Source organism: Sphaerotilus hippei, assembly GCF_003201595.1.
Classification (GTDB): Bacteria; Pseudomonadota; Gammaproteobacteria; order Burkholderiales; family Burkholderiaceae_C; genus Sphaerotilus; species Sphaerotilus hippei.
This window is the reverse complement of the sequence record NZ_QJJS01000008.1, coordinates 54,755-110,740: the sequence shown is the minus strand read 5'-3', so window position 1 is coordinate 110,740 and position 55,986 is coordinate 54,755. Positions and strand designations below refer to the sequence as shown.

The following is a 55,986-nucleotide window of genomic DNA, read 5'->3' as shown; positions in this document are numbered from 1 at the left end:
CGTGGCGATCGACCTTCGATGGAGCGCCGGGGACCATCGCTGCCGGACCCGTTCGACTGGTACGGAAAAGTACGTCGCCGGACCGGAACTTTTCCGCGCGTCCGCGTTCACATACGGGAAGTTGCGCATGCCGGTTTCCGGCGCCAGGGCGCAACCTTCGGTCAGGGGCTTGACCAGCGCAGGTCCCGACAGGTTTTTGTCGTCGTGCAGACGGCCGGTCATGCCGGCCGGAATCCCGGGGCGGTTCTCCTCCTCCTCCCTCCCTCCCTCATTCCCCCTGGGGCGCTGCACGGCGATTTCTCTATCCCCCCCTTCCCCCCTCGGCCCTGACGGCGCAAAGCGCCGCCGTCAGGCGCGCCGCGCGGCACGGCGGAGGTGGGCATGAAACGGGTGGCCGTGGTGGGCTCGGGCATTGCCGGGCTGTCGGTGGCGTGGCGTCTGAGCCATCCCGACGAGCGCTGCCGCGTCACCCTGTTCGAGGCCGAGGACCGCCTGGGCGGCCACACCCACACCGTCGACGTGACCTTGCCCGATGCGCTGGGGCGGCCCGTGACCCATGGGGTCGATACCGGCTTCCTGGTGTTCAACCACCGCACCTACCCGCGGCTGCTCGAGCTGTTCGCCGAACTGCAGGTGCACACGTCGGCGTCGGACATGTCGTTTTCGGTCCAGGCCGACGGGGGCGGGCTGGAGTGGAGCGGCTGTGACCTCGGCACCGTCTTCGCGCAGCGCCGCAACCTGCTGCGGCCCCGCTTCCTCGGCATGCTGGCCGACCTGATGCGTTTCAACCGGCTGACCACCCGCCTGGCGGTGCAGGGCGCCGACGCCGAACTGCAGCAGCCCATCGCCGATTTCCTCGATGAACACCGCTTCGGCGACGCGTTCCGGCGCTGGTATTTCCTGCCGATGATCGGCTGCATCTGGTCCTGCCCGACCGAGCAGATGCTGCGCTTCCCGATCGCGACCATGATCCGCTTCTGCCACAACCACGGTCTGCTGCAGGTGACCGACCGGCCGCAGTGGTACACGGTCACCGGTGGTGCACGCGAGTACATCCGTCGCATGCTGCCGCGCCTGCAGGACGTGCGCCTGTCGTCGCCGGTGACCGGCCTGCATCGGCCGGCCGGCGGCGGGCCGGTGACGGTGCACAGCCGGCATGGCGCCGAGGTCTTCGACGAGGTGGTGCTGGCCTGCCATTCGGATCAGGCGCTGGCCTTGCTGGGCGAGCAGGCCGATGCCGACGAGCGGGCCGTGCTCGGTGCGATCACCTACCACCCGAATCGGGCCGTGCTGCACACCGACACGGCGCTGCTGCCGCGCCGCCGCAAGGCCTGGGCCGCCTGGAACTACGAGCACGCGCCCACCGAGGCCCTCGAGCAGTCGGGCGTCTGCCTGCACTACCTGCTCGACCGCCTGCAGCCGCTGCCGTTCGCACAGCCGGTGATCGTGTCGCTGAACCCGGTGCGCGAGCCCCGGCCCGACCAGGTGCTGGCCACCTTCGACTACGCCCATCCGGTGTTCGACCAGGCCGCGATCGCCGCCCAGCCCCGGGTGGCCGAGCTGCAGGGCCGGCGCCACACCTGGTTCTGCGGCGCCTGGGGAGGCTACGGCTTCCACGAGGACGGCCTGTCCTCCGGCCTGCGGGTGCTCGACGGCCTGAAGCGGGCCTGGGCCTCGGCGCCCGAACGGCGGGTCGCATGAAGCCGCCTGCACCGCTGCTCGGCCGGGGCGTGGTGCGCCACACCCGGCTGCGCCCGGCGCACCACGCCTTCCACTACCCGACGTGGTTCCTGATGCTGCCGATGCGGACGTGGCGGGAGCGACCCGACACGGCACTGCCGCGCAATCGCCGTGCCCTGGTCAGCTTCCACGATCGTGACCACGGCGAGGGGGGCGACGATGCGCTGGCCTGGCTCGAATCCCTGCTGCTGCAGCAGGGCGTGCACGACGGTGACGGCGAGGTCTGGTTGCAGACCTTTCCGCGCGTGTTCGGCGTGGTCTTCAAGCCGGTCAGTTTCTGGTTCGTGCACCGGCGCGACGACAGCCTGGCGGCGGTGGTCGCCGAGGTCAACAACACCTTCGGCGAGCGCCACTGCTACCTGCTGCAGGGGCCTCAGCTGGGCTGGGGCCGCGAGCAGGTGGCCGCCAAGGTCTTCCATGTCTCGCCCTTCTGCTCGGTGCAGGGCTGCTACCGCTTCCGGTTCATGCGCTCGCCGGACCGGGGCGCGCAGCCCGGGCGCCTGGTCGTGCGTGTCGACCACGACGATGCCGAAGGGCCGCTGCTGCAGACCAGCATCAGCGGTGAATTGCAGCCGCTGCAGGCCGGCAGCCTCGTGCGCCTCTGGGCCTCGATGCCTTTCCTGACGGCGGGTGTCCTCGTGCGCATCCACCTGCAGGCCGTGCGACTGTGGCTCAAGCGGGTGCCGTTCTTCCGCAAGCCCGCCCCGCCGGTGCTCCCGGTCACCCGATGAGCCGAGCGCCCGTGTCCCGTCTCTCCAACCCGTCCTTCCCCATGAGCACCACCGCCACGACCCGTCCCTGCTCCTCCGACTGGCCCCATGCGGTGGCGACCGCCGCTGCGGTGTCGCCGGCCACCGTTCCCGCCGACGCACCGGCGATCGCGCGTGCGGCCCTGCGCCTGCTCGACCGCATGCAGCATGGCCAGCTGGAGCTGCACCTGCCGGGCGGCGGACACCTGCACCTGGGCCAGGGTGCCGAGCCGCTGGCGGTGCTGCGCCTGCACAACTGGTCGCTGTTCGGTGCGGCGGCGGCCCGCGGTGATGTCGGCGTGGGCGAGACCTACATCGCCGGAGACTGGAGCACGCCCGACCTGGCCGGCCTGCTGCGCCTGTTCATCCACAACCGCGACCAGCTCGAGTCGCTGGTCTACGGCTCCTGGTGGGGCTCGCTGCTGAGCCGCCTGCGCCACTGGCGCAACCGCAACACCCGCGCCGGCAGCCGGCGCAACATCCACGCCCACTACGACCTGGGCAACGCGTTCTATGCCCGCTGGCTGGACGAGACGATGAACTACTCCAGCGCCTGGTTCGAGGGGCGGCTCGACGGCGATCTGGTCCGGGCGCAGCACGCCAAGGTCCACCGCGCGCTGCGCGAGGCCGGAGTGCCGGTCGGGGGTCCGACCGATGCGGCGTCACCCGCACCGCGGGTGCTCGAGATCGGCTGCGGCTGGGGGGCGCTGGCCGAGATCGCCACGCGCGATGCCGGGGCCTCGGTCACCGGCGTGACGCTGTCGACCGAGCAGCTGGCCTGGGCGCAGGAACGCCTGCGGCGCGTGGGCACGAGCGATCGGGCCGACCTGCGCCTGCAGGACTACCGCGACATCCGCGACGAGCCCTTCGACGCGGTGCTGTCCATCGAGATGTTCGAGGCGGTGGGCCGCAGCTACTGGCCGTCCTATTTCGAGACCGTCGCGCGCTGCCTGAAGCCGGGCGGCCGGGCCTGCATCCAGAGCATCACCATCCGCGACGACCTGTTCGAGTCCTATGCACGCTCGACCGACTTCATCCAGCAGTACATCTTCCCGGGCGGGTTGCTGCCCAGCGAGACCGAGTTCCGCCGCGCCGCCGAGCGGGCCGGACTGATCGTCGAGCGCAGCTTCGCCTTCGGTGCGGACTATGCCGAGACCCTGCGCCGGTGGCGCCAGCGTTTCCTGGCCGAGCAGGTCTCGGTGCAGCGCCTGGGCTTCGATGAGCGTTTTGCCCGGACCTGGGCGTTCTATCTCTGCTACTGCGAAGCCGCCTTCGATACTGGCAACACCAATGTCATGCAGTTCACGCTGCGCAAGCCGGAACGGGTCTGAGATGGCTGCGCAGCCCGGTCACCTCCAGCGGCGCCGGCAGCTGCTGCGCCTGGCAGCGCTGTCGGCACTGCCCTGGGCCGCCCGGCCGGCCCGCGCGGCCACCGCACCGGCCGAACTGGGCGCGCTGCTCGGCCCGGTGCGGCAGCAGGGCCGCATGCAGTTCCGCTGGTTCGGTCTGCGCATCTACGAGGCCCGGCTCTGGGTGCCCGAGTCGGCGCCGGCGCTGACGGCCGAGCGTTATGCCGCCGGGGACTTCGCGCTCGAGCTGGCCTATGCCCGCACGCTCGACGGGGCGGGCATCGCCGAGCGTTCACTGCAGGAGATGCGGCGGGTCGGCCGCATCGAGCCGGCACAGGAGTCGGCCTGGCTGGCCGCGATGAAATCGATCTTCCCGGATGTGCAGGCCGGTGACCGGCTGGTCGGCCACCACCGCAGTGCGTCGGGCGTGGCGACCTTCCTGTTCAACGGCCGCCCGGTCGGCTCGGTGGCCGATGCGGAATTCGCCCGGCTGTTCTTCGGCATCTGGCTGTCGACCCGCAGCCCCGAGCCGGCGCTGCGGGCGGCCTTGCTGGGCACGCCGTGAGCCGCGGACCTTCGGGTGCCGGCGAGGGGCTGACCTACGGCGCGCTGGGTCTGCCGCTGGCGTTCGCCGCACTGCCTCTGTACGTGCAGCTGCCGGCCCATTACGCCGAACGCTTCGGCATGCCGCTGGCGGTGCTCGGGGTCCTGCTGCTGCTGGTGCGGGCCGCCGATGCGCTGGTCGATCCCTGGCTGGGGCGGTGGATCGACGGGCGCTTCGCGCTGGGCCTGGCGGCCGTGCACCGGGTCCTGCTGATGGCGGCGGCGCTGCTCGGCCTCGGGGTGCTGGCGGTCTACCTGCCGCCGGTGCGTGAGCCGGGGCCTCTGTTGCTGTGGTGCGGGGCCAGCCTGGTGCTCACCTACCTGGCCTACAGCACGCTGTCGGTGCTGCATCAGTCCTGGTGCGCCCGTCTGGGGGGCGGGGATGCCGGTCAGGCCCGCTGGATCGCCTGGCGTGAAGGGGCGGCGCTGCTCGGTGTGGTCGTCGCCAGCGTGCTGCCGTCCTTGCTGGGCATGGAGCGCAGCCTGCTGGTGTTCGTGCTGCTGCTCGCCGGTGCGGCCGCGCTGTTCCTGCGGGCGCGGCCACCGGCACCGCGGCCAACGCTGCAGCAGCAGCAGCAGCAGCAGCAGCAGCAGCAGCAGCAGGCCGCTCCCGGCGAGACGCCTCGACCTGCCGTGGCCGGCGCCTGGCGTTCTTCGGGCCTGCGCCGCCTGCTGGTGGTGTTCATGCTCAACGGGGTGGCGGCGGCGGTGCCGGCCACGCTGGTGCTCTTCTTCGTGCGCGACCGGCTGCAGTTGCCGGCCTGGGAGGGGGCGTTCCTCGCCGCCTACTTCGTCAGCGCGGCGCTGGTGCTGCCACTGTGGGTGCGTGTGGTGGCCCGGATTGGCCTGCTGCGGACCTGGGCGCTCGGCATGGGCCTGGCCGTGCTGGCGTTCGCGGCGACGGTGTGGCTGGGGGCCGGGCAGGGTCTCGCCTTCCTGCTGGTGTGCGTGCTCAGCGGGGCGGCGCTGGGGGCCGATCTGGTCGTGCCCGGTGCGCTGCTGGCACGCGTGGTGGTGCACGACGGCGTCTCGGGTTCGGCCGAGGGGGCTTATTTCGGCTGGTGGAGCGGGGCGACCAAGCTCAACCTGGCCCTGGCCGCCGGGCTGTCGCTGCCGCTGCTGGGCTGGGCCGGTTATGTGCCCGGCAGCCGTGATGCCGCGGCGCTGACGGTGCTGGCGGTGGCCTACGGCCTGCTGCCGTGTGCCCTGAAGCTGCTGGCCTTGCTGGCGCTGTGGGGTCTGCTGGGGCGGGATGCCCCGGCGTTCAGAGGAGAAGACTGATGGCAAGACGATGTGCGTGGCGACGGTCCCTGCTGGCGGCGGCGGCCCTGGCGGGTTCGCTCGTGCTGGGGGGCTGCGCCGGCCCGCAGGTGCAGGACTACACGGGCCAGACGCCGGTGCTCGACCTGCGCGAGTATTTCAACGGCGAACTCACCGCCCATGGCCTGTTCACCGACCGCTCCGGAGCGGTCAAGCGGCGTTTCACGGTGCGCATGGTCGGCCGCTGGCAGGGTGACCAGGGTGTGCTCGAGGAGGACTTCACCTACAGCGATGGCCAGACCGAGCGCCGGGTCTGGCGCCTCTCGCGCCAGGCCGACGGCCGTTATGTCGGCCGGGCCGACGACGTGCTGGGCGAGGCGAAGGGGGAAGCGGCGGGCAATGCACTGCGCTGGCAGTACACGCTGCGGCTGCCGGTCGACGGCACGACCTACGAGGTGCAGTTCGACGACTGGATGTACCTGATGGATCGCCAGGTGATGCTCAACCGCGCGACGATGAGCAAGTTCGGCATCCGCCTGGGCGAGGTCACGCTGTCCTTCCACAAGCCCTGAGCGCAGGATCAGCACATGAGCCTCAATCCCGCATTGCGCGACTGGTCGGGCCAGGTGGCCTGGGTGGTGGGCGCCTCCAGCGGCATCGGCCTGGCCACGGCCGGGCTGCTGGCCGCGCGTGGCGCCCGGGTCGTGGTCAGCGCCCGGCAGACCGCCCCGCTGCAGCAGTTCGTGCAGCGCCATCCGGGCGCGCTGGCGCTGCCGGCGGACGTGACCTCGCGCGAGCAGATCGGCCAGGCCTGCGACGACCTGCTGGCCGCCACCGGTCGGCTCGACCTGGTGATGGTCTGCGCCGGCCACTACCGGCCCCAGCGCGCCACGGCCTTTGACCTGGCGGACATGCTGCGCCATCAGCAGGTCAACTACGTCGGCGCGCTGAACGTGCTGGATGCCGTGCTGCCGGTGCTGCTGCGCCAGCGGGCCGGTCACCTCAGCCTGGTCGCCAGCGTGGCCGGCTACCGCGGCCTGCCCAATGCACTGGCCTACGGGCCGACCAAGGCCGCGCTGATCGGGTTGGCCGAGGTGCTGTGGATGGACCTGCATGACCAGGGTCTGGGCGTGTCGGTGATCAACCCCGGCTTCGTGGCGACGCCGCTGACGGCGCAGAACCCGTTCGTGATGCCCGCGCTGATCACGCCCGACGAGGCGGCCCGGCAGATCCTGAGTGGCTGGGCGGCCGGAGACTTCGAGATCCACTTCCCGAAACGCTTCAGCCGGTTCCTGAAGCTGCTCGGGCTGCTGCCCGACCGGCTGTACTTTGGGCTGATCCGCAAGGGGACCGGCCTGTGAGCGGCCCTGGGTCCGCCCTGCGCCATGCCGATCCGCGGGTCGAGGCGGTGGTGCGCTTCTACGAGGCCCTGCAGCCCGCCGATCTGGACCGGCTGGCGCAGCTCTACAGCGAACAGGCCTGGTTCAAGGATCCGTTCAACGAGGTGAGTGGCCTGGCCGCGATCCGCCGGATCTTCGCGCACATGTTCGAGGTGCTGCACGGACCCCGCTTCGTGGTGCACGACATCGTGGCTGAGGGGGACCAGTGTTTCCTGACCTGGACGTTCAGCTTCGCCCTGTCGCCTCGTGCCGTGCCGCTGCAGGTGCGTGGCACGTCACAGCTGCGTTTTGCGCCCGACGGGCGGGTGGCCTGGCACCGCGACTACTGGGATGCGGCCGAGGAGCTGTACGCCCAGCTGCCGGTGCTCGGGGTGCTGATGCGCTGGCTGCAGCGCCGGCTGCGCTCGCGCTGAGCCGGCGAGCGGCCGCTCAGCGCATCCAGCCCTTCTTGCGGAAGTACAGCAGCGGAGCCGCCACCGACAGCGCCATCAGCGTGAGCGCGAACGGATAGCCCCAGCGCTGGCTCAGCTCCGGCATGTGCTGGAAGTTCATGCCGTAGACGCTGGCGATCAGCGTGGGCGGCAGCAGCGCCACGCTGGCCACCGAGAAGATCTTGATGATCTTGTTCTGGTTGATGTTGATGAAGCCGACCGTGGCGTCCATCAGGAAGTTGATCTTGTCGAACAGGAAGGCGGTGTGGCTGTCCAGCGAGTCGATGTCGCGCAGGATCTGGCGGGCTTCCTCGAACTGTTCGGCGTTGAGCATGCGGCTGCGCAGCATGAAGCTGACCGCCCGGCGCGTGTCCATCACGTTGCGCCGGATGCGGCCGTTCAGATCCTCCTCGTGCGCGATGGCCGACAGGGCCTCGCCCGCTGCCCGGTCGTCCACGTCGTGCTTGAGCACCCGCGCGCTGACCTTCTCCAGCGAGTCGTAGATGCCTTCGAGCGCGTCGGCCGAGTACTCCGCGTCGGCGTCGTAGAGCTTGAGCAGCACGTCCTTCGCATCCTCGATCAGCGCGGGGATGCGGCGCGCCCGCAGGCGCAGCAGGCGGAAGACCGGCAGGTCCTCGCCATGCACCGAAAAGAGGATGTTGTTGCGCACGATGAAGGCGACCCGCACGTTGCGCGGGGTCTCGCCGTCATCGATCAGGAAGTCCGAGCGGATGTGCAGTTCGCCGTTGTCCTCTTCGTAGAAGCGGGCGGATTCCTCGAGGTCCTCGTCGACGACGTCATCGGGGATCGTCAGGCCGAAGCGGCTCTGGACCCAGCCCTTTTCCTGGGGTGTCGGGGCTTCGAGGTCGACCCAGACCGGACTGACATGCGCCAGCCCCTCGGGCGTGTCGATCTCTTCCTGGAACAGACGGCCGCTGGACAGCGTGAAAACATTGAGCATCGAGGCTCCTGGGCGGAGGGCGTGCACGCGGAGCGTGCACCAGACAAGCAAGACGAGAAAAATGAGGAAACCCGTCTCACTCCTGTCTGGGTCGGACCTGGGCGGGCCAGGTCGACACGGGAGGGACGGTCACCGAGAGTGACTGTGGTCCATGTCGCGCTCCAAAAGCCGGGTAACGACTCGATTATGGCACCGCCTCGGGCGGCATCACTCTTGCGTGGACGGGCTGCACGCCGGGAGGCCTGCACCGCATCGCAGCGTCTTTTTCCAGCGCTGCTGAATGCTCGAAAACCAGCAGATTAATCCCAAAAACGGTGCACAGGCGCATTCCCACACACCGTAACGTGGAAGTGCATCGGCCGTCTTGCCAGACGCAGGGGGACTTGTCACACTGGCTTCACACAAGGGCAGACGGCCCGGTGGAACCAGAGAGCGAACAGATCTTCCCCACCAACCTCTTGAATGGAGGCTCCATGAATCTGACGATCAGCGGACATCATCTGGAAGTGACCTCTTCGCTGCGCGAATACGTGCTCACGAAGATGGACCGGGTCACCCGACATTTTGATCAAGTCGTCGATATCAACGTCCTGTTGACAGTGGAAAAGCAGAAGGAGAAGGATCGTCGTCAGCGTGCCGAAGTCACTCTCCACACCAAGGGCAAGGAGATCTTTGTCGAAGCCAGCAACGAGGACCTGTATGCGGCCATCGATCAGTTGATGGACAAGCTCGACCGTCAGGTCATGCGACACAAGGACAAGCTTCAGGACCACCACCACCACACGCTCAAGCGTGAAGTGATGGCCGACGAGGCGGCGTGATGCCCCTGCGGTCCTGATCATGCGAGGGCGGCCCTGTCAAGCAGGGCCGTTTTTCATTTTGTGCAGGTCTTCGCGATCTGGCGGTGTTGTTCACAGGCAACCCGGCTCCATGACCCATGAAATACGGGAGATCTGGTTCGCACTGGTTTCCGCGTGATTCTTATAATCCCACTCCCGACCACCTGCGCAGCGCTCGCCAAAGTCTCAGTCTGAAACGGCGCTTTGTCCTCGATGAACCGTCTAGCCGCTATCCTCCCGGCCGCCAACGTTCTGGTGAACGTTGAAGCCTCCAGCAAGAAGCGCGCGTTCGAGCAGGCCGGTCTGCTGTTCGAGAACCAGCACGCCATTGCCCGTGCCACGGTCACCGACAACCTGTTCGCCCGCGAGCGTCTGGGCTCGACCGGTCTGGGGCATGGCGTCGCCATTCCGCACGGCCGCATCAAGGGCCTGAAGAATCCGCTGGCGGCCGTCATCCGTGTCAGCCAGCCGATCGCCTTCGAGGCGCCGGACGACGAGCCGGTCGTGCTGATGATCTTCCTGCTGGTGCCCGAGGCCGCCACGCAGCGCCACCTGGAGATCCTCTCCGAGATCGCCGAGCTGCTGTCCGATCGTGACCTGCGCGAGCGACTCAAGACCGAGACCGATCCGCTGCAGGTCCATGAATTGATCTCGCGGTGGGAACCGCTGAAATCGGTCGCCTGAACGGCGAACGGTTTGTACGCCTCCACGGGTCCGGGCTTGAAGCCGACCGTCATCAGCGCTGAAGCCTTGTTCGACGCCCATCGGGCGTCGCTCAAGTGGGAGTGGATCGCCGGGCATGCCCACCCGGAGCGCCGCTTCGACGAGGTCGCGGTGCGCGACGCCCAGTCGTCGGCCGATCTGGTCGGCTACCTCAACTACATCCATCCCTACCGGGTTCAGATCGTCGGGCGTCGCGAGGTGGCTTATCTGGAGGCCACCGACCAGGAGACCCAGGAGCGCCGCATCTCGCGCATCGTCACGCTCGAGCCGCCGGTGCTGATCGTGGCCGATGGCTGCGCCGCTCCCGACCGGCTGGTGGCCATGTGCGAGCGCGCCGACATCCCGCTGTTCAGCACCCGCGACTCGGCGGGGCACGTGATCGACGTGCTGCGAGGCTACCTCGGCCAGCACTTCGCCGAACGCACCTCGCGCCACGGGGTGTTCATGGACATCCTGGGCCTGGGCGTGCTGCTGACCGGCGAATCGGGGCTGGGCAAGAGCGAACTCGGCCTGGAACTGGTCTCGCGTGGCCACGGCCTGGTGGCCGACGACGTGGTCGACCTCTACCGGGTCTCGCAGTCGGCGATCGAGGGGCGCTGTCCCGACCTGCTGCGCAACCTGCTCGAGGTGCGGGGCATCGGCCTGCTCGACATCAAGGCCATCTTCGGCGAGACGGCGGTGCGCCGGAAGATGCGGCTCAAGCTCATCGTGCACCTGGTGCGCAAGGAGACGCTGGACCGCGACTTCGAGCGCCTGCCCTACGAGCCGCTCTACGAGGAGCTGCTCAGCATGAACGTGCGCAAGGTGGTCATCGCCGTCGATGCCGGCCGCAACCTGGCGGTGCTGGTCGAGGCGGCCGTGCGCAACACCGTGCTGCAGCTGCGCGGCATCGATACCTACCGCGAATTCATCCAGCGCCACCGTGAACTGATGGAGCGGGGCGACACCGGCCTCTGAGAGCCGCCCGCAGGCGGCGCCGCCCAGTGGCGGCGTGTCTCACTTGCTCGGGCGGTGCGGGCAGTTCTTGCGGGTGCAGTGGGCGTAGAGCGCCAGCGAGTGTTCCTGCAGAGCGAAGCCGCGCTCGATCGCGACCGCACGCTGGCGGGCTTCGATCTGGGCGTCGAAGAATTCCTCGACATGGCCGCAGTCGAGGCAGACGAGGTGGTCGTGGTGCTGACCCTCGTTGAGCTCGAAGACCGACTTGCCGCTCTCGAAATGGTTGCGCGACAGGATGCCGGCCTGCTCGAACTGCATCAGCACCCGGTAGACCGTGGCCAGGCCGATGTCCGAGCCGTCGACCAGCAGGACCTTGAAGACGTCCTCGGCGGTCATGTGTCGCTGGGCGGCGCGCTGGAAGATCTCGAGGATCTTGATGCGAGGCAGGGTGGCCTTCAGCCCGGAGCTCTTGAGTTCGTCGGCGTTGGTCATGAATGCAGAAGGGCAGGTTGTCTCGCTAGAATCCATGATGATATCGGGATGCGTTCACCCTCGTGAGCCTCCGTTCATGTCCATACGATGCCTGCACTGTCCCGGATCCGCCGCCCTGTTCCTGTCCTTGCCCTGCTGGCCAGCGTGATCGGGTCCTCGTTGCTGGGGGCGTGTGCCGTCAGCCGCACCGGCGATCTGCTGGGCCTGATCACGCCCTACCGCGTCGAGGTGGTGCAGGGCAATGTCGTGACCCGCGAGATGGCCGCGCAGCTGCGCGCCGGCCTGACCCGCGAACAGGTGCGCGGCCTGCTCGGCTCGCCGCTGCTGGCCGACGTGTTCCACGGCGACCGCTGGGACTACGTCTTCACGATCCGCCGCCAGGGTGCGCAGCCGCAGCGCCGCGTGGTCACGGTCTTCTTCGATGCCGACCGTGTCAGCCGCTTCGATGCCGACGGCCTGCCGTCCGAGCAGGAGTTCGTCGCCTCCATCGACGTGACCCGGATTGAGCCGCGCAAGACCCCGCTCGAACTCGACGACCGACAGCTCAGCGCCTTGCCCCTGCCGGGCCCGAGTCGTGCAGCTGCCGCGGCAGCCGCTCCCGCCAGCGGCCCGCTGCGCGCCTTTCCGCCCCTTGAATCTCCCGACCGATGACCGCTCCTCTCCGTATCGCCGTGGCCGGCTGCACCGGCCGCATGGGTCACATGCTGATCGAGGCCGTGCAGGCGGCCGACGACTGCGTGCTCGCCGGTGCCCTCGACCGCGAGGGCAGTCCGGCCCTCGGCCATGACGCGGCCGCCTTCCTGGGCCAGGCCAGCGGCGTGGCGATCACCGCCGACCTGCGTGCCGCGCTGCAGGGCGCCGATGCGCTGATCGACTTCACCCGCCCCGAAGGCACGATGGCCCACTTGGCGGTCTGCCGCGAGCTGGGCGTCAAGCTGGTGATCGGCACGACCGGCTTCAGCGACGAGCAGAAGGCGCAGATCCGTGCCGCCGGCCAGGACATCGCCATCGTGATGGCGCCCAACATGAGCGTGGGCGTCAACGTGGTGATGCGCCTGCTGGACATGGCCGCGCGGGCGCTCAGCGAAGGCTATGACATCGAGATCATCGAGGCCCACCACCGCCACAAGGTCGATGCCCCCAGCGGCACGGCGCTGGCGATGGGCGAGGTCGTGGCCGGTGCGCTCGGTCGTGACCTGAAGACCTGCGCCGTCTACGGCCGCGAAGGCGTCACCGGCGAGCGTGACCCGAGCACGATCGGCTTCGCGACCGTGCGTGGCGGGGACATCGTCGGTGACCACACCGTGCTGTTCGCCGGCACCGGCGAGCGCATCGAGGTCACCCACAAGAGCTCCAGCCGCGCGACCTACGCCCAGGGCAGCCTGCGGGCGGTGCGGTTCCTGGCCGGCCGGCCGGCCGGCCTGTTCGACATGAACGACGTGCTGGGCCTCGGCTGAGCGCGCCCGGCTGAACCACGATGGGGAGCTTTGCGCAGATCTGGTCCGAAGGCGACGGCGTCTCCCGTGTCGTGGCGCTGCTGCTGATGGTGATGTCGGTGGCGGCGTGGGTGCTGATCTTCTGGAAGTCCTGGGTGCTGACCCGGGTGCGCCGTGACCTGGCCCGGGCGGTGCCCGCGTTCTGGTCGGCCGGCACGCTCGACGCCGCCCGCGCCCAGCTGCAGCGGCTCGACCGCGAACAGGTGCTGATGCCGCTGCTCGATGCGGCGCAGTACCGCGCGCCCTCGGGCACGCTGGAGGCCGCCGGCCACAGCGCGGCGCAGCTGACGCGCCACCTGCGAGATGCGCTGCACCGGGTCGTGACCCAGCTGCGCTTCGGGCAGGTGCTGCTGGCGTCGGTCGGCGCCACGGCGCCGTTCATCGGCCTGTTCGGCACCGTCTGGGGCATCTACCACGCGCTGCTGGGGGTGTCGGCTGCCGGCACGATGAGCATCGACCAGGTGGCCGGCCCCGTCGGCGAGGCGCTGGTCATGACCGCCGCCGGCCTGGCGGTGGCCATTCCGGCCGTGCTGGCCTACAACCTGTTCGGCCAGTGGGTGCACGCCTGCGAGACCGAACTCGAGGGCCATGCCCACGACCTGCGCGAGATGGTGCTCGACCAGCTGGATCCGCAGCGCACCCGCACCGCGGCGCCGGACGGGGACTGAGCCGTGGCCTTCGGCAGGCTGGAGCGCAACCGCGGGCCGCAGCCCATGAGCGACATCAACATGACGCCGCTGATCGACGTCATGCTGGTGCTGCTGGTGATCTTCATGATCACCGCGCCGCTGATGACCTCGCGCCTGAAGCTCGACCTGCCCAAGGCCGAGGCCGCCGCGGCCGGTCAGGCACCGGTCGACGCGCTGCAGATCGCGCTGCAGGCCGACGGGGCGCTCTACCTGGCCGAAGAGCGCCTCGAGCCCGAGGCCTTCGCGCAGCGCCTGGCCCGGCTGGGCGAGCGTCCCGGCGCCCGCCCCGAGGTGCACCTGCGGGCCGATCGGGCCGTGCCCTACGGGCGCGTGGCCGAGCTGATCGGCCAGCTGCAGCAGGCCGGACTCGACCGCATCGCCTTCGTCACCGAGCCCGCGGCCGCCAAGGCGCCCTGAGCGGGCGCCGGGCACGCGATAATCCACGACTTGTGCCCTGATCTCTGACCGCTGGCCGCAGCCTCGTGCTCCGGCTGGAGCGAGCTGCCCCATGAACGAGAAATACGATCCCGCCGCCGTCGAGTCCGCCGCGCAGGCCGCCTGGCGTGCCGCCGATGCCTATCGCGTGACCGAGGACCAGAACAAGCCCAAGTTCTACGCCTGCTCGATGCTGCCTTACCCGTCGGGCAAGCTGCACATGGGCCACGTGCGCAACTACACCATCAACGACATGCTGACGCGTCAGCTGCGGATGAAGGGGTTCAACGTCCTGATGCCCATGGGCTGGGACGCCTTCGGCCTGCCGGCGGAAAACGCCGCGCTGAAGAACGCCGTGCCGCCGGAGAAGTGGACGCGCGAGAACATCGCCTACATGAAGACCCAGATGCAGGCGATGGGTCTGGCGGTCGACTGGAGCCGCGAGGTCGCCACCTGCGACCCCGAGTACTACAAGTGGAACCAGTGGCTGTTCCTGAAGATGCTGGAGGCCGGCATCGCCGAGCGCCGCACGCAGGTCGTCAACTGGGATCCGGTGGACATGACCGTGCTGGCCAACGAGCAGGTCATCGACGGCCGCGGCTGGCGCTCGGGCGCGGTGGTCGAGAAGCGCGAGATCCCCGGCTACTACCTGAACATCGTCCAGTACGCCGACGAGCTGCTCGGCGCGGTCGCCAACCCGGAAGACCCGAACTACCTTGCCGGCTGGCCCGAGCGCGTGCGCCTGATGCAGGAGAACTGGATCGGCAAGAGCGAGGGCGTGCGCTTCGCCTTCACGCACGACATCCAGGACGCGGCGGGCGCGCTGATCGGCGACGGTCGCATGTACGTCTTCACGACGCGCGCCGACACCATCATGGGCGTGACCTTCTGCGCCGTCGCGCCGGAACACCCGCTGGCCGCGCACGCCGCCGCGAGCCATCCCGCGCTGGCTGCCTTCATCGCTGAATGCGCCCAGGGCGGCACGACCGAGGCCGAGCTCGCGACCCAGGAAAAGAAGGGCATGGCCACGGGCCTGTTCGTCACCCACCCGCTGACGGGCGCGCAGGTCGAGGTCTGGGTCGGCAACTACGTGCTGATGAGCTACGGCGACGGCGCCGTGATGGGCGTGCCGGCGCACGACGAGCGCGACTTCGCGTTCGCGAAGAAGTACGGCATTGCCATCAAGCAGGTCGTGAAGGCCGGCGATGAGGTGTTCTCGCTCGACGCCTGGGCCGACTGGTACGGCGACAAGCAGCGCGCCGTCTGCGTCAACTCGGGCGCGCTGGACGGGCTGCCGTACAAGGAGGCCGTCTCCAAGGTGGCCGAACTCCTGGCTGCCCGGGGCCTGGGCGAGAAGAAGACCACCTGGCGCCTGCGCGACTGGGGCATCAGCCGCCAGCGCTACTGGGGCACGCCGATCCCGATCATCCACTGCGACGACTGCGGTGCGGTGCCGGTGCCGGCCAAGGATCTGCCGGTCGTGCTGCCGATCGACTGCGTGCCCGATGGCAGCGGCAATCCGCTGAAGAAGCGCACCGACTTCCTGAACGTCGCCTGCCCCTGCTGCGGCAAGCCCGCGCAGCGCGAGACGGACACGATGGACACTTTCGTCGATTCGTCGTGGTACTTCATGCGCTACTGCGACGCGCAGAACAGCGAGCAGATGGTCGCCGGCGGCACCGACTACTGGATGCCGATGGACCAGTACATCGGCGGCATCGAGCACGCGATCCTGCACCTGCTGTACGCCCGCTTCTGGACCAAGGTCATGCGCGACCTGAAGCTGGTGAAGGTCAACGAGCCCTTCACGAAGCTGCTGACGCAGGGCATGGTGCTCAACCACATCTACAGCCGCCGCACCGACAAGGGCGGCATCGAGTACTTCTGGCCGCACGAGGTCGAGAACGTGTTCGATGCCGGCGGCAAGATCGTCGGCGCGCAGCTCAAGGAGGCCAAGGGCGACCTGCCGGCCGGCACGGCCATCGACTACCAGGGCGTCGGCACGATGTCCAAGTCGAAGAACAACGGCGTCGATCCGCAGGACCTGATCAACCAGCACGGCGCCGACACCGCCCGCCTGTTCGTGATGTTCGCGTCGCCGCCGGAGCAGACGCTGGAGTGGAACGACTCGGGCGTCGAGGGTGCGCACCGCTTCATCAAGCGGGTCTGGGGCTTTGCCGCAAAGAACGAGGCCGTCCTGAAGGCCGCCACGGCCGGCGATTTCAGCCAGGCCGAACTGCGTGGCGACGCCAGGACCCTGCGCCGCGAGCTGCACCTGGCCCTGCGTCAGGTGAGCCACGACTACGAGCGCATGCAGTACAACACCGTGGTGTCGGGCTGCATGAAGGTGCTCAACGCGCTGGAAGGCTTCAAGTCCGACGGCAGCGATGGCGATCGTGCCGTGCTGTGCGAAGGCGTCTCGCTGCTGCTGCGCATGCTCTACCCGGCCTGCCCGCACATCACCTGGAGCCTGTGGAGCGAGCTGGGTTTCGCGGCACGCCAGGGCGACCTGCTCGACGCGCCGTGGCCTGCCGTGGACGAGGCGGCCCTGGTCCAGGACGAGCTCGAGCTGGTGCTGCAGGTCAACGGCAAGACACGCGGCTCGATCAAGGTGCCTGCCGGCGCCGACAAGGCCACCATCGAGGCGACGGCCGCGGCCAGTGCCGAGGTGGCCAGGTTTGCCGAGGGCAAGCCGCCGAAGAAGATCATCGTCGTGCCGGGCCGCCTGGTGAACGTGGTGGTCTGACGGGGACGTGACGAGCATGACTGTGCGATCCCCTGCGGACGGCCCGGTGGCTGCCGATGTCCGGCGCCGCCTGCTGAGCTTCGGCGCGGTGGCCACGCTGGCGCTGGTGGCCACGGGCTGCGGCTTCCAGCTGCGCCGCCCGCCGGCGCTGCAGCTGCGGCGCATCCACCTGCGCGGGCTGGTCGGCTCGTCGCTGCTGGGCGAGGAGCTGCGCCGGCAGCTGCGCGCCAGCCCCGGTGTCGAACTGCTGGAGGCCCCACCGGGGGCCGACGTGGTGCTGCAGGTGCTGGAGGACAGCCGCGACGAGGTGGTCGCCGTCTCGACTTCGGCCGGCCTGGTGCGTGAGCTGACGCTGCGTTCGCGCCTGCGCTTCCGGGCGCAGACGCCCTCGGGGCTCGAGCTGATCGCTCCGACGCTGCTGCAGCAGCAGCGTGACATGAGCTACACCGAGACCGACGCGCTGGCCAAGGAGCACGAGGCGCTGCTGCTCTACCGCGCGATGTCGGTCGACATCGCCGCCCAGGTCGTGCGCCGGCTGGCCATCCTGGGCCCGGCGGCGCTGGTGGCACCGGCCGCGTCCGCGTCGGCGCCCTGAGCGGACGGACGCACGCATGCAGGTCCGCTCCGATCAGCTCGATGCCCAGCTGGCGCGAGGCCTGAGGCCGCTCTACGTCATCCACGGCGACGAGCCGCTGCTGGCCCAGGAGGCCGCCGACAGCGTGCGGGCGGCCGCCCGGCGGGCCGGCCACACCGAACGCAGCGTGCACACCGTCGCCGGCGCGCACTTCGACTGGTCGTCGCTGCTGGGCGAGGTCGGGGCGATGAGCCTGTTCTCCGACCGCCGGCTGATCGAGATCCGCATCCCGGGTGGCAAGCCGGGCAAGGACGGCTCCGAGGCCCTGCAGCGTTACGTGGAGCTGCTTTGCGACGACGTGCTCACCATCGTGACCCTGCCGCGCCTGGACCGCACGCAGCAGGGCAGCGCCTGGTTCCTGGCGCTCGACGGCGCGGGCGTCAGCGTGCGGGTCGATCCGGTCGAGCGACGCGCGCTGCCGCAGTGGCTGGCGCAGCGCCTGGCGGCGCAGGGCCAGCGGGTCGAGGAGGGTGAGGCCGGGCAGCGCACGCTGGCCTTCTTCGCCGACCGCATCGAGGGCAATCTGCTGGCCGCCCACCAGGAGCTGACCAAGCTGGGCCTGCTCTACCCGGGTGGCGTGCTGGGCCAGGAGCAGGTCGAGCAGGCGGTGCTGAACGTGGCGCGCTACGACGTCTTCAAGCTCGGCGAGGCGGTGCTGGCGGGTCAGGTCGACCGGGCGCTGCGCATGCTCGACGGCCTGGCGGCCGAAGGCGAGGCCGCGGTGCTGGTGCACTGGACGCTGGCCGAGGACCTGCGCATGTTGTGGCGGGTGAGCCAGGCGCTCGACCGCGGGCAGCCGCTGCCGATGGTGCTGCGCGAGCAGCGGGTCTGGGGCGCCAAGGAGAAGCTGGTCGAGCGGCTGGCGCCCCGGCTGGACCGCGAGGCCCTGGCCACGCTGGTGCAGGCAGCCCACACCTGCGACGGGCTGGTCAAGGGCCTGCGCGATCCGGCCTGGCCGGCCGATCCCTGGCAGTCGCTGCGGCGTCTGGTGCTGATGACCGTGCAGGCGCTGTCCCCCCGCGCTCCGGCCACCGTGCTGGCGCTGACCGGCGGGCCGCGCCTGCGGTGATCCCGCGTCAGTAGCGGGTCTGGGCCGACAGGTACCAGCCGCGCTGCGCCGGCTTGTCGCCGATCTGCCCCAGGTGCAGCGACGCGGCCGACAGGCTCCACTGGCGGTTCGGCCACCAGGCGACGAACACGTCGGCGGCACTGTCCTCGCGCCAGGCGTCCAGCGGATCCTGCCGGCGCCGCCACTCCAGGCCGACGGCGAGGTCGTCGTGCAGCAGCAGTGCCACCGAGGCTTCGGGCAGCAGGCGTGTGGCGGGGCGGGCGCCGCCGCCGGGTCCCGGCAGGTCGAAGCGGTCGGACGGACGGTGGCGCAGCGCCAGGTCGACGACCACGTGGCGACCGAGCACGCCGCCCAGCCAGACCTTGGTCGCCGCCAGGTAGAGCTCGGTGCTGCGCGGGCTGCGCGGACCGGCGCCCGCGGCGGGGCTCCGTGTGCGCCGGGAGGTCGATCCCAGCGTGATCTGTGGCCAGCGGTCGTCGCGCGGGGCGGCATTTCCCAGCCGGCGCCAGCGGGCCGTCGTGTCGTGCAGGCGTCGCGGATCGTCCGGCCCCGTCTCGTCCAGACCGAGGCGCGGTGGCGACAGCGAGGCTTCCCAGGGTTCCTCGATCCCACCGGCCAGGGCGCCTGCGCCCGTCGGATCCCGCACGATCAGCGCGTCCAGGGCCTCGCCGGCGCGGGCCGTGCACAGGCCCGACAGCAGCACGAGGGCCAGCACGAGGCGGCGGCCGGGCGCGCAGCGCAGCCGCGGGACTGCCGGATCGGCGGCAGGATGGGCGAGGTGTTGCATGCCCTGAAGCGTGCGACCACCAGCGGTCGGTCGACCGGGGGATAAACACGCCCTTCAGCCGCGTTTTCAGGCCCTGCTTGGCGCGGTGGAGGTGAGATGCTGATCATGTCCTCCTGTCCGTGCCGCTTCGAGAGTCCCGACATGTTCCATCGCCTGACATCGAGGTCACGTCCGCGGGTGCCGTGGATGGTGCCGGTCCTGGCCGCTGCCGGTGCCCGGCCTGCCCCGATCCGATGAAACCGAACGGCCGAACCGATGCGCTGCGCCTGTCCGGGCGCTGGTTCCGCTGGCGCCTGAGCGGGCTGGAGCGGCGCATCGTCTGGCCCTTCCTGCTGCTGCTCGTGCTGGTGCAGGGCATGAGCCTGTGGCTGGTGCACTGCTCGATCGAGCGCAGTGCCTCCCGCACGGTCGAGGCCGAGCTGCACACCGGCTTGCGGGTCTTCAACCAGCTGCTGCTGCAGCGGGCCGAGCGCTTGTCGGAGGCGGCGGCCCTGCTGGCGTCGGACGAGGGCTTCCAGTGGGCCGCCAGCCGCCAGGAGGTCACGACCCTGGCCGACGCGCTGGACCGCCACGGCCAGCGCATCGGCGCATCGCTGGTGATCTACACCGACACCGCCTGGACGCCGCTGGCCGCCGCCGGCTTGAGCGTGGCGCGGGTCGTGGCGCTGCTGCCGGCCGCGCACTTGGCGGCGATGGCCCCCGCGGCGGTGGCCGGCATGACCGGGCCGGCGGTGCTGACCCTGATCGAGGGACAGCCCTACCAGATCGTGGCCGTGCCGGTGAAGGCGCCCTCGACGATCGGCTGGGTGCTGATGGGTTTCGTGCTCGACGAGGCCGTGCTGAAACCCCTGGCGGACATCACCGACCTGCGGGCGGCCGTGCTGCTGGGCTCGTCGCCCCAGCAGGTGCTGGCGGCCACGCGGGCCCCGGGCCCGCTGCCGCCGATGGAGGCGGACGTGACGGACCCGGCGGCAGCACCCGACCCCACGCTCGAGGCCTGCGGCCAGGCGTTCCGTGAAGCCGGCCAGCGCTGGCGCAACTGCCGCTTCACGCTGGACACCGTCGGGTCCGCAGCCACCCCCGAGGCCGTGCGCCTTCAGCTGGTGCTGGCCCGTTCGGTGGATCCGGTCATCGCGCCATTCCAGCGCCTGCAGCTGACCCTGCTGCTGCTGACGCTCGGCGGGGCGCTGGTGTTCGCGGTGGGCAGCGTGGTGACGGCCCGGCGCCTGAGCACCCCCCTGCGCGGCCTGCGCCTGTCGGCCGAGCGGCTGCGGCTGGGTGACTACGACAGCCCGGTGCCGATTCCGGACCGGCGCCGCGCCGGCCGGGAGCTCGCGCAGCTGGCGCAGTCCTTCGAGTCGATGCGTCTGGCCGTGCAGCGGCGCGAGCGGGAGATCCGCCGGCTGGCCTACTGGGACACGCTGACCGGCCTGCCCAACCGGGCCCAGTTCGTCGATGCGCTGCGGTCCGTGCTGCAGGGCCGGTCCGCCAGCCCGGCACGCCTGCCCGTGGCGGTGCTGATGCTCGACCTGGACCGCTTCAAGCATGTCAACGATGTGCTCGGCCACGAGCTGGGTGACCGGCTGCTGTGCGAGGTCGCCCGCCGCCTGTCACGGCAGGGCCGTCCCGACGGCGTGCTGCTGGCGCGCCTGAGCGGTGACGAGTTCGCGCTGCTGCTGTCGAATGCCGATCGTGAGCCGGCGCTGCAGTTCGCCCGTGCGCTGCTGCAGTGCCTGGACGAGCCGCTGCGGCTGGACGAGCACACGGTGGATCTGAGCGCGAGCCTGGGCATCGTGCTCGCCCCCGGGCAGGGTGATGATCCCGAGGCACTGCTGAGCCTGGTCGAGGTGGCGATGTACGCGGCCAAGCGCCGCCAGCTCGGGGTGGTGCTCTACGAGCCGTCGATGGACCACCGCAGCGAGGCGTCGCTGTCGCTGATGAGCGAGCTGCGCCGGGCCATCGAGCAGCAGGAGCTGCGCCTGTACGTGCAGCCCAAGGTCGATCTGCTCACCGGCGAGGTGCTGGGGGGCGAGGCGCTGGTGCGCTGGCAGCACCCGCAGCGCGGCCTGGTGCAGCCGATGCAGTTCATCCCGTTCGCCGAGCAGACCGGCTTCATCCGCCAGATCACGATCTGGATGCTGGAGGCCGGCATCCGAGAGATGCGCCGCTGGCAGGACCAGGGCCATGCCCACAAGCTCAGCATCAACCTGTCCACGCGTGACCTGCTGGACCCCGATCTGCCCGCTCGGGTGAGCCTGCTGCTGGAGCGCCACCAGGTGCCGGCCACCCGGCTGTGCCTGGAGATCACCGAGAGCACGATCATGGACGATCCGCAGCGCGCCCTGCAGACCCTGCAGAAACTGCACGACCTGGGCCTGCGGCTGTCGATCGACGACTTCGGCACCGGCTATTCGTCGCTGGCCTACCTGAAGCGCCTGCCGGTCGACGAACTGAAGATCGACCGCAGCTTCGTGATGAACATGGAGCGTGACCTCGACGATGCCCGCATCGTGCAGTCGACCATCGGCCTGGCCCACCACCTCGGCCTGAGCGTCGTCGCCGAGGGGATCGAGACCGACAAGGCCTGGGCGCTGCTGGCCCGGCTGGGCTGCGACGAGGGCCAGGGCTACGGCATCGGCCGGCCGATGCCGGCGGATCAGTGGCTGGCCTGGGTCGCGACCTGGCAGGCTCCGGCCACCGAAGCGGTGCACCTCGACACCGATTTCACCCGCCTGCTCTGAGCCGGGCCGCCGTGCCGGGCCGTGGTGACGCGGCTCAGTAACCGGCCTGCCGGTCGACCGGGTGCATCACCGGCCGGCCCTGGCGCCAGGCGCGGATGTTGTCGGCGGCGAGCCGGGCGGCCGATCGTGGGTCGGTCTGTGCCGCCGCGTGGGGCAGCACCGTCACCTGCGGGTGCTGCCAGAAGGCATGCTCGGCCGGCAGCGGTTCGGTGGCGAACACGTCGAGCACCGCGTGGCCGATCTGGCCCCGTGCCAGCGCCGCCAGCAGGTCGGCCTCGACCACATGCGCGCCCCGCGCCAGGTTCACCAGCCCGGCGCCGCGTGGCAGCCGGTCCAGCCGCGCGGCATCGAGCAGGTGGTGGGTGTCCGGCGTCAGCGGCAGCAGGTTGATCAGGATCTCCACCGAGGCCAGCAGCCGGTCGAGCCCGGCGGCCCCGTGGCAGGTGTGCACGCCCGGCAGCTCGCACGGGCGGCGGCTCCAGCCGAGGACCGGATGGCCGGCCTGCTGCAGGCGCCGCGCGGTGGTGCGGCCCATCTCGCCCAGGCCGAGCACGCCGACCGGCACCTCGTCGGCCCGACGCTGTGGCTGCGCGGCCCAATGGCGCGCCTGCTGCTGGCGGGCGTAGTCGAACATCCGGCGATGCAGCCCGAGCACCGCCCAGTGCGCGGTCTCGGCCATCGCCTGGTTCATCACCGGATCGACCATGCGCGCCAGCGTCACCCCCTCGGGCAAGCTGTCGTCGGCCATCAGCCGCTCCACGCCCGCCCACAGCGACTGCACCAGCCCCAGGCGCGGGCAGTCGACCAGCGCCCCCGGCAGCGGGTTGGCGACGATGGCCACGTCGGCCTGCTGCCGCACGTCGAACGGCCAGTCCTGCGGCCGGTCCAGGCGCCACAGTGCCTCCCCCGGCAGGGCCGCCTGCAGCGCCGGCATCCAGCGTGCCCATTCGGCCGCGTCGAAACGGCAGGCCAGCAGGATGCCGCCCTGGCCCTGGCCCTGGCCCTGGTCGGTGGCGGGGCGAGCGTGCGCCTCGAGGCTCATGGCGTGCTGCTCTCGTCCTCGTCGAGGGCCTGCACCAGCGTGCGCAGCGCATGCCGCGTGGTCTGCGCCCGCACGGCGGCCCGATCACCCGGCCAGACGCGCCGCTCGGTCCAGCAGCGGCCGGGCAGCGCCCAGGCGAACCAGACCGTGCCCACGGGCTTGTCGTCGCTGCCGCCCCCCGGTCCGGCGATGCCGGTGACCGCCAGCGTGGCCTGCACCGGCGCGTGCTGCAGCAGGCCTTGCGCCATGGCCCGGGCGGTGGCTTCGCTGACCGCGCCGTCGGTGTGCAGCGTCCCGGCCGGCACGCCCAGCAGCTGCTGCTTGGCGGTGTTGCTGTAGGTCACCAGCCCGCGCTCGAACCAGTCGCTGGAGCCGGCGAGGTCGGTGCAGGCCGCGGCGATCAGGCCGCCGGTGCAGCTTTCGGCCGTCGCCAGCTGCCAGCCGCGTTGGCGCAGCCGCCCGGCCAGCGCCTCCACCCAGGCGGCGACTGGCGCCGTGGTGTCGTGAGTGCGTGCTTCGGTGGACTTCATCAGGTGGCTCCGGTTCAGGCCCAGGCACGCTGCAGGGCCACCCACAGCGAGATCACCAGCAGCGTGCACAGGGCCGCCACCAGGTCGTCGAAGATGATGCCGAAGCCGCCGCGCCAGCCGCCGCCCTTGAACACCTGGTCGGCCCAGCGCACCGGGCCGGGCTTGGCGGCATCGAAGTAGCGGAACAGCCCGAAGGCGGCCAGCTGGGCCCAGCCGCTGGCCGGCGTCAGCAGCCACAGCACCAGCCAGAAGGCCAGCACCTCGTCCCAGACGATGAAGCCGGGATCGGCGCTGCGGGCGTGGCGGGCGGTGACGGTGCAGGCCCACCAGCCGACCACCAGCCCGCCCAGCAGCGTCCAGCCCCAGGCCGACGCATCGAGCCAGTGGCTCAGCACGAGGAAGGAGGCCCAGGCCCAGAGCGTGCCGACGGTGCCGGGCGCCATCGGGCTCAGGCCGCTGCCACCCCCCAGCGCGATCAGGTGGGCCGGGTGCGACAGCAGGAAGCTGGCGTCGACCCGCGGGGGCGGGGCCGCATCGGCCGCGTTCGAGACGGTGCGGATCGGCTCGATGTCGATGATGTCGTCGGGGGGAGAGGCGGGCATGGCGCAGTCGATCGTGCTCAGGCGCGGAAATGGTCGAACGAGGCCCAGGGCGTGGCCAGGCGCTGGCCGTCGTGGCCGACGACCTCGAGGCCGCCGCCGGTCGTGAGGTGGCCGATGCGGCGCACCCCGGTGGCGCTGTGGCGGCCGGCCGCCAGCACCGCCTCGTGGCGTTCGGGCGCGGCGGTGAACAGCAGTTCGTAGTCGTCGCCGCCGGCCAGCAGGCATTCGAGCTGCCGGCCGTCGTCCTGTGCCCGCATCAGCGGGCTGCGCGGCAGCCAGTCGGCCTCGAGGCGCGCGCCGAGCGGCCGGCCGGCCTCGCCGTGCACGGCACCCGAGCGTTTCAGCACGTGGCTGAGGTCGCCCATCAGGCCGTCGGAGATGTCGATCGTGCTGGTGGCCAGCCCGCGCAGCGCCTGCCCGAGCGCGACCCGCGGCTGCGGACACTCCATCGCCAGGCGCAGCCGCTCGAAGGCCTCGCCCGGCACGTGCAGGCCGGGCGTGCCGCGGAACACCTCCAGCGCCAGCCGGGCGTCACCGAGCCAGCCGGGTTCGTCGTCGTGCAGCGGGTGGCTGACCCACAGCTCGTCGCCGGGCCGGGCGCCGCTGCGCAGCAGCGCGCCACCGGCGGGCACCTCGCCGAAGACGGTGATGCACAGGTTCAGCGGCCCGGAGGTCGTGTCCCCGCCGACCAGCTCGATGTCGTGCCGGTCGGCCAGCGCGAACAGGCCGCGGGCCAGCCCGGCGAGGAACGGCGCCTCGGCGCGCGGCAGCGACAGCGCCAGCGTGAAGGCCAGCGGCCGGGCGCCGCAGGCGGCCAGGTCCGACAGGTTGACCGCCAGGGCCTTGTGCCCCAGCCGGTCGGGGGCGACGGTGGACAGGAAGTGCCGGCCTTCGACCAGCATGTCGGTCGACACGGCCAGCTGCATGCCCGGCGAGGGCGCGAGCAGCGCGCAGTCGTCGCCGATGCCCAGCGGGCTGCGCCTGACCGGGCGGTCGAAGTAGCGGGCGATCAGATCGAATTCACCAAGAGACATGCCAGCGTGTCCGGAGCAAACGGCCGATTATGGGTGCCGTTCAGTCCGCCCCGCCCAGGCGCAGCACGTTGGCGAGCTCCACCGCCGACTTGACGCCCATCTTGTCGAACACCCGGGCGCGGTGGACCTCGACGGTGCGCACGCTGATGTCGAGCTCGTCGGCGATCTGCTTGTTGGCGCGCCCCAGCACGATCAGCTCCATGACCTCACGCTCGCGCTCGGTGAGCTCGGCCATCAGGCGCCGGATCTGCGACTGCCCGCTCGCCGCCTTCAGGGCGGTCTCGCTGACGGCCAGGCCCTCGATGATGCGGTCGACCAGGCTGTTGTCGGAAAACGGCTTTTCGACGAAGTCGAAGGCCCCGCGCTTGACCGCCGCGACCGCGGTGGCCACGTCCGCGTGACCGGTCAGGAAGATCACCGGCAGCAGCGAGGTCCACTGCTTCTCGATCAGGTGCTCGAACAGCGCCATGCCGTTCATGCCGGGCATGCGCATGTCCAGCAGCAGGCAACCGGGGCTGTCGGCCCGCACGTCGCCGCTGCCCACCGCCGCCCAGAACGCGTCGGCCGAGGCGAAGGTGCGTGGCAGCAGGCGGCGCGAGCGCAGCATCCAGGCCAGCGCGTCGCGCACCACCTCCTCGTCGTCGACGACATAGACGGTGCCGGGCTGGGACTGGATGCGTGCTGCGGTCATGGATCAGGAGGGGAAGGCGGAGTCGGGGCGACAACAGCCGGAAGCGTAAACCGGAACACCGTCTGCCGGGGCTCGCGCGTGCTGGTGAATTCCAGTGCCCCGCCGTGCTGCTCGACGACGGTGCGGCACATGGCCAGGCCGATGCCCATGCCCTCGGGCTTGGTGCTGAAGAAAGGCGTGAACAGCTGGCCGGCCACCGCCTCCGGGATGCCCGGGCCGTGGTCGATCACGCTGAGCTCCACCCAGCGGTCGCCGCTGGGCTGCGCGCGCAGGATCAGCACCCGCTCCTCCAGCGTCGTGTCGTCCTCCTCCATCGCCTGGATGCCGTTGCGCACCAGGTTCAGCAGCACCTGCTCGACCATCGTGCGGTCGCAGTTGACCCGCGGTGGCGGGGTGGGCAGGTCGATGTCGAGCCGGGTGTTGCTGCGCCGGGCGGCCAGCCGGGCCAGCGGCAGGATGGCGTCGATCAGCTCGTTGCAGCGCACGTTCTCGCGCAGGCGTTCGCGCCGGCGCACGAACTGGTGCACGCTGCGGATGATGCGGCCGGCCCGCTCTGCCTGCTCGGCCACCCGCGAGATCGCCTGGCGGATCATCTGCTGGGTCTCGGCATCGGCGGGCGGGTCCTCCGGCTGCTCGGGCAGCAGGTTGAGCGTGCCGGTGGCGTAGCTGGCGATGGCCGCCAGCGGCTGGTTCAGCTCGTGGCTGAGCAGCGTGGCCATCTCGCCCATCGTCGCCAGCCGGGCGGCGGCCTGCAGCTTCTCCTGCTGCTGGCGCGACAGCTCCTCGATGCGGCGCTGGGCACGCACGTCGAGCACCGTGCTCATCCAGCCGGTCTGCCGGCCCCGGCTGTCGCGCAGCGGGGCCTCGAAGATCAGCACCGGGAAACGTTCGCCCTTGCGGTTCATGAAGACGGTCTCGTAGCCCTCGCGCGGCGGGGCGTCACCGGCCATGCGCAGCGCCTGGCGCCTGCTGTAGGTCTCGATCATCTCGGGGGGCCAGTAGGGCGGCACCGTGGCGTTGACCAGCTGCTCGGCACTGCAGTCCACCATCGTGCAGAACGCCTGGTTGACGTAGGTGATGCGCCCGCTCAGGTCGCGGGCGCGCAGGCCGGTGACCAGCGAGTCCTCCATCGCCTTGCGGAAGGACAGCGCATCGGCCAGCCCCTGCTCGGCCTCGGAGCGGCGGCGCACGTCGTGCGCCAGCAGCAGCACCACCGCGCTCAGCGCCAGCGACAGTCCCGCCACCAGCGCCGCATTGCGGTTGGGCAGCAGGCCCGGCGTCTCGGTGATGCTGTCGAGCCGCAGCACCTGGGTGAATCCGGCCACGTCGATCAGCCGGTCCGAGCGGTAGACGCCTGCGCCACGCACCGCGCCGGCCAGCGCCAGCCGCGTGCCGTCGGCCTCGATCAGCATGACCTGGTAGCGGTGCGTCAGCTCCTGCGGCAGGCTGTGCTCCAGCAGGTGCCGCAGCGAGACGGTGACCAGCAGCGACGCCGGCCTCGAGTCCACCTGGTAGGGCAGGCAGAGGTCGACGACCTCGGAGCCCTGGCCCGATGCCGTGGGCACGAAGTAGCTGCGCGAGAACAGCGGCGTGGCCAGCCGCCGGGCGGTCGTGCAGGCCGCATCGGCCTCGATCAGCATCGACTCCCGCGGCAGGCCGGTGAACTGGAGCGGGTGCTCCAGCGAGCCGGCCAGCGCGAGCGGGCGCAGCTGCTCGTCGCGCAGCTCGATGCGCATCATCTCGGGGTGCTCCCGCAGCATCAGCGTGGCCAGGCTCTGCCAGGTCGACGCGCTGTCGACCCACTGCAGCTGCTGGATCGCCTGCACGTCGGTGGCCAGCAGCCGCCGCACCGAGGCGGCCGCCGTCACCGCCGTCTGCTCCGTCTCCTCCTGGAGGCGGTTGTGCTCGTGCTGCCAGGTCAGCCACAGCAGCGTGCCCTCGGCCACGGCGATCAGCAGGAACAGCACGCCCCACAGGCTGAGCCGCCGCCAGCGCCGCACGGGCAGGGACTTCAGCAGGGCGAGCAGGTGGTTCATGGCCGCACAGTATCCGGCGGGCCGCCGCCCGGGACTACGCACTAATGCGCATGCCATCGGGGCCGGGCGGCGTCACACTGAAACCCGATCGGCGCCCGGGCGGTCATGCTCCACGACAGGGCATGCGCTTGTGGCATGACGTCATGCCGTCACGCGCCTCAATCGAACAGGCACGGGCGTGCACCGATTCCTACAATCCGCAGCCCTCCCTGTCTCGATGCCGCGGTGTCCTGGCGCTCCTCTTTGACCTGTCCGGAAGCTGTCTACATGTCCAAGCAAGAAGAAAAGCAAGCAGAACTGCGCCGCAGTGCACTCGAATACCACGAGTTCCCGACCCCGGGCAAGATCGCGGTCACGCCGACCAAGCAGCTGATCAACCAGCGCGATCTGGCGCTGGCGTACTCGCCCGGCGTGGCCGCGGCCTGCGAGGAGATCGTCGCCGACCCGGCCAACGCCTTCCGCTACACCTCGCGCGGCAACCTGGTCGCGGTCGTGACCAACGGCACCGCCGTGCTGGGCCTGGGCAACATCGGCCCGCTGGCCTCCAAGCCGGTGATGGAAGGCAAGGGCGTGCTGTTCAAGAAGTTCGCCGGCATCGACGTCTTCGACCTCGAGATCAACGAGAACAACCTCGACAAGCTGGTCGACATCATCGCGGCGCTGGAGCCGACCTTCGGTGGCGTCAACCTCGAGGACATCAAGGCCCCCGACTGCTTCTACGTCGAGCGCAAGCTGCGCGAGCGCATGAGCATCCCCGTCTTCCACGACGACCAGCACGGCACGGCCATCGTCGTCGGCGCGGCGCTGCTCAACGGCCTGAAAGTCATCGGCAAGGACATCAAGCAGGTCCGCCTGGTGTCCTCGGGCGCCGGTGCGGCGGCGCTGGCCTGCCTGAACCTGCTGGTCAAGCTGGGCCTGCCGCGCGAGAACATCTGGGTGACCGACCTGGCCGGCGTGGTCTACCAGGGCCGCACCGAACTGATGGACCCGGACAAGGCCGAGTTCGCCCAGCCGACCTCGATGCGCACGCTGCGCGAGGCCATCGTCGGTGCCGACATCTTCCTGGGCCTGTCCGCCGGCGGGGTGCTGAAGGCCGACATGGTCGCCTCCATGGGCCCGCGGCCGCTGGTGTTCGCGCTGGCCAACCCGACGCCGGAGATCATGCCCGAGGAGGTCAAGGCGGTGCGCGACGACGTCATCATGGCGACCGGCCGCACCGACTTCCCGAACCAGGTCAACAACGTCCTGTGCTTCCCGTACATCTTCCGCGGCGCGCTGGACTGCCGGGCCACCACCATCACCGACGAGATGGAGATCGCCGCGGTGTATGCGATCGCCGAGCTGGCCCAGGCCGAGCAGAGCGAGGTGGTGGCGGCGGCCTACGCCGGCGCGAACCTGAGCTTCGGCCCCGAATACCTGATCCCCAAGCCCTTCGATCCGCGGCTGATGATCAAGATCGCTCCGGCGGTGGCCGCAGCGGCGGCCGCCTCCGGCGTCGCCCAGGCGCCGATCGAGGACTTCGACGCCTACCGCGAGCGCCTGCAGGCCTTCGTCTACGCCTCCGGCACGATGATGAAGCCGATCTTCACGCGGGCCAAGCGGGCGCTCAAGCGCCGGGTCGCCTACGCCGAGGGCGAGGACGAGCGCGTCCTGCGTGCCGTGCAGATCGTGGTCGACGAAGGCCTGGCCCGCCCCACGCTGATCGGCCGCCCGGGCATCATCGCCCAACGCATCGAGAAGTTCGGCTTGCGCCTGGAAGAGGGGCGTGACTACGACGTCGTCAACACCGAGCAGGACCACCGTTACCGCGACTACTGGCAGACCTATCACCGCATCGGCGAGCGCAAGGGCGTGACCCAGCAGCTCGCCAAGATCGAGATGCGCCGCCGCCTGACCCTGATCGGCACGATGATGCTGCACAAGGGCGAGGTCGACGGCCTGGTCTGCGGCACCTGGGGCTCCACCTCGGGCCACCTGCAGTACGTCGATCAGGTGATCGGTCGCCGGCCGGGCGTGCACACCTATGCGTGCATGAACGGCCTGATCCTGCCGGGCCGCCAGGTCTTCCTGGTCGACACGCACGTCAACTACGACCCGACCGCCGAGGAGCTGGCCGAGATCACGGTGATGGCGGCCGAGGAGCTGATGCGCTTCGGCATCCAGCCCAAGGCGGCGCTGCTGTCGCACTCCAACTTCGGCTCGAGCAACCACCCGTCGGCGCAGAAGATGCGCGAGGCGCTGGCGCTGATCCAGGCGCGTGCGCCGTGGCTTGAGGTCGACGGCGAGATGCACGGCGACACCGCGCTCGATCCGGCCTACCGCGCCGAGACCATGCCCCACAGCGCGCTGACGGGTGAGGCCAACCTGCTGGTGCTGCCCAACATCGACGCGGCGAACATCGCCTACAACCTGCTCAAGACCAGCTCGGGTGGTGGCATCGCGATCGGCCCGATCCTGCTGGGCGCGGCCAAGGCCGTGCACATCCTGACGCCGTCGGCGACGGTGCGCCGCATCGTCAACATGACGGCCGTGACGGTGGCCAACGCCAACACCGTCCAGGAGTGACCTTGCTGAATTCGGGTACTATCTCGGGTTGCCTGCCCGGGCGATCGGGGGTGGTGCCCGGAATTTTCAGGGTCAGGCTGAATCGCTGAAACAGCTGAAAAAATTCAATTGAATCAAATAGATAGGCCGAGTCGGGAGGTATCCCGGCTCGGCCTCTTGTCTTTGGGCCTGTGCTGAAAAAGAAGGCGCAGCCTTGAGCTCCGGGCATGGTTTCTGTACCATAGACCCTTCGGATTTTTGGAAGACCCCCATGGTCTTTGCAGATCGGCGTGAAATTCACCGGTCTTTCCCTGACCGGTCAGGTCGCCAGCGGAGCGGGCAGATGAACAAATGGATCGCCCTGTCGACCCGTCACACCGGCGGTCGTTTCCTCTGGCCTGGCCAGTGGCTGCAGCTGTTCGTGCTGGTGGTCCTGTTCTGGCTGGCCGCGGGAACTGTGCAGGCCCGGGAAGAGTCACAGCCCCTCGACGCGGTCGCATTGAGCGCGTTGCCGGTGGAGGCGCAGCGCACGCACGAGCTGATCCTGGCCGGCGGACCCTTCCCTTACCGGGACAAGGATGGCAGCGTCTTCGGCAACCGGGAACGGCTGCTTCCGAAGCAGCGTCGAGGCTACTACTTGGAATATACCGTGAAGACCCCAAGATCCCGGGATCGGGGAGCCAGGCGCATCGTCTGCGGCGGACGACAGGCCACGGCTCCCGACATCTGTTATTACACGCAGGACCATTACGCGAGCTTCCGCCGCATCGCGCCATGATTCCGACGAGGATTGAAGAGCCCCAAGGGACCACCATGCTTTTGCAGACTGTCCGACCCAACATCGTCCAGGCGATCCGCGCGTTCCGCGTGGATGACCTGCTGGACGCCGCCCGAGACATGGGCCATCACTTTCTCTACGCCAACCTGTCCGACGCACAGACCAAGCAGGACGTGCTCGAAGGCATTGCCGAGGCCTTCCTGTTCCCTGCCCACTTCGGCAAGAACCTGGATGCGCTCTACGACTGCATGACCGACACGGTCAACAAGTCGGGGGTGCAGCAGGGTTTCATCGTCGTGCTCGAGCAGCTGCCTGACAACGCCAAGTTCGATCGTGAAGGGCGCGAGCAGCTGCTCGACGTGTTCCGTGACGCGGCCGACTTCTGGGGGGAACGCAAGATACCCTTCCGATGTTTCTATTCTTTTCAGTAGCCCGCTCCCAGGACCAAGGGCAATGGGAGCGGGCTGATGGAGCCCAGGTCGAGCAGCCGGTCAAGCCGGCACCGAAGCCGACCAAGAACGCCGCGCCGGCTTTTGCACCGCACATGCCGGTGATGAGCAGCGCCTTCGACACCGCGGCACTCGCGGCGGCGTGAGCAGGATCAGGCGGCCACCCGGGTCCGGGGTGCCGCAGGATCTGGCGTCGAACCTCTGAACGAACGAACGGCCCGCCTCGGCGGGCCGTTTTTCGTGTGCGGCCGGTCTGCAGATCGCAGGAGTCAGTGTCCGGCCGTCTCCGGCGCCGGGATCGGGCCGGCCAGCTGGGCCAGCGCCACGTAGTCCTCGACCGGAACCTCCTCGGCCCGGCGCTGCAGGTCGAAGTCGGTGTCCAGCCCCTGGGCCTCGATCCAGTGGCCCAGCGTGTTGCGCAGCATCTTGCGGCGCTGCGAGAAGGCGATGGCGACCATCTCGCTGAAGCGTCGGCTGTCGAGTTCCGGCGGATGGGCCAGCGGCTGCATGCGCACGATGGCCGAATCGACCCGCGGTGGCGGATCGAAACATTCGGGGCCGACGTCGAACAGCGCCTCGATGTCGTAGCGCCACTGCAGCATCACCGACAGGCGGCCGAAATCCTTGCAGCCCGGGCGGGCCGCCATGCGGTCGACGACTTCCTTCTGCAGCATGAAATGCTGGTCGATCACGACGTCGACCTGGTCGAGCAGGTGGAACAGGATCGGGCTGGAGATGTTGTAGGGCAGGTTGCCAATGATGCGCAGCTTCTGCCCGGCCGCCGCGGCCAGGGCGCGGAAATCGACCTTCAGCACGTCGGACTCGACCACCGACAGCTCCGGCCGCTTGCGCAGGCGGGCGGCCAGATCACGGTCGAGCTCGACCACGGTCAGCTGTCGGCTGAGCGCGACGACCGGATCGGTCATCGCGCCCAGGCCGGGTCCGATCTCGACCAGCGCCTCTCCCGGCTGCGGGTCGATGGCGCGGACGATGTCCTCGAGGATGGCGATGTCGGTCAGGAAATGCTGGCCGAAACGTTTGCGGGCAAGGTGCTGTTTCACGTGGGGGTCACTGTCCCGGCTGTTCGCGCAATTCGACATAGGCCCGGGCGCGCAGCTCGCGCGCCCATTCGAGGTAGGCCTCTTCGTACTTCTGTTCACGCAGCGCGTTGCGGGCGGCTTCACGCTGCTCGCGCACGTCCAGCCGCACCTCCCGCCGCTCCATCAGCTGGATCAGGTGCACGCCGAAACGCGACACCACCGGCTCGGACAGGTCGCCGGGGTTCAGCTGCTCCAGCACCCGCTGGAATTCCGGCACGAACTGCCCCGGGCCGGCCCAGCCCAGGTCGCCGCCGCTGGCCGCGCTGCCGTCCTCGGAGTTGCGGCGCGCGAGGTCGTCGAAGCGGGCGGTGCCCGCGGTGATGCGGCGCCGGTAGTCCTGCAGGCGGCTGACGATCGCGGCTTCGCTCAGTTGCGGGCCGGGACGCAGCAGGATGTGGCGTGCCCGGTGCTGCTGGACCGACAGCGCGGCCTCGAGCCGCTCGATGACCTTCAGCACATGGAAGCCCGCGCCCGAACGCAGCACCTGCGGAGCGACCTCGCCGGTGCGCAGCGGCCGCACGGCATCGACGAACAGGTCCGGCAGCTTGTCGGCACGTCGCAGGCCGAGCGAGCCGTCGCGCTCCTTGGGGCCGTCCGACAGCTCCCGCACCAGCGCGCCGAAGCTTTCGCCGGCCCGCAGGCGCTGCAGCGCCTGCACCGCGCGGGCGCGCCGTTCGGCCACCTGCGCCGGCGTGGCGTTCTCCGGCACGGCGATCAGGATCTGGCCCAGGTTGTACTCGGTCGCCGCCCCCGAGCGCTGGCGCTGCTCGGCCAGCCAGTTCTCGATGTCGGTGTCGGTGATGCGGATGCGGGCCTGCACCTCACGCTCGCGCACCCGGTCCAGCGCGATCTGGTCGCGCAGGTTGCTGCGGAAGCGGAAGTAGTCCAGGCCTTCGTTCTGCAGCCGCTCGCGCAGTTGCGCGAGCGTCAGCTGGTTCTGCGAGGCGATGCTGGCCAGGCCTCGATCGACCTCGGCCTCCTCGACCTTGACGCCGGTGTCGCGGGCGTAGCTCAGCTGGGTGCGCTCGTCGATCAGCTGGTCGAGGATCTGCTGCTGCAGGTCGCTGCGTGCAGGCAGGCGGGCGCTGGTGCGCTCGGCTTCCTGCTCGGCGCGGGCGATGCGCTGCTGGACCTCGTTGTTGGTGACCAGCTCCTGGTTGACCACGGCGACGATGTAGTCACCACCCCGGCGCTGCGCCAGCGCGTCCGGCGGAGCGGCCAGGGCGGCGCCACCCAGCACGAGGGCCAGGCCGGCGAGTCGTCCCAGGCGGCGCCAGGGGGTGGCGGGCACGCGACCGGTCAGGGGCGCGTGGCGGCGAAGGAAGGGCAGCAGCACCGTCATGGGAAAAGGTTCACGCCTTTGAAGGACCGGTTGTAGGGGGTGATGTCGTCGCTGACGTCGTTGCGACCTTGCGGGTCGCGCAGCATCTGGTAGCCGGGGATATTGTCCTTGAACGACGACAGCGGGTTCGAGCCCAGGCTCAGCCTCGACAGGCCGACAAATTCGATCTGCAGCATCAGCTTGGTGTTCGACGAGCTGTTGGCCACCGACTGGCGCTGGGCGACCAGGCGGCCGATCCAGCAGCCGGCATCGTATTCCAGTCCGAGCACGGTGCTGGTCAGCCGCTGGTCGCGCAGGCTGTAGTCGACCCAGCCGACGCCGTAGAGCGCACCCTTGCAGTCATTGCCGCCGCGTGGCGTGCGGTCCAGCGCCAGGGTCGACGTCTGCTGCACGGCCTCGGCCGCGGGTGTGCGGCGCCCGGTGCCCCAGCCCGCCAGCGGCCATTGCCAGCCCAGCGAGAGCTGCTCGCTGGAGCCACGCTGCAGGCGATAGGACGCGCTCAGCGCCTGGTAGGGCCCGGGCGTGTAGCGCACGCTGCCGATGGTGCGCTTGACCCGTTGCTGATCGGTGTCGTACTGGACGATGCCGTCGAGGTTCAGGTTGCGCAGCGCGCTGGTCGAGGCCTGCAGCAGCAGGTCGGAGAAGCGGCGGGTCTGCGGCGTGCCTTCGGGCGTGATCTGCTGGTCCGACAGCAGGAAGCGCTGGGCGACCGTGAAGCGGGCCAGCTCGCCGCCGGTGTCGCTGGCCAGGAAGCGGGTGCTCGCCCCGGCGGTGATCTGGTGGGCGTCCGAGATGCGGTCGGTGCCGGAGAAGCTGTTGTCGGCGAAGACCGAGTCGGTGTTGAAGTCCAGTCCGGCGCTGTCGAAGTTGGGCAGCGTCGACTGGTCGCGGTAAGGGGTCTTCACGTAGCGCAGCCGGGGTTCGAGCGTCTGCGTCAGCGCCCGTCCGAAGGCCTCGGTCGGGCGTTCGAAGGTCCAGCGGCTGTCGAGCGTGAAGGTCGGGATGAAGCGGCTGCGCGAGCGCAGGCCGTCGGACATGGCGGTGTCGGTCTGGTAGCTGGCGGCGTTGAAGGCCAGCCGTGGCGTCAGGCTCCAGCCGCCGTCGCCCAGCGGCCAGGCGACGCTGCCCTGCAGGTGCACCCGGTCGCCGGAGATCAGCGAGGTGTCGGCATTGGTGAAGCGGCTGGCCTCGGTCTGCAGGCTCCAGTCGAGCGGGCCGTCGACCGTGCGCCAGCGGGCGCCGACCTGGGGCTGGCGCCGGTAGGGGGTGGTCACCAGCGTGCTGTCGGAGCGGTCCTGCAGCAGCTGCCAGGTGTGCACCTGGGCGTAGATCGTCTGCTCCACCTCGGCGCCACCCAGGCGCAGGCTGCTGCGGCGCTGGGCCTGGGCCCGGGTGGGCAGCAGCCGCGGGGTCAGGAAGTCCGCGCCCCGCAGGTCGTCGGTGTAGTAGTTGTCGTCCGAGACCCGCAGGCCGCCGATCTGGTAGTCGATGTCCGGGCCGATCTGGCCGCGGTGCTGCGCGCGCCAGGCCCAGCGCTCGCGGTCGGCCACCCGGTCGTCGGGCAAGGCGTAGAAGCCCAGTTCGCCGCTCCAGCCGGGCTGCAGGTAGCGGACCTCGGCATCCACGCCCGGGCCGCGCTTGTACGACATCGTCGGCGTGATCGTGGCGTCGTACTGGGGCGCGATGTTCCAGTAGTAGGGCACCGACACCTCGAGGCCCGACGAGCTGGTCGTGCCGATCGTGGGTGGCAGCCAGCCCGACTTGCGCTCGTCGGTGACCGGGAAGCTCAGCACCGGGGCGGCGAGGATGGGCACGCCGTAGAAGCGCAGCACCGCATCCTCGGCGATGCCCTCGTTGGCGTCGAAGTCCAGGCGCACGCGGCGGCTGCTCAGCACCCAGGGCAGCGTCTCGCCTTCGCTCGGCTCGCAGCTGCTGTAGGTCGCGCCGGTCACCGCCATGCGGTTGGCGCCCAGGAAGTCGATGCGCTCGGCCTGCCCGCCTGCATCGGTGCGGCCGAAGCGGTAGGTCGGCCGGTCGAAATGGCCCTCCAGCCGGGTCGTGTCCAGCGCCAGCTCCGGTCCGGTGAACACGTCGTCGCCGCGGCGCAGGTGCACCGAGCCGGTGGCCCGGGCCAGGTCGCTGGCCTGGGTGTATTCGAGCTGGTCGGCCTCCAGCGACAGCACGCCCCGGCGCAGCTGCACATGACCCTCGGCCAGCAGCTGCTCGCCGATGCGCCCGCGCACCTGGTCGGCTTCCAGCTCCAGCTCGCCGGTGTTGTTGCGGCCGGCCTGCACGCTGCTGCCGGTCGCCGGTCGGGTCTTGCCCCGCGTGACCGGGCGGCACAGACCGGCCGGGGCTGCGGCCCGCAGACCCGTCGAGGCAGCCGACGGTTCGGCCGGATCGGCCGCCCGGGCGGGCGTGGCCAGCAGCGGCCAGGCCATCAGCAGGACCAGCGACAGGGGGGTCAGCGGGGGCGTCGGCGCCATGGCGGCGATCGCCGGGGTGCGCAAGCGGGCAGGCAGGGTGTGGGGCACGAATCGGACGGGCAGGGGCCGCGAGCGGCGCTCGCTAGAATCGATCGATTATTTCATGGGCAGGACCACAAGCCGTGTCAGACATCCTCTGGGCCGATGGCGCCCGCCAGCGAGCCTTTCAACAGTGGCTGGGTGAACAGGCCGGCCCGCACCGGCTCGAGCCGTCCAGCGTGCGCCCCGCCAGCGCCGACGCCAGCTTCCGGCGCTATTTCCGCGTCGACGGCCGCGAGGGCGGCTCCTTCATCATCATGGACGCGCCGCCCGGCCACGAGGACTGCCGTCCGTTCGTGCAGGTGGCCGCGCTGCTGCGCGACGGCGGCCTGAACGCACCCGAGGTGCTGGCCCGGGACGAGGCGCAGGGCTTCCTGCTGCTGAGCGATCTGGGCAGCCGCACCTTCCTGGCCGAGCTGCAGGCGCAGGACTTCTCGAGCCGCGACGGCCTGAAGGTGGTCGACGGGCTCTACCACTCGGCGCTCGAATCCCTGATCCAGCTCCAGCGGATCGAGGCGACCTCGGTGCCCGCCTACGACCGCGCCCTGCTGCGGCGCGAGCTCGACCTGTTCCCCGAGTGGTACGTCCACCGCCACCGCGGCGTCACCCTCGACGACACGCAGCGCCAGCTGCTCGAGGACGCCTTCGAGCTCATCATCAAGGTCTGCGAGGTGCAGCCGACCGTGCTGGTGCACCGCGATTTCCACAGCCGCAACCTGATGGTGACCGGCGGTGCGCCTGGCGTGCTCGACTTCCAGGATGCCGTGCGCGGCCCCGTCACCTACGACCTGGCCTCGCTGCTGCGGGATGCCTACATCGAGTGGGACGAGGCGATCCAGATCGATTGGGCAGCCCGCTACTGGGAACGGGCCCGCAAGGCCGGGCTGCCCGTGGGCGACGACTTCGGCACCTTCTGGCGCGATTTTGAATGGATGGGCCTGCAGCGCCACCTGAAGGTGCTCGGCATCTTCGCGCGCCTGAACCACCGCGACGGCAAGGACGGCTACCTCAAGGACCTCCCGCTGGTCTGGCGCTACGCCCACCACGTCGCCTCGCGCTACTCGGTGCTGCGGCCGCTGTCGCGCCTGCTCGAGCACATCGAGAACGTCGAGGTCAAGTTCGGCTACACCTTCTGATGCGCCGGCTGTTCTGGCGCGACCTGTCGCTGTCGGCCGTCGTGGCCGGCTTCGTGGCCATGCTGGTCGGGGTCACCAGCTCGATCGTGGTCGTCTTCCAGGCGGCGCAGGCGCTGGGCGCCACGCCGGCCCAGGTCACCTCCTGGATCTGGGCCATCTGCGTGGGCACCGGGCTGACCAGCATCGGCCTGAGCCTGTGGTACCGCCGCCCGGTGCTGACCGCCTGGTCCACCCCCGGCGGGGCGATGCTCGTCAGCGCCGCGGCCGGCGTGAGCCTGCCCGAGGCGCTCGGGGGTTTTGTCGTCTGCGCCGTGCTGATCACGCTGGCCGGGGCGACCGGTCTGTTCGCGCGGGTCATGGACCGCATCCCGCAGCCGCTGGCCGCCGGGCTGCTGGCGGGCGTGCTGGCGCGTTTTGCGCTCGATGCCTTCGGTGCCATGCCGGGCAACCCGGTGCTGGTCGGTGCCATGTTCCTGTCCTACCTGCTCGGCCGCCGGCTGTGGCCGCGTTATGCGGTGCCCGGCGTGCTGGCGGTCGGCCTGGTCGTGGCCGCCGCGCTCGGCCAGATGCACCTCGACGCGGTCGACTGGCGCCTGGGCACGCCGGTCTGGACCTCGCCCGAGTTCACGCTGCGGGGCCTGTTCGGCGTCGCGCTGCCGCTGTTCGTCGTCACCATGGCCTCGCAGAACCTGCCCGGCGTGGCCGCCCAGCGCGCGGCCGGCTACGACACGCCGGTCTCGCCGGTCATCGCCACCACCGGCCTGGCCACGCTGCTGCTGGCCCCGTTCGGCGGTTATGCGCTCAACCTCGCCGCGATCACCGCGGCGATCTGCATGGGCCGCGAGGCCCACGAGGATCCGGCCCGGCGCTGGCCCTCGGCCGTCATGGCCGGCGTGTTCTACCTGGCGGTCGGCCTGGTCGCCGGGGCCGTCGCGGGCCTGCTCGGCGCCTTCCCGAAGGCCATGGTGCTGGCGGTGGCCGGCTTCGCGCTGCTGGGCACCATCGGCGGGGGCCTCGGGGTCGCGATGGCCGACCTGCGCTGGCGCGAACCCGCGCTGGTCACCTTCCTGGTCACGCTCAGCGGCCTGTCGATGGCCGGCATCGGCTCGGCCTTCTGGGGCGTGGTCGCCGGCACGGTCTGCGTGGTCTTCGCCCAGGCCCGCAGCGCCCGGGCGGCGGGCTGAGCCCGCCGCCGGTCGTGCGGTCGTCGGCACCTGACGTGCCAGGGGCCGGGCCGGGCGGGTCGGCAGGATCCGGTGGCCTGTGCAACACTGCCCCTCATTCCACCCAGACACCGGCCGCCCGGACGGCCCGACGATCATGAACCTGCTCTTTGTTGCCGATCCGATCGAGACGTTCAAGACCAGCAAGGATTCCACCTTCGCGATGATGCGCGAGGCGGCGCGGCGTGGTCACCGGCTGCAGGTGTGCGAGCCCCGGGACCTGGTGTGGGTGCGCGGCGGGCGCGTGGTGGCCAGGCGCTGCCGCACGATCATCCTGACCGGGCGGGAGCAGGCCGACTGGTTCGAGGTGGTGGCCACCGCCGAGCTGGCGCTGGCGGACACGGATGCGGTGCTGATGCGCAAGGATCCGCCGTTCGATCCGGAGTTCATCTACGCGACCCATCTGCTGCAGCAGGCCGAGCGTGAGGGCGCCCGGGTGTTCAACCGGCCCCAGGCGCTGCGTGACCACCCGGAGAAGCTGGCGATCATGGAGTTTGCGGACGTGATCGCGCCCACGCTGGTGACGCGCGAGGCCGACGCGATCCGCGCCTTCCATGCCGAGCATGGCGACATCATCCTCAAGCCCCTCGACGGCATGGGCGGCATGGGCATCTTCCGGGTCGGGGCCGACGGGCTGAACCTGGGCTCCATCATCGAGACGCTGAACCAGCATGGCCAGGCCACGGTGATGGTGCAGCGTTTCCTGCCGGAGATCGTCGATGGCGACAAGCGCATCCTGATCATCGGCGGGGTGCCGGTGCCGTTCTGCCTGGCGCGCATCCCCCAGGGCAGCGAGATCCGCGGCAACCTGGCGGCCGGCGGCAAGGGCGTGGCCCGCCCGCTGAGCGAGCGTGACCGCGAGATCGCCGAGCAGTTGGGGCCGGTGCTGTCCGCGCGTGGCCTGCTGCTGGTCGGGCTGGACGTGATCGGCGCGTGCGTCACCGAGATCAACGTCACCAGCCCGACCTGCTTCCAGGAGATCACCGACCAGACCGGCTTCGACGTGGCGGCCTGTTTCGTCGATGCGCTCGAGGGCGCGCTGATGGCCGCGGCCTGAGCCGAGCCGGTCAGTCCGCGCCGCCCGCCGCGGGCTCGAGCCGGCCGGGCAGCAGGGCCTCGAAGGCCGTGGCCGGCAGCGGGTGGCTGAACAGGTAGCCCTGGTACTGGTGGCAGTCCTGCTGCTTGAGCCAGTCGAGCTGGGACTGGGTCTCGACCCCTTCGGCCACCATCTGCACGCCGAGCATGCGGCACATCGTGATGATCAGCCCGGCGATCGGCTGGGCGCTGTCGACAACCTTGCTGATGAAGGAGCGGTCGATCTTCAGGCAGTCGATCGGGTAGCGCTGCAGGTAGGCGAGGTTGGAGTAGCCGGTGCCGAAGTCGTCCACGGCGATGCGGAAACCCATGCCGGCGAGCTGTTCCAGCGTCTCGACCGTGCTGTCGTCGTTGCCCAGCAGCACCGATTCGGTGATCTCGAGCTCGATGCGGCGCGGGTCGCAGCCGGTGGCCTCGACGGTCCGGCGCATCTCCTCGACCAGCGTGCCTTCCAGGAACTGCCGCGGCGACAGGTTGACCGACACCGCCAGATCCAGCCCCTGCGCCTGCCACCGGGCCTGCTGGCGGGCGGCGATCTCGAGCACCTGGGCGCCGAGTTCGCCGATCAGGCCGCAGTCCTCGGCGTAGGAGATGAACACGCCCGGCGCGATCAGCCCCCGCTTCGGATGCTGCCAGCGCACCAGCGCCTCGGCACCGCAGATGCGGTTGCTCCGCACGTCGACCCTGGGCTGGTAGTAGACGACGAACTCGCGCCGCTCCAGCGCGTGGCGCAGCTCGGACTCCATCGTCAGCCGCTTCTGCGCGGCCGCGGTCATCTCGGGCGCGAAATAGGCGACCCGGTTGCGCCCGGCGTCCTTGGCCCGGTACATGGCCAGGTCGGCGTGCCGCATCAGCGTGTGGATGTCGGTGCCGTCCTGCGGGTAGATGCTCACGCCCAGCGACGGGGTGACCTGCACCTCGGTGTTGCGCACCGCGCCCGGTTGCGACAGCACCTTCAGCAGCCGGCTCGAGAGCTGCTCGACGTAGCCGGCGATGTCGTCGGCCGTGGCCAGCACGAGGAACTCGTCGCCGCCCAGCCGGGCGACCCGGTCGTTGTGCCGCACGGCGCTGCGCAGCCGGTTGGCCATCTCGACCAGCAGTTCGTCCCCCGCCGCATGGCCGAGCGAGTCGTTGACATGCTTGAAGCGGTCGAGGTCGATGAAGATCAGCGCGGCCTGCTCGCCGGCCCGGCCGATGGATTCGAGCTGGTGCTGGAAACCGTGGGTCACGTAGTGCCGGTTGGGCAGGCCGGTCAGCGCGTCGTGGTCGGCCAGGTGCTGGGCGCGGGCCTCGGTGCGCTTGAGGTCGCTGACGTCGACCTCGCTGATCAGCCAGGACGGCTCTCCCGTGACCGCGTCGCGGCAGCGGTGTCCCGAGACCTCGTGCCAGCGCTCGCCCCGGCTGGTGAGCACCGGCGCGATCAGCCGGCACCTGCCCTGCAGGTGCAGTGCCAGCATCAGCGCGTGGTAGTCCTGCTCCCGGACGAAGCGGTGCCGCTGTTCGCGCCCGGCGGGGGCCGCCTCGCGGGCGGCGGGGTTGCTGTAGAGCACGCCGCCCGCCCGGCTGTAGAGCGTGATCATCACCGTGGTGTGGGTCAGCGCCTCGGTGCTGCGCAGCATGGCCGGGTTGTTGCCGTGGTCGGCCAGGTGCTCGCAGAACAGCGCGAGGCGGCCGTCACCCAGGCGGATGCCGCTGAACTCGACCAGCATCGCGCAGGGGCGGCCCTCGGGATAGATCGTCCAGCATTCGGTGAAGCGGGTGTCGGTGTCGACCAGGTCGCTCTGGTACTGGTGCAGCCGCCGGGCCACGGTGTCCGACAGGTCCACCGACAGGTCGCGTGCCACCAGGGCTTCCAGCGTGTCGGCGCGCCACAGCTTGAGTGCCTGGCGGTTGGCCCAGTGGATGCACAGGCGGTCGAAATCGAAGATCCAGGTCGCGTGCGACAGCTGCTCCAGCACCCCGAAACGATCCCGCCGGTCGCTCAGCTCGCCCTCGGGGAGGGCAGGCTGGGCGACCGCTTCAGGCCGGGGATCGATCAGGGAATGGGAAGTCACGGCACAACCAATAATCCGTTACAAGCCCGGATTGTCGGCGCGAAGTGAACAAAACTGAGGGCTTCCTGCAGTGGTCGCCCGGCGCGGGTTCTCGAGGTCGCCGCTTCAGTGAACGACTGCCCAGACCTGCCGTCCGCGGCCTTGGTTCACAAAGGGTCCCAGGCCTCGAGCCAGCGCACGAAGCCGGGCAGGCCGACGTCCAGCGGCGTGGCGCTCCACGGGCCGATGGCCGCGATCAGGCGGGAGGGGTCGGCGCAGGTCGTGGGCACGTCGCCGGTCTGCATCGGCGCGAACTCGATCGAGGCCTGGCGTCCCAGCGCGGCCTCGAGCGTGCGCACGAAGTCCACCACCTTCACCGGCTGGCGGTGGCCGACGTTGAACAGCTCGGCGGGGGCGCCCTGGGCGTCGGGCGCCGGGCCGCCGCGCGCGATCAGGCGCTGCAGCGCGTCGACGACGTCGTCGACGCAGGTGAAGTCGCGCAGCAGCTGGCCTTCGGCGAAGAGCTTGATCGGCTGGCCGCGACGGATGGCCTGCGAGAAGCTCCAGTACGCCATGTCCGGACGGCCCCATGGGCCGTAGACGGTGAAGAAGCGCAGCCCGGTGACCGGCAGGCCGTGCACCTTGGCCGTCGCGTAGGCCATGGCCTCGTTGGCCTTCTTGGTGGCGGCGTAGAAGGACATCGGCGTGTCGGTGCGGTCGTCCTCGGTGAAGGCGCCGCTGTCGCGCCAGCCGTAGACGCTCGACGAGCTGGCGTAGAGCAGGTGCTTCACGCCGCCGTGCCGGCAGGCCTCCAGCACCGAGCCGAAGCCCTGCAGGTTGGACTGCACATAGGCCATCGGGTGCTCGACCGAATAGCGCACGCCGGCCTGGGCGGCCAGGTGCAGCACCACGTCGCAGCCGCTGGCCTCGAAGAAGGCGCGGGTGGCGGCGGCGTCGGCCAGGTCGAGCGGCTGCACCTGCACGCCCAGCGGATCGAGCAGCGCGGCGACCCGGTCGCGCTTGAGCTGGACCGGGTAGTAGTCGTTGTAGCTGTCGCAGGCGACCACGCGGTGGCCGGCACGGGCGAGGGCGGCCGAGACGTGGGCGCCGATGAAGCCGGCGGCGCCGGTCACAAGGATGGATCCCATGAGGGCAGGCTCTCCAGATCGGGGGCGCGTGTAAAATGCGCGGGTTTCGGGTGCCATGCACCGCTTCGGGTCTGCAGGCCCGACTTCAGGGCGGAATTATCGTTCTTTCTGTCACGCGCCCGTCCCACCCCCTTCTTGTCGAGTTGCCGCCGGCCGTGTCTTCACCCGTTCCTCCGGTTCCCACGCTTTGCCTGCCGCGCTGGTGGCCGCTGTGTCTGGTGGCGCTGCTGCTGCTGGCCGGCTGCGCCGCGCTGCGCCTGGGCGCGCTGGACGCCCCGCTGTTCCTGATGCTCAACGCCGCCGGGCGCATCGCCCCGGCGTTCTGGGCCGGCCTGAGCGTGGCCGGGCTGGGCCTGAGCGCCTTCATCCTGCTGGCGGCCGCGTCCCCCGGGCGCGACGAACGCCGCCTGGCGGTCGTGGCCAGCCTGCTGTGGTGTTTTCCGATCGGCGGCCTGCTGACCCATGGGCTCAAGCGCCTGTTCAGCACGCCCCGCCCGCAGGCGGTGCTGCCGCTCGACCAGATGCAGGTCATCGGCGAGCCGCTGCTGCACAACTCGCTGCCGTCGGGCCATGCGATCACCACGCTGGCGATGGCCTGGCTGTGGCTGCACACCCGCTCGCTCGGTCGTGGCGAGCAGGCGCTGGTCTGGATCGCCGCGCTGCTGGTGGTGGGCTCGCGCATCACCACCGCCGCCCACTGGCCCAGTGACGTGCTGGCCGGTGCCGCGGTCGGCCTGGTGGCGGCGCAGCTGAGCCTGCAGGCCACCCGCCGCTGGTCGGCGGCGGCCTGGCTGGCCCGCCCGGTGGGCCAGCGGGTCCTGGGCGCGGGCCAGATCGCCACCGGCGTGGCCATGTTCACCACCCACACCGGTTATCCCCTGGCCGAGCCGGTGCAGTGGGTGCTCGGCACGCTGGGCGTGGCCGCGGGCTTGTGGCGACTGGTGTCGCTGCGGTCCGGACCGGCCGCGGTGTCGGCGCCGGGACCGGCCCGATGAGCGCCCCGGTGCCTCCCGTTCGCGCATGACGTCGCGCACCTCGGGGTCCGATCACGACCTGCCGCTGGCCGAGGCCGCCGGCCTGCCACCCCCCGCGCCCCGTTCCACCCGCAAGCTGATCCTGCTGGGTCTGGGCATCGTGCTGGCCGTCGTGCTGCTGGCGGTGCTGGGGGCCGGGCTGGACGGGCCGGCCCTGCACGCGGCCGCCGCACGGGTGCCGCCGGGGGTCTGGGCCGCCGGGGTGCTGGGCATCCTGGTCAGCTACGCGCTGAGGGCGGCCCGGCTGCACGCCGAGTGGCGTCCGCGTACGCAGGCCCGCTACGGCGACTGCCTGCAGCTCTTCGTGCTGCACAACGCGGCGGTCAGCCTGCTGCCCTTGCGCAGCGGGGAGCTCGGCTATGCTTGGTGGCTGCTGCGGCGCTGGCAGGTGCCGCTGACCGAATCGCTGGCCAGCCTGCTGTGGCTGCGTCTGCAGGATGCCGTGGTGCTGGCGCTGCTGGCGCTGGCCGGGCTCAGCCCGCTGCCGGGCTGGTGGGGGCCCGCGCTGGCCGCGGCCGTCGCGCTGGCCGCGGCGCTGCTGCTGCCGCCGCTGTGGCGGCGCTGGCAGGCGGCGCTGCCCGATCCGGCGAACGACGGGGCCGCCACCCCCTCCGGCGCAGGCTGGCGTGCACGGGTGCAGCAAGGCCTGCGCAAGATCGCCCAGGCCCTGCGTTCCAGCCGCGGGGGCTGGCGGGCCTGGGTGTTCTGCGTCGCCAACTGGATGCTCAAGCTGCTGGTGGCGGCGCTGCTGCTGCAGGCGATCGGGCCGCTCGACCTGGCCGCCGCCTGGCGGGGTGCGCTCGGCGGCGAGTGGGCTGCCGTGCTGCCGGTGCAGGGGCCGGCCGGCCTCGGTACCTACGAGGCCGGGGTCTGGGCCGGGGCGCTGCTGGGCGGGGCGGCCGGTGGCGGTGGGTCCGGCGCCGTCACGGCGTCCTCGGTGGTGGGGGCGGCGCTGATCGTGCACCTGCTGTGGCTGGCGACCAGCGCCGCGTCGGCCTTGCTGGCGTGGCTGTGGGCCGCCCGCCGTTCTGAAAATCCTCTTTGAGTGCTTGTGGCCATGTCTACATCGTCCGTTCTGTCCGCCGGGTCCGCGTCGGCCTTCTCCGCACCGCCCGCGCCGGCGCACCGCCTGTCGGTGGTCGTGCCCATGTACAACGAGATCGACAACGCCGCGCCGCTGATCGATGCGGTGCAGGGCGCGCTGGCGGCTTATCCCCACCCCTGGGAGCTGGTGGTGGTCGATGACGGCAGCCGCGACGGCACCGGCCTCGCGCTGGAGCGCCACGCCGCCACGGTCGGCCCGCACATCCGGGTCGTGCGTCTGGCGCGCAACTTCCGCCAGACCGCGGCGATGCAGGCCGGCATCGATGCCGCCCGAGGCGACGTCATCGTCACGATGGACGGCGACCTGCAGAACGATCCGCGCGACATCCCGCGGGTGGTCGCCCGGCTGCTCAACGACGACATGGACATCGTCGCGGGCTGGCGCAAGAACCGCCAGGACGGGCTGTGGCTGCGCAAGGTGCCCTCGAGGATCGCCAACCGCCTGATCCGCCGCATCACCGGCCTGCCGTTCCAGGACCTGGGCTGCAGCCTGAAGGCCTTCCGCGCCGACGTGCTGCGCGAGGTGCGGCTCTATGGCGAGATGCACCGGTTCATCCCCGCGTGGCTGGCCACCGTGACCTCGCCCAGCCGCATGGCCGAAGAGGCCGTGCTGCACCATGCCCGCACGGCGGGGGCCTCCAAGTACGGCATCTCGCGCACGCTGCGCGTCATCGTCGACCTGCTGGCCGTCACCTTCTTCCTGCGTTTCGCCGCGCGGCCGGGCCACTTCTTCGGCGTGCTGGGCCTGGGCGTGCTCTCGTTCGGCATGGCGGTGCTGGGTTACCTGGGCGTGCTCAAGCTGCTGGGCGAGTCGATCGGCGGACGGCCGCTGCTGTCGCTGGGCTTCTTCAGCGTCATCGGCGGGCTGCAGTTCCTGATGACCGGCGTGCTGTCGGAGCTGCTGATCCGCATCTATTACGGCGGCCGCTACGGCTCGCCCTATGTGCTCAAGCCCGACAACGCGGTCGTGCAGGCCGGCCTGGCAGCCGACGCCGGCTGGTCCTCGGCCCCTGCGGCGCAGGCGGACTGAAACCATGGCCGGGCCATCGAAGGGGGCGTCGATCTCCTGGCGCGCCACGGCGGCGACCGATCCCGGCGGAGCGCGGCTCGTGCTGTGGTGGGCGCTGGCCATGGCGATCGTGGCGCTGCTGCGCATCGGTGCGGCGCCGCTGTTCGACGTCGACGAGGGGGCCTTCTCCGAGGCGACCCGCGAGATGCTCGCCAGCGGGGACTGGGGCCACACCACGCTCAACGGCGAGCCCCGCTTCGACAAGCCCATCCTGATCTACTGGCTGCAGGCGGCCAGCGTGGCCGTCTTCGGCCTGGGCGAGCTGGCGCTGCGCCTGCCCTCGGCGCTGGCGACCTGGGGCTGGGCGCTGGCGCTGGTGCTGTTCGCCTGGCCACGCTGGGGCGCCGCCGCCGCGGTGGCGGCCGGCTCGGTGCTGGGCACCAGCGTGGGGGTGCTGCTGATCGGCCGGGCCGCGACCGCCGATGCGGTGCTCAACCTGTGGCTGACGCTGGCCGCGCTCGACCTGTGGCGGCACCTGGAAGGCGAGGGCGACCGTGGCGCGCTGCGGCGTGCGGCGCTGTGGATCGGCCTGGGCGTGCTGACCAAGGGCCCGGTGGCGATCATCGTGCCCGGCGCGGCCTGGCTGTTGTGGACGCTGTGCGCCGGGCGTGCCGCCTGGCTGGCCCGTGCCCGAGCGCTGCTGGGGGACGCGCCGGCCTGGGTGATCCTGCTGCTGGTGGCGCTGCCCTGGTATGTCTACGCGCTGGACCGCCACGGCATGGCCTTCATCGACGGCTTCTTCGTGCGCCACAACCTGCAGCGCTACGGCGGCACCCTCGAGGGCCATGGTGGCAGCATCGGCTACTACGCGCTGATGATGCCGCTGCTGCTGATGCCCTGGAGCGTGCTGCTGCTGCCGGTGCTGGCGGGCTGGCGGCGCTGGTGGGCCGAGCCCGCCGCCCGTTTCCTGCTGCTGTGGGCCGGCTTCGTGCTGGTGTTCTTCAGCCTGTCGGGCACCAAGCTGCCGCACTACGCGCTCTACGGCATCTCGCCGCTGGCGCTGCTGGCCGGGCGCTGCTGCAGCGAGCTGACGGGCCGCGCCGACCGGCGGGTGCTCAAGGCGGCGCTGGGCCTGTGCGTGATGCTGCTGCCGCTGCTGGCGGTGCTCGCCACGGCGATCGTGCTGCGCTCGCTCGACGGGGTGAAGGATGCGCTCTACCGGGCGCTGATCGGCCAGCCCGCCGACCTCACCGGCCTGTGGATCGCCGCGGTCGCGGCGGCCGGGCTGAGCCTGGTGCTGGCCGGCCCGCCGGTCTGGCGCCGCACCGGGGGGGCGCGGTCGGCCACGCCCGACCTCGTGCGCATCGGGTTGGCCGCGGCGGCGGGCGCGCTGGTGCTGACCGGGGTGCTCGCTCCCTGGTGGGGCCAGCAGCTGCAGGGCCCGGTGCGGGCTGCCGGGCAGCGGGCACGCATCGAGCTGGCCGCGCCGGACACCCCGGCCCGGGCCACGCTGGTGCAGTGGGGCCTGCACCTGCCCAGCGTCGCGGTCTACGCGCGCCGCGAAGCCCCGCGCCGCGCGCCGCGGCCGGGTGACCTCGCCCTGCTGCGCAGCGACCAGCTGCAGGCGCTGACCACCACGCTGGCCGCCGATCCCGCGTCCCGCCGGGCCGCGGACGTGCCGGCCGATCGCCCGGTCTGGACCTCGCTCCACAGCGCCGGCGGCCTCACCCTGATCCGCTGGCACGGCGTGCCGGCCGCCCCGTGATGAACACCTCCCGTTCCGCCGCCGTCGCGCCGCCCGTGCCCGGCTGGTCCGCGCCGCACCTGATGGTGCTGGTGCTGCTGCTCGCGCTGCTGTTCCTGCTGCGCGTGGTGGTGCTGGCCGAGGCGATGGCCCCGGGCGACCTGACCCTGCAGGTCGACGAGGCGCAGTACTGGCATTGGTCACGCGACCTGCAGTGGGGCTACTACTCCAAGCCGCCGGTGATCGCGGCGCTGATCGCCGCGTCCACCGCGCTGTTCGGCAACGGCCTGGTCGGCCTGAAGCTGCTGACCGTGCTGGCCTATCCGCTGACGGCCGCGGTGCTGGCGGCCTGGGCCCGCGACCTCGCGCTGGCGGTGGTGGCCACGCCGGCCGACGCGTCCGGTGCCCGCCAGGCGGCCGGCTGGGCCGACCGGGTCGGCCTGCTGGCCGCCGCGCTGTTCATGACCAGCCCGATCGCCGGCCTGCTCGGGCTGGCGGTGACCACCGATGCGCCGCTGCTGCTGTGCTGGGCGCTGGCGGGCTGGCGGCTGTGGGCCGCCCTCGAGCGGGGGCAGCGCCGCGACTGGCTGTGGCTCGGCGTCTTCGCGGCGCTGGGCATCCTGTCCAAATACACCATGCTGGCGATGGCTGCCGGCCTGCTGGTGCTGCTGCCGACCCATGGCCAGCGTGGCCCCTGGTGGGCCTGGCCGGGCCGCGACGGCGGCGTGCCGTTGTCGCTGCTGCGGGCCCGCCTGCAGGGCCTGATGATGACCGGCGGCGTGGTGCTGCTGATGCTGCTGCCCCACCTGGCGTGGAATGCCGACCACGGCTGGCCCACGCTGCAGCACACCGTCGAGATCACGGCCGAGTCGCAGCGTGGCAGCGGGCGCAGCCCCGCCAGCTCGCTGGCCGAGTTCGTCGGCGGGCAGTGGCTGCAGTTCGGGCCGTTCTGGCTGCTGTTGCTGATGGCGCTCGGCGTGGCGAGGCTGGCCCGGCGCGGCCCGCCCGCCGCCGCGGCAGCCCCGTTGGCGCTGGCCTTCGACCCGTCGGGCTGGGCCCGTGCGCGTCGTTTTGCGCTCTGGCTGGCCCTGCCCCTGCTGGCGGTCGGGCTGACCCAGGCCTGGCATTCCCGCGCGCAGCTCAACTGGACCGCCCCGGCGGCCCACGGCCTGTTCCTGTGGGCCAGCCTCGGGCTGGCCCGTCGCTGGCCTGCCGCGCCGGTGCCCGCGGGCGCGGCGGCCCTGCCGGCCCTGCGCTGGCTGCCCGCGGCACTCGTGGCGGGGATGGGCCTGCACGTGCTGCTGACCACCGCCGTGCCGCTGGCCGGCCCGATCGCGCGCCACTTCGGCCGTGCGCCCGATCAGCCGCTGCCGCGCCAGTGGGACATCTGGGTGCGCATGCGCGCCTGGGGGCCGGCCTATGCGCGGCTGGCGCCCACCGCCCGCGACTTCCTTCGCCAGCACCCGCAGGCGCAGATCCTCGGCATGGACCGGCAGGTGATCTCGATGGGTTCCTACCAGTGGCGCGAGCTGCTGGCCGGCCAGCCCGAGCTGCCCGGTGCCCCGGGCGTGAGCCGCCGCTGGATCACCTGGACCCCGCCCGGCCAGCGTTTTGCACAGGATCATTTCCAGCTCACCACCCGCTGGGCCGCCGCCGGCAGCCCGGCCGCGCGGGAGCCGCTGCTGATCGTGAGTGCGGCCGAACTGCCCGCCGGCCTGCTGGCCCGGCTCGACGAACCGCGCCTGCTGGCCGAGGTGGTCGAGCCCGACGGGGCCGGCCGCACGCTGCGGCTGCGGCTGTGGGCCGCCTCGCGGCGTGATGCCCAGGGGACCGCGCCATGAGTGCCGGCCCGAGGCCCGGCCGGGGCAGCCGCCGTCACCTGCGCGGGCTCGGCCTGTGGCTGCTGGCCCTGCTGCTGACGCTGCTGGTGTTCCGCACCTGGCCGCAGACCGATCCCCAGGTCAGCCGCCTCTTCCACGACCCGACCCAGCCGACCCGTTTCATCGGCGATGCCCACCCGCTGGTGCATGCGGTCTACCAGGTCGTGCCGCACGTCGGCCGCTGGCTGAGCCTGATCAGCCTGGTGCTGGTGTGCATTCCCCGGCGTCGCTTCGGCGCCGGCGGGCCGCAGCGCTGGCGCGGCCGGGCGATCGGCCTGCTGGCCATGCTGGTGCTGGGCCTGGGCCTGATGGTGAACTGGGCGCTGAAGGAACACGTCGGCCGCCCGCGTCCGGTGCATACCCTCGAGTTCGGCGGCACGGTGGCGCACCAGCCGGTCGGGCAGGTCAGCACGCTGTGCGAGACCAACTGCTCCTTCGTCAGCGGCCATGCGGCGACCGGCTTCGTGCTGATCGGCATCGGCCTGGGGGCCGGTCCGATCGTGCGGCGGCGCTGGTGGGCCATCGGCCTCGTCAGCGGCCTGCTGGTGGGGGCCGGGCGGGTGATGCAGGGCGGTCACTTCCTCAGCGACATCCTCTTCGCCGGCCTGTTCATGGCCGGCCTGGCGCTGGTGGTGCGCTGGGCCTGGGTCGGCTGGCGCTGGCGGCGCCGGTCGCGCCGTCGTCCGGCCTGAGGCGACGGGTTCAGGCCGCGGGCTCGCCCGCGGCGGGCAGCTGCAGGCTGCGGCCGTGGCGCACATGGCTCAGCCGGTCGTAGAAGGCGTGCGCGCCGCTGCGCTTCTGTCCCGACGACAGCGCCAGCTTGCAGGCGCCGGCCGCCCGGGCCCGTTCGGTGGCCTGGTTCATCAGCGCCCGGCCGACCCCCTGGCCCCGGGCCAGCGGATGCACCGCCACGTCCTCGACCAGCGCGCCCGGCACGCCGCCACGGGCCAGCAGCGGCAGCACGAACAGCGTCAGCGCCCCCAGCAGGCTGCTGCCGCGCTCGGCCAGCCAGACCTCGCCCCCGTGGGTGTGCAACTGCGCCCACGAGCGGCGGGCCTGCTCCGGCGAGGTCTCCCGGGGCTGGTCGAGACCGGCGGCGACCAGCAGCGCCAGCACCGCCGGCAGGTCTTCGGCCGTGGCCAGGCGCAGGGCCAGCGGCTCCTCGTGGCGGCGGCGCTGCGCCTGGTGCTGCTGCACCCGGGCGCGGGTGCGGTCCTTGAGGTCCTGCAGCGCCTGCAGCGGCTTTTTCATCGGGTTCAAGGCGTGCTCCTGCGGTCCGGCGGGTGGCTGTCGCCACGGGCCGATTCGTGAAGCACGAGTGTCGGCAGGGCGTTTGACAGCTTGTTGAAACTTTGCATTTCGCGCTATCGTGCAACGCAGCTTCCCGAGGCAGGTCCCGTCTTCATGACCCAGCGTTACGCCGTCTACCACGTTCCCCCCATCCTGCATCCCCTGTGGGCCGCCGGCTGTTCCTGGCTCGGGCGCGACCCCTGTGCCGACGAGATCGGCCGCCCGCCCCCCGGGCGCATCCAGCCCTGGCGCTACGGCTTCCACGCCACCCTCAAGCCGCCGATGCGGCTGGCCGCGGGCATCGTGGTGCCGGCCCTGCAGCAGGCCGTGCGCGCACTGGCCCGGGCGCACCAGCCTTTCGAGATGCCGGCGCTGCAGGTCAGCGAACTGGACCAGTTCATCGCGCTGCGGCTGGTCACGCCGCTGGGGGTCAACGACCCGCTGCAGGACATCGGCGACGCCTGCGTCTGCGACCTCGACGAACTGCGTGCGCCGCTGAGCGCCTCGGAGACGGCCCGCCGCCTGAGCACGCCGCTGGACGACGACCAGCAGGCGCTGCTGGCCCGCTGGGGCTATCCCCACGTGCTGCACCGCTGGCGCTACCACTTCACCCTCAGCGACCGCCTGGCCGACGAGGGCCAGCGCGCCGAGCTGCTGGCGCAGGCCCGCGAGCATTTCGCCGCCGCGCTGAGCGTGCCACTGACCTTCGACGCGCTCAGCGTCTTCGTCGAGCTGGCCCCGGGGGCTCCGCTGCGCCTCAGCCAGCGTTTCCCGCTCGGCAAGGCCTGAACGCCTGCTCCGGGGGCACCGGCTCGCACGGCTCGTGCTTGTGACGGGATGAATCAGACCGTGTGGACCTGAAACGGCCACCGGTCCGACCTCGATCCTGCCCCTGCGCAGGCTGCCCCGACGAAGGGGCAGGAACCCCACAGGACAACGGCGTCCGATCGTTCCGTGGTGCGGCCCGTCTTCATGACGGCCCGCACCACGGCTGCGCATCGGTGCGCCGTTTTTGCGTTTCAGGAGCCCCTTCCATGACGATGTCGACCTCGCTGCCGCCCTGCGGTCCGCTTCTTCCGACCGATGCCGTGCCGGCCCCGGCATCCGCAGCCCCGGCCTGTGCCGCGCCGGCCGACCCGCGCCGCCGCGACTTCGTGCGCCGGGGCGCGGCCGCTGCGCTGGTCGCCGCCCCGGCGCTGAGCTGGCCTGGTGGCGTGTGGGCCGCCGGCTCGGACGCCCCGGAGCTGCGCGAGGTCCGGGTCGGCTTCATCCCGCTGACCGATTGCGCCTCGCTGGTGATGGCCTCGGTGCTCAAGCTCGACGAGAAGCACGGCATCCGCATCCGGCTCAGCAAGGAGCCGTCGTGGCCAGTCATCCGCGACAAGCTGGCCAGCGGCGAGCTCGATGCGGCCCACGCGCTCTACGGCCTGGTCTACGGCATGCACCTGGGTGCGGGCGGCCCGAAGACCGACATGGCCGTGCTGATGACCTTGAACAACAACGGGCAGGGCATCACGCTGTCGAAGGCGCTGGCGCAGCGGGGCGCGATCGACGGCCCGACGCTGGCGCGCCAGGTGCTCGGCGAGCGGCGCGAGTTCACCTTCGCCCAGACCTTTCCGACCGGCACCCACGCGATGTGGCTGTTCTACTGGCTGGCCGCTCACGGCATCCATCCGCTGCGTGACGCCCGCATCATCACCGTGCCGCCGCCGCAGATGGTGGCGCGCATGCAGGCCGGCAACATGGACGGCTACTGCGTGGGCGAGCCGTGGAACCACCGTGCCATCGCCGACGGCGTGGGCATCACCGCGGCCACCAGCCAGCAGGTCTGGCCCGACCATCCGGAGAAGGTGCTGGGCTGCACGGCCGCCTTCGTGCAGCGCCACCCCAACACGGCCCGGGCGCTGATCATGGCCACGCTCGAGGCCAGCCGCTGGATCGACGCCAGCCAGGCGAACCGGCTCAAGACGGCGGCGGTCATCGCGGCCCCGGCCCATGTCAACACCTCGGTGGACACCATCAGCGAGCGCATCCTCGGCCACTACCAGAACGGCCTGGGCCGCACCTGGGACGATGCGAACTTCATGCGCTTCTTCAACGACGGCGCGGTCAACTACCCCTATCTGTCGGACGGCATGTGGTTCATCACCCAGCACAAGCGCTGGGGCCTGATGAAGGGCGACGTGGGCGACAACGGCGTGATGCTGCGCCAGCTCAACCGCGCCGGGCGCGATCGCACGGCGGTGTTCGGCGAGGCCGACTACCAGTCGGTCGCCCGGGCGATCAACCAGACCACGCTCTATCGCCAGGCGGCGTCGCAGCTGAAGATCAACCTGCCGTCGTCCGACCTGCGCAGCAGCCGGCTGATCGACGGCAAGGTCTGGGACGGCCAGCGTCCGGCCGAATACGCCGCGAGCTTCGCGATCCGCGCCAGTTGAGCGGGCGCGGCCGGCGTGCACGGGCGCAGACGGTGCGTGGTGGCAGACGACGGTGCGCCGCGCATGACTGTGGTGCGCTGCACCATGGCGCGCAGTTCGCCGACCGGACCCCGGCCGGGGCGGGAAGGGTTTTCCTTGGCCTGGCACGCCACCTGCTAATCATTGTTCCGAGACCGCAGCGTAGCGGTCTCACTAGGTGGGACATTTTTGGACAACGGCGTCCGATCGTCCCGGTACTGAGGTGAAAACCTGGGTATCGGTTCTCGATCGTGACGCCGCTTTTTTTTGGAGTGAAGCCAATGACGATGCCTCAAGGCCCGGTCGACACGACCCGGCGCGAGTTGATTCAACGCACCGCTGCCCTGGCTGCCGCCGGCTCCGTCGCGGGCGCCTCCACGGGGGTCTGGGCCGCGGGCTCGGATGCACCGGAGAAGAAGGAAGTCCGCATCGGTTTCATTCCGCTGACCGACTGTGCTTCCGTCGTGATGGCTTCGGTGATGAAGTTCGACGAGAAGTACGGCATCAAGATCATCCCGTCCAAGGAGTCGTCCTGGGCGGCCGTGCGCGACAAGCTCGTCAACGGCGAGCTGGACGCGGCCCACGTGCTCTACGGCTTGGTCTATGGCGTGCACCTGGGCATCGGCGGTCCGAAGAAGGACATGGCCGTGCTGATGACGCTCAACAACAACGGCCAGGCGATCACGCTGTCGAAGAAGCTGGCCGACAAGGGTGCGGTCGACGCGGCCGGCCTGGCCAAGCTGATGGCCACCGAGAAGCGCGAATACACCTTCGCCCAGACCTTCCCGACCGGCACCCACGCGATGTGGCTGTACTACTGGCTCGCCTCGGCCGGCATCAACCCGATGAAGGACGCCAAGGTCATCACCGTGCCGCCGCCGCAGATGGTCGCCAACATGCGCGTGGGCAACATGGACGGCTACTGCGTGGGCGAGCCCTGGAACCACCGCGCCATCATCGACGGCATCGGCATCACCGCCGCGACCACTCAGGACATCTGGAAGGACCACCCCGAGAAGGTGCTGGGCACGACCAACGAGTTCGTCGAGAAGAATCCGAACACCGCCCGCGCGATGATCATGGCCATCCTGGACGCCGGCCGCTGGATCGATTCCGGCCTGCAGAACAAGATGAAGATGGCCGAGGTGATCGCCGAGAAGTCCTACGTCAACACCTCGGTGGACGCGATCAACCAGCGCATCCTGGGCCGCTACCAGAACGGCCTGGGCAAGACCTGGGACGATCCGAACCACATGAAGTTCTTCAACGACGGCGCGGTCAACTACCCCTACCTGTCGGATGGCATGTGGTTCCTGACCCAGCACAAGCGCTGGGGTCTGCTGAAGACCGACCCGGACTACCTGGGCGTGGCCAAGGCGGTCAACAAGACCGAGCTCTACAAGCAGGCGGCCGCCCAGGTGAAGGTCAACGTGCCCAAGTCCGACATGCGCACGTCCAAGCTGATCGACGGCGTGACCTGGGACGGCAAGGATCCGGCCAAGTACGCGGCCGGGTTCAAGGTCAAAGCGGCCTGACCGCACGGTGAAACTGCAGGAGAAATCCATGAATGCCTCGACCATGAGTCTGTCCTCCGCCGCGGCGGTGACCCCGTCGGCCGCGGAGGCGACCGCCCGGATCGCCGAGGCGCCCGCCGCGGCGCCCACCGCCCCCGGCGTGCTGGCCAAGGAGCAGGGCGCAGCGCTGGCCCGAGCCCAGCGCCGCCGCACCCTGGCCCGCTGGATGGCGCCGGTGCTGGGTTTTGTGGTGTTCCTCCTGCTGTGGCAGGCCGTCGCCCAGAGTGGCGACAAGCAGCTGCCCGGACCCCTGCCGGTCTGGGAGGCGGCGGTCAAGCTGTTCTCCGACCCGTTCTACGTCAACGGCCCCAACGACCAGGGCATCGGCTGGAACATCCTGTCGTCGCTGCAGCGTGTCGCCCTGGGCTTCGGCCTGGCCGCGCTGGTGGGCATTCCGCTGGGCTTCATGATCGGGCGCTTCAGCTTCCTGAACCAGATGCTCGACCCGCTCATCAGCCTGCTGCGCCCGGTGTCCCCGCTGGCCTGGCTGCCCATCGGCCTGGTGGT

Annotated in this window: 50 protein-coding genes (1 of these 50 running past the window's edge); 35 read left to right on the top strand and 15 right to left on the bottom strand. The window is 70.8% G+C overall.

Annotated elements, in window-relative coordinates; all coding sequences use genetic code 11:
• The first annotated feature begins 381 nt into the window (after window positions 1-381).
• Genes C7444_RS10440 through C7444_RS10405 form a run of 8 tightly spaced genes read left to right on the top strand, consistent with a single transcriptional unit; the run spans window position 382 to window position 7,514 of the window.
• Window positions 382-1,701, top strand: a complete 1,320-nt coding sequence (locus C7444_RS10440) for an NAD(P)/FAD-dependent oxidoreductase (RefSeq protein WP_110400794.1) — start codon at window positions 382-384, stop codon at window positions 1,699-1,701.
• Window positions 1,698-2,471 (top strand): DUF1365 domain-containing protein, encoded by a 774-nt coding sequence (locus C7444_RS10435; protein WP_110400793.1) that lies wholly within the window; start codon window positions 1,698-1,700, stop codon window positions 2,469-2,471. Before C7444_RS10440 ends, C7444_RS10435 begins: the two co-directional genes overlap by 4 nt.
• Window positions 2,472-2,512: 41 nt before the next feature.
• Window positions 2,513-3,820 carry an SAM-dependent methyltransferase gene (locus tag C7444_RS10430; protein ID WP_110400792.1) on the top strand — a complete coding sequence of 436 codons (1,308 nt, stop codon included), beginning with the start codon at window positions 2,513-2,515 and terminating at the stop codon, window positions 3,818-3,820.
• Window position 3,821: 1 nt separating this feature from the next.
• On the top strand, window positions 3,822-4,403 hold the full coding sequence (locus C7444_RS10425) for a chalcone isomerase family protein (RefSeq protein WP_110400791.1): 582 nt from the start codon (window positions 3,822-3,824) through the stop codon (window positions 4,401-4,403).
• Window positions 4,400-5,722 carry an MFS transporter gene (locus C7444_RS10420; protein WP_110400790.1) on the top strand — a complete coding sequence of 441 codons (1,323 nt, stop codon included), beginning with the start codon at window positions 4,400-4,402 and terminating at the stop codon, window positions 5,720-5,722. Before C7444_RS10425 ends, C7444_RS10420 begins: the two co-directional genes overlap by 4 nt.
• On the top strand, window positions 5,722-6,273 hold the full coding sequence (locus C7444_RS10415; RefSeq protein WP_110400789.1) for a DUF3833 domain-containing protein: 552 nt from the start codon (window positions 5,722-5,724) through the stop codon (window positions 6,271-6,273). Before C7444_RS10420 ends, C7444_RS10415 begins: the two co-directional genes overlap by 1 nt.
• Before the next feature lie 15 nt (window positions 6,274-6,288).
• Entirely contained in the window at window positions 6,289-7,062 is a 774-nt protein-coding gene (locus tag C7444_RS10410; protein ID WP_110400788.1) for an SDR family NAD(P)-dependent oxidoreductase, read from the top strand.
• On the top strand, window positions 7,059-7,514 hold the full coding sequence (locus C7444_RS10405; RefSeq protein ID WP_245909505.1) for a nuclear transport factor 2 family protein: 456 nt from the start codon (window positions 7,059-7,061) through the stop codon (window positions 7,512-7,514). Before C7444_RS10410 ends, C7444_RS10405 begins: the two co-directional genes overlap by 4 nt.
• 16 nt (window positions 7,515-7,530) lie before the next feature.
• Here the strand turns inward: C7444_RS10405 and corA are convergent, their stop codons facing one another.
• The gene (corA, locus tag C7444_RS10400; RefSeq protein ID WP_110400787.1) at window positions 7,531-8,493 is read right to left on the bottom strand and encodes a magnesium/cobalt transporter CorA; all 963 of its coding nucleotides are present in this window, start codon (window positions 8,491-8,493) and stop codon (window positions 7,531-7,533) included.
• Between the two features lie 473 nt (window positions 8,494-8,966).
• Here corA and hpf point away from each other — a divergent pair, with 473 nt between their 5' ends.
• From hpf to hprK, 3 genes are all read left to right on the top strand, one after another.
• Window positions 8,967-9,314, top strand: a complete 348-nt coding sequence (gene hpf / locus C7444_RS10395; RefSeq protein WP_110400786.1) for a ribosome hibernation-promoting factor, HPF/YfiA family — start codon at window positions 8,967-8,969, stop codon at window positions 9,312-9,314.
• 231 nt (window positions 9,315-9,545) lie between these two features.
• A complete protein-coding gene (locus tag C7444_RS10390) occupies window positions 9,546-10,016 on the top strand; it encodes a PTS sugar transporter subunit IIA (RefSeq protein ID WP_110400785.1) in 471 nt (156 codons plus the stop codon).
• 36 nt (window positions 10,017-10,052) lie between these two features.
• Window positions 10,053-11,012 carry an HPr(Ser) kinase/phosphatase gene (gene hprK / locus C7444_RS10385; RefSeq protein WP_110400868.1) on the top strand — a complete coding sequence of 320 codons (960 nt, stop codon included), beginning with the start codon at window positions 10,053-10,055 and terminating at the stop codon, window positions 11,010-11,012.
• A gap of 39 nt (window positions 11,013-11,051) precedes the next feature.
• On the opposite strand, the gene fur is transcribed toward hprK, so the two are convergent.
• A complete protein-coding gene (gene fur / locus C7444_RS10380) occupies window positions 11,052-11,483 on the bottom strand; it encodes a ferric iron uptake transcriptional regulator (RefSeq protein ID WP_110400784.1) in 432 nt (143 codons plus the stop codon).
• An 87-nt stretch (window positions 11,484-11,570) separates the two neighbouring features.
• Here fur and C7444_RS10375 point away from each other — a divergent pair, with 87 nt between their 5' ends.
• From C7444_RS10375 to holA, 7 genes are all read left to right on the top strand, one after another.
• Window positions 11,571-12,134: an outer membrane protein assembly factor BamE gene (locus tag C7444_RS10375; protein ID WP_110400783.1), complete on the top strand. Its 564-nt coding sequence runs from the start codon at window positions 11,571-11,573 to the stop codon at window positions 12,132-12,134.
• Window positions 12,131-12,940 (top strand): 4-hydroxy-tetrahydrodipicolinate reductase, encoded by an 810-nt coding sequence (dapB, locus tag C7444_RS10370; RefSeq protein ID WP_110400782.1) that lies wholly within the window; start codon window positions 12,131-12,133, stop codon window positions 12,938-12,940. Before C7444_RS10375 ends, dapB begins: the two co-directional genes overlap by 4 nt.
• 20 nt (window positions 12,941-12,960) lie before the next feature.
• Window positions 12,961-13,647: a MotA/TolQ/ExbB proton channel family protein gene (locus C7444_RS10365; RefSeq protein WP_110400781.1), complete on the top strand. Its 687-nt coding sequence runs from the start codon at window positions 12,961-12,963 to the stop codon at window positions 13,645-13,647.
• A 3-nt stretch (window positions 13,648-13,650) separates the two neighbouring features.
• Complete coding sequence (locus C7444_RS10360; RefSeq protein ID WP_110400780.1) at window positions 13,651-14,085, top strand: ExbD/TolR family protein; 435 nt, start codon at window positions 13,651-13,653, stop codon at window positions 14,083-14,085.
• Between the two features lie 91 nt (window positions 14,086-14,176).
• Window positions 14,177-16,849 carry a leucine--tRNA ligase gene (gene leuS / locus C7444_RS10355; RefSeq protein WP_110400779.1) on the top strand — a complete coding sequence of 891 codons (2,673 nt, stop codon included), beginning with the start codon at window positions 14,177-14,179 and terminating at the stop codon, window positions 16,847-16,849.
• A gap of 16 nt (window positions 16,850-16,865) precedes the next feature.
• A complete protein-coding gene (locus C7444_RS10350) occupies window positions 16,866-17,444 on the top strand; it encodes an LPS-assembly lipoprotein LptE (protein ID WP_245909504.1) in 579 nt (192 codons plus the stop codon).
• A 16-nt stretch (window positions 17,445-17,460) separates the two neighbouring features.
• Window positions 17,461-18,552, top strand: coding sequence for a DNA polymerase III subunit delta (gene holA, locus C7444_RS10345; protein ID WP_110400777.1), 1,092 nt, complete (start codon window positions 17,461-17,463; stop codon window positions 18,550-18,552).
• A gap of 7 nt (window positions 18,553-18,559) precedes the next feature.
• Here holA and C7444_RS10340 read toward each other — a convergent pair whose 3' ends face one another.
• The gene (locus C7444_RS10340) at window positions 18,560-19,339 is read right to left on the bottom strand and encodes a DUF3034 family protein (RefSeq protein WP_110400776.1); all 780 of its coding nucleotides are present in this window, start codon (window positions 19,337-19,339) and stop codon (window positions 18,560-18,562) included.
• Between the two features lie 233 nt (window positions 19,340-19,572).
• Here C7444_RS10340 and C7444_RS10335 point away from each other — a divergent pair, with 233 nt between their 5' ends.
• A complete protein-coding gene (locus C7444_RS10335) occupies window positions 19,573-22,080 on the top strand; it encodes a bifunctional diguanylate cyclase/phosphodiesterase (protein ID WP_110400775.1) in 2,508 nt (835 codons plus the stop codon).
• A gap of 34 nt (window positions 22,081-22,114) precedes the next feature.
• Here C7444_RS10335 and C7444_RS10330 read toward each other — a convergent pair whose 3' ends face one another.
• The 6 genes from C7444_RS10330 to C7444_RS10305 are packed head-to-tail and all read right to left on the bottom strand — an operon-like array spanning window position 22,115 to window position 28,015.
• Entirely contained in the window at window positions 22,115-23,122 is a 1,008-nt protein-coding gene (locus C7444_RS10330) for a 2-hydroxyacid dehydrogenase (RefSeq protein ID WP_110400774.1), read from the bottom strand.
• Window positions 23,119-23,652 carry a CinA family protein gene (locus C7444_RS10325; protein WP_110400773.1) on the bottom strand — a complete coding sequence of 178 codons (534 nt, stop codon included), beginning with the start codon at window positions 23,650-23,652 and terminating at the stop codon, window positions 23,119-23,121. The genes C7444_RS10330 and C7444_RS10325 overlap by 4 nt, the downstream gene beginning before the upstream one ends.
• 14 nt (window positions 23,653-23,666) lie before the next feature.
• Entirely contained in the window at window positions 23,667-24,254 is a 588-nt protein-coding gene (locus tag C7444_RS10320; RefSeq protein ID WP_110400772.1) for a phosphatidylglycerophosphatase A family protein, read from the bottom strand.
• Window positions 24,255-24,271: 17 nt separating this feature from the next.
• Window positions 24,272-25,288, bottom strand: coding sequence for a thiamine-phosphate kinase (gene thiL / locus C7444_RS10315; protein ID WP_110400771.1), 1,017 nt, complete (start codon window positions 25,286-25,288; stop codon window positions 24,272-24,274).
• Between the two features lie 40 nt (window positions 25,289-25,328).
• Entirely contained in the window at window positions 25,329-25,979 is a 651-nt protein-coding gene (locus C7444_RS10310; protein WP_110400770.1) for a response regulator transcription factor, read from the bottom strand.
• A complete protein-coding gene (locus C7444_RS10305; protein ID WP_170130703.1) occupies window positions 25,976-28,015 on the bottom strand; it encodes an ATP-binding protein in 2,040 nt (679 codons plus the stop codon). Before C7444_RS10305 ends, C7444_RS10310 begins: the two co-directional genes overlap by 4 nt.
• A gap of 267 nt (window positions 28,016-28,282) precedes the next feature.
• Here C7444_RS10305 and C7444_RS10300 point away from each other — a divergent pair, with 267 nt between their 5' ends.
• The 3 genes from C7444_RS10300 to C7444_RS10290 all read left to right on the top strand — a co-directional run bounded on the left by C7444_RS10300 (window position 28,283) and on the right by C7444_RS10290 (window position 31,768).
• Complete coding sequence (locus C7444_RS10300) at window positions 28,283-30,580, top strand: NADP-dependent malic enzyme (protein WP_110400768.1); 2,298 nt, start codon at window positions 28,283-28,285, stop codon at window positions 30,578-30,580.
• A gap of 322 nt (window positions 30,581-30,902) precedes the next feature.
• The gene (locus tag C7444_RS10295; protein WP_110400767.1) at window positions 30,903-31,337 is read left to right on the top strand and encodes a guanyl-specific ribonuclease; all 435 of its coding nucleotides are present in this window, start codon (window positions 30,903-30,905) and stop codon (window positions 31,335-31,337) included.
• 35 nt (window positions 31,338-31,372) lie between these two features.
• Window positions 31,373-31,768: a barstar family protein gene (locus C7444_RS10290; RefSeq protein WP_211317522.1), complete on the top strand. Its 396-nt coding sequence runs from the start codon at window positions 31,373-31,375 to the stop codon at window positions 31,766-31,768.
• Between the two features lie 287 nt (window positions 31,769-32,055).
• On the opposite strand, the gene rsmA is transcribed toward C7444_RS10290, so the two are convergent.
• From rsmA to C7444_RS10275, 3 genes are read right to left on the bottom strand one after another with little or no spacing between them, the layout of a single operon-like run.
• Window positions 32,056-32,847: a 16S rRNA (adenine(1518)-N(6)/adenine(1519)-N(6))-dimethyltransferase RsmA gene (gene rsmA / locus C7444_RS10285; protein ID WP_245909503.1), complete on the bottom strand. Its 792-nt coding sequence runs from the start codon at window positions 32,845-32,847 to the stop codon at window positions 32,056-32,058.
• Between the two features lie 7 nt (window positions 32,848-32,854).
• A complete protein-coding gene (locus C7444_RS10280) occupies window positions 32,855-34,228 on the bottom strand; it encodes a peptidylprolyl isomerase (protein WP_110400764.1) in 1,374 nt (457 codons plus the stop codon).
• Window positions 34,225-36,762 carry an LPS-assembly protein LptD gene (locus C7444_RS10275; protein WP_146219372.1) on the bottom strand — a complete coding sequence of 846 codons (2,538 nt, stop codon included), beginning with the start codon at window positions 36,760-36,762 and terminating at the stop codon, window positions 34,225-34,227. The genes C7444_RS10280 and C7444_RS10275 overlap by 4 nt, the downstream gene beginning before the upstream one ends.
• 74 nt (window positions 36,763-36,836) lie before the next feature.
• Here C7444_RS10275 and C7444_RS10270 point away from each other — a divergent pair, with 74 nt between their 5' ends.
• From C7444_RS10270 to gshB, 3 genes are all read left to right on the top strand, one after another.
• Window positions 36,837-37,889: an aminoglycoside phosphotransferase family protein gene (locus C7444_RS10270; protein ID WP_375136926.1), complete on the top strand. Its 1,053-nt coding sequence runs from the start codon at window positions 36,837-36,839 to the stop codon at window positions 37,887-37,889.
• Window positions 37,889-39,073: a benzoate/H(+) symporter BenE family transporter gene (locus C7444_RS10265; RefSeq protein WP_211317521.1), complete on the top strand. Its 1,185-nt coding sequence runs from the start codon at window positions 37,889-37,891 to the stop codon at window positions 39,071-39,073. Before C7444_RS10270 ends, C7444_RS10265 begins: the two co-directional genes overlap by 1 nt.
• A gap of 136 nt (window positions 39,074-39,209) precedes the next feature.
• A complete protein-coding gene (gshB, locus tag C7444_RS10260) occupies window positions 39,210-40,169 on the top strand; it encodes a glutathione synthase (protein WP_110400762.1) in 960 nt (319 codons plus the stop codon).
• Window positions 40,170-40,179: 10 nt separating this feature from the next.
• On the opposite strand, the gene C7444_RS10255 is transcribed toward gshB, so the two are convergent.
• The gene (locus C7444_RS10255; RefSeq protein ID WP_245909502.1) at window positions 40,180-42,261 is read right to left on the bottom strand and encodes a putative bifunctional diguanylate cyclase/phosphodiesterase; all 2,082 of its coding nucleotides are present in this window, start codon (window positions 42,259-42,261) and stop codon (window positions 40,180-40,182) included.
• A 146-nt stretch (window positions 42,262-42,407) separates the two neighbouring features.
• Window positions 42,408-43,388, bottom strand: coding sequence for an NAD-dependent epimerase/dehydratase family protein (locus C7444_RS10250; RefSeq protein WP_110400761.1), 981 nt, complete (start codon window positions 43,386-43,388; stop codon window positions 42,408-42,410).
• A 218-nt stretch (window positions 43,389-43,606) separates the two neighbouring features.
• Here C7444_RS10250 and C7444_RS10245 point away from each other — a divergent pair, with 218 nt between their 5' ends.
• From C7444_RS10245 to C7444_RS10220, 6 genes are read left to right on the top strand one after another with little or no spacing between them, the layout of a single operon-like run.
• Window positions 43,607-44,383: a phosphatase PAP2 family protein gene (locus C7444_RS10245; protein WP_170130702.1), complete on the top strand. Its 777-nt coding sequence runs from the start codon at window positions 43,607-43,609 to the stop codon at window positions 44,381-44,383.
• 25 nt (window positions 44,384-44,408) lie between these two features.
• Entirely contained in the window at window positions 44,409-45,467 is a 1,059-nt protein-coding gene (locus tag C7444_RS10240; protein ID WP_110400759.1) for a lysylphosphatidylglycerol synthase domain-containing protein, read from the top strand.
• 12 nt (window positions 45,468-45,479) lie between these two features.
• Window positions 45,480-46,556, top strand: a complete 1,077-nt coding sequence (locus C7444_RS10235) for a glycosyltransferase family 2 protein (protein WP_110400758.1) — start codon at window positions 45,480-45,482, stop codon at window positions 46,554-46,556.
• Window positions 46,557-46,560: 4 nt separating this feature from the next.
• Window positions 46,561-48,300: an ArnT family glycosyltransferase gene (locus tag C7444_RS10230; RefSeq protein ID WP_170130701.1), complete on the top strand. Its 1,740-nt coding sequence runs from the start codon at window positions 46,561-46,563 to the stop codon at window positions 48,298-48,300.
• Entirely contained in the window at window positions 48,300-50,120 is a 1,821-nt protein-coding gene (locus C7444_RS10225) for a glycosyltransferase family 39 protein (RefSeq protein ID WP_110400756.1), read from the top strand. Before C7444_RS10230 ends, C7444_RS10225 begins: the two co-directional genes overlap by 1 nt.
• Window positions 50,117-50,851: a phosphatase PAP2 family protein gene (locus tag C7444_RS10220; protein ID WP_110400755.1), complete on the top strand. Its 735-nt coding sequence runs from the start codon at window positions 50,117-50,119 to the stop codon at window positions 50,849-50,851. Before C7444_RS10225 ends, C7444_RS10220 begins: the two co-directional genes overlap by 4 nt.
• A 10-nt stretch (window positions 50,852-50,861) precedes the next feature.
• On the opposite strand, the gene C7444_RS10215 is transcribed toward C7444_RS10220, so the two are convergent.
• Window positions 50,862-51,410, bottom strand: a complete 549-nt coding sequence (locus tag C7444_RS10215) for a GNAT family N-acetyltransferase (protein WP_245909510.1) — start codon at window positions 51,408-51,410, stop codon at window positions 50,862-50,864.
• A gap of 153 nt (window positions 51,411-51,563) precedes the next feature.
• Between C7444_RS10215 and C7444_RS10210 the strand changes: the two genes are divergently transcribed.
• The 4 genes from C7444_RS10210 to ntrB all read left to right on the top strand — a co-directional run.
• Entirely contained in the window at window positions 51,564-52,238 is a 675-nt protein-coding gene (locus C7444_RS10210; RefSeq protein WP_110400754.1) for a DUF1045 domain-containing protein, read from the top strand.
• 251 nt (window positions 52,239-52,489) lie between these two features.
• Window positions 52,490-53,887 (top strand): CmpA/NrtA family ABC transporter substrate-binding protein, encoded by a 1,398-nt coding sequence (locus C7444_RS10205; RefSeq protein ID WP_110400863.1) that lies wholly within the window; start codon window positions 52,490-52,492, stop codon window positions 53,885-53,887.
• 299 nt (window positions 53,888-54,186) lie between these two features.
• Complete coding sequence (locus tag C7444_RS10200) at window positions 54,187-55,440, top strand: CmpA/NrtA family ABC transporter substrate-binding protein (protein WP_211317520.1); 1,254 nt, start codon at window positions 54,187-54,189, stop codon at window positions 55,438-55,440.
• Window positions 55,441-55,468: 28 nt separating this feature from the next.
• On the top strand, window positions 55,469-55,986 hold the 5' portion of the coding sequence (gene ntrB / locus C7444_RS10195) for a nitrate ABC transporter permease (RefSeq protein ID WP_245909500.1). It continues 403 nt past the right edge of the window; 518 of the gene's 921 nt are visible here — the first part of the coding sequence; the start codon lies at window positions 55,469-55,471; its stop codon lies off the right edge, out of view.

What these genes read in the sequence shown, in the direction of transcription:
- C7444_RS10440 (WP_110400794.1), top strand. Translation starts at nt 382, where the DNA reads ATGAAACGGGTGGCCGTGGTGGGCTCGGGCATTGCCGGGCTGTCGGTG.
- C7444_RS10435 (WP_110400793.1), top strand. Translation starts at nt 1,698, where the DNA reads ATGAAGCCGCCTGCACCGCTGCTCGGCCGGGGCGTGGTGCGCCACACC.
- C7444_RS10430 (WP_110400792.1), top strand. Translation starts at nt 2,513, where the DNA reads ATGAGCACCACCGCCACGACCCGTCCCTGCTCCTCCGACTGGCCCCAT.
- C7444_RS10425 (WP_110400791.1), top strand. Translation starts at nt 3,822, where the DNA reads ATGGCTGCGCAGCCCGGTCACCTCCAGCGGCGCCGGCAGCTGCTGCGC.
- C7444_RS10415 (WP_110400789.1), top strand. Translation starts at nt 5,722, where the DNA reads ATGGCAAGACGATGTGCGTGGCGACGGTCCCTGCTGGCGGCGGCGGCC.
- C7444_RS10410 (WP_110400788.1), top strand. Translation starts at nt 6,289, where the DNA reads ATGAGCCTCAATCCCGCATTGCGCGACTGGTCGGGCCAGGTGGCCTGG.
- corA (WP_110400787.1), bottom strand. Translation starts at nt 8,493, where the DNA reads ATGCTCAATGTTTTCACGCTGTCCAGCGGCCGTCTGTTCCAGGAAGAG.
- hpf (WP_110400786.1), top strand. Translation starts at nt 8,967, where the DNA reads ATGAATCTGACGATCAGCGGACATCATCTGGAAGTGACCTCTTCGCTG.
- C7444_RS10390 (WP_110400785.1), top strand. Translation starts at nt 9,546, where the DNA reads ATGAACCGTCTAGCCGCTATCCTCCCGGCCGCCAACGTTCTGGTGAAC.
- fur (WP_110400784.1), bottom strand. Translation starts at nt 11,483, where the DNA reads ATGACCAACGCCGACGAACTCAAGAGCTCCGGGCTGAAGGCCACCCTG.
- C7444_RS10375 (WP_110400783.1), top strand. Translation starts at nt 11,571, where the DNA reads ATGCCTGCACTGTCCCGGATCCGCCGCCCTGTTCCTGTCCTTGCCCTG.
- dapB (WP_110400782.1), top strand. Translation starts at nt 12,131, where the DNA reads ATGACCGCTCCTCTCCGTATCGCCGTGGCCGGCTGCACCGGCCGCATG.
- C7444_RS10365 (WP_110400781.1), top strand. Translation starts at nt 12,961, where the DNA reads ATGGGGAGCTTTGCGCAGATCTGGTCCGAAGGCGACGGCGTCTCCCGT.
- leuS (WP_110400779.1), top strand. Translation starts at nt 14,177, where the DNA reads ATGAACGAGAAATACGATCCCGCCGCCGTCGAGTCCGCCGCGCAGGCC.
- C7444_RS10350 (WP_245909504.1), top strand. Translation starts at nt 16,866, where the DNA reads ATGACTGTGCGATCCCCTGCGGACGGCCCGGTGGCTGCCGATGTCCGG.
- holA (WP_110400777.1), top strand. Translation starts at nt 17,461, where the DNA reads ATGCAGGTCCGCTCCGATCAGCTCGATGCCCAGCTGGCGCGAGGCCTG.
- C7444_RS10340 (WP_110400776.1), bottom strand. Translation starts at nt 19,339, where the DNA reads ATGCAACACCTCGCCCATCCTGCCGCCGATCCGGCAGTCCCGCGGCTG.
- C7444_RS10335 (WP_110400775.1), top strand. Translation starts at nt 19,573, where the DNA reads ATGAAACCGAACGGCCGAACCGATGCGCTGCGCCTGTCCGGGCGCTGG.
- C7444_RS10330 (WP_110400774.1), bottom strand. Translation starts at nt 23,122, where the DNA reads ATGAGCCTCGAGGCGCACGCTCGCCCCGCCACCGACCAGGGCCAGGGC.
- C7444_RS10325 (WP_110400773.1), bottom strand. Translation starts at nt 23,652, where the DNA reads ATGAAGTCCACCGAAGCACGCACTCACGACACCACGGCGCCAGTCGCC.
- C7444_RS10320 (WP_110400772.1), bottom strand. Translation starts at nt 24,254, where the DNA reads ATGCCCGCCTCTCCCCCCGACGACATCATCGACATCGAGCCGATCCGC.
- thiL (WP_110400771.1), bottom strand. Translation starts at nt 25,288, where the DNA reads ATGTCTCTTGGTGAATTCGATCTGATCGCCCGCTACTTCGACCGCCCG.
- C7444_RS10310 (WP_110400770.1), bottom strand. Translation starts at nt 25,979, where the DNA reads ATGACCGCAGCACGCATCCAGTCCCAGCCCGGCACCGTCTATGTCGTC.
- C7444_RS10305 (WP_170130703.1), bottom strand. Translation starts at nt 28,015, where the DNA reads ATGAACCACCTGCTCGCCCTGCTGAAGTCCCTGCCCGTGCGGCGCTGG.
- C7444_RS10300 (WP_110400768.1), top strand. Translation starts at nt 28,283, where the DNA reads ATGTCCAAGCAAGAAGAAAAGCAAGCAGAACTGCGCCGCAGTGCACTC.
- C7444_RS10295 (WP_110400767.1), top strand. Translation starts at nt 30,903, where the DNA reads ATGAACAAATGGATCGCCCTGTCGACCCGTCACACCGGCGGTCGTTTC.
- C7444_RS10290 (WP_211317522.1), top strand. Translation starts at nt 31,373, where the DNA reads ATGCTTTTGCAGACTGTCCGACCCAACATCGTCCAGGCGATCCGCGCG.
- C7444_RS10280 (WP_110400764.1), bottom strand. Translation starts at nt 34,228, where the DNA reads ATGACGGTGCTGCTGCCCTTCCTTCGCCGCCACGCGCCCCTGACCGGT.
- C7444_RS10265 (WP_211317521.1), top strand. Translation starts at nt 37,889, where the DNA reads ATGCGCCGGCTGTTCTGGCGCGACCTGTCGCTGTCGGCCGTCGTGGCC.
- gshB (WP_110400762.1), top strand. Translation starts at nt 39,210, where the DNA reads ATGAACCTGCTCTTTGTTGCCGATCCGATCGAGACGTTCAAGACCAGC.
- C7444_RS10250 (WP_110400761.1), bottom strand. Translation starts at nt 43,388, where the DNA reads ATGGGATCCATCCTTGTGACCGGCGCCGCCGGCTTCATCGGCGCCCAC.
- C7444_RS10240 (WP_110400759.1), top strand. Translation starts at nt 44,409, where the DNA reads ATGACGTCGCGCACCTCGGGGTCCGATCACGACCTGCCGCTGGCCGAG.
- C7444_RS10235 (WP_110400758.1), top strand. Translation starts at nt 45,480, where the DNA reads ATGTCTACATCGTCCGTTCTGTCCGCCGGGTCCGCGTCGGCCTTCTCC.
- C7444_RS10230 (WP_170130701.1), top strand. Translation starts at nt 46,561, where the DNA reads ATGGCCGGGCCATCGAAGGGGGCGTCGATCTCCTGGCGCGCCACGGCG.
- C7444_RS10225 (WP_110400756.1), top strand. Translation starts at nt 48,300, where the DNA reads ATGAACACCTCCCGTTCCGCCGCCGTCGCGCCGCCCGTGCCCGGCTGG.
- C7444_RS10220 (WP_110400755.1), top strand. Translation starts at nt 50,117, where the DNA reads ATGAGTGCCGGCCCGAGGCCCGGCCGGGGCAGCCGCCGTCACCTGCGC.
- C7444_RS10215 (WP_245909510.1), bottom strand. Translation starts at nt 51,410, where the DNA reads ATGAAAAAGCCGCTGCAGGCGCTGCAGGACCTCAAGGACCGCACCCGC.
- C7444_RS10210 (WP_110400754.1), top strand. Translation starts at nt 51,564, where the DNA reads ATGACCCAGCGTTACGCCGTCTACCACGTTCCCCCCATCCTGCATCCC.
- C7444_RS10205 (WP_110400863.1), top strand. Translation starts at nt 52,490, where the DNA reads ATGTCGACCTCGCTGCCGCCCTGCGGTCCGCTTCTTCCGACCGATGCC.
- C7444_RS10200 (WP_211317520.1), top strand. Translation starts at nt 54,187, where the DNA reads ATGACGATGCCTCAAGGCCCGGTCGACACGACCCGGCGCGAGTTGATT.